Below are 55,891 nucleotides of genomic sequence, written 5' to 3' on the forward strand. Positions count from 1 at the left end.
GGGATCGAGGCGACGCGGGGGTCGCCGCCGGGACCCAGTCCGGCCCGGCGACCGCCGGCGCGAGCTCGTCGGAGGCGCCTAACCCGGCCAAGACGACCGACGGCAAGACGCTGACGTTCGGCGCGGCCTCGGTCGACCTGGTGGCCAACAAGGAGCAGTGGCCCGGTCTGGGCTGTGATCTGGTCCCTGCCGGCTGGTCGGTCGCACAGCCCGTCCTGACGCAGCAAGTGGTTCTAGCGCCTGCAACGCTGCGGACGGGCTACAGCACCGGTACGGCGGACAAGCTGGTGTTGTCGGTCGTGACGGAGGCAGAGCCGCTGGTAGGCCTTCGAGTGGTTCAGGCCGGCGGTAAGACCTTCCACCTCGGTGCCTACGCCAACGGCCGCCTGGTCGGTCAGGTCCACCAGGGCGACCAGTGGGTCGTTGCCCGTGCACCGGTTGGCGGAGACGGCTGGTCCGACGACGTACTCCAACGACTCTTGGACTCCTGCAAGCCGGGTTAGCACTGGATATCTCCGTCAGGAACGGGTAGGCAGAAGCTGTCCCGTCCCCGACGCCTGGAGGATACCGGTGCGAAACCGTCGACCCGCCCTGTTCACCGCCGCCCTGAGCGCGGGCGCGCTTGTAGTGGCCGGCCTGAGTCCCGGAGCCGCCGTTGCGACTAGCACGGCTAGTGAACCGGCCCCGAAGCAGGCGACTTCCGTAGGTTTCGGTGGCGCCGTGAGTTCGGTAGACCCGGATGCGACAGCCATTGGGCTGTCTGTGCTGCGTAAGGGCGGTAACGCGGTAGACGCCGCCGTGGCGACTGCTGCCGCCCTAGGCGTTACTGAGCCCTACTCGGCCGGTATCGGTGGTGGTGGCTATTTCGTCTACTACGACGCGAAGACCCGCAAGGTGCAAACGCTCGACGGGCGGGAGACGGCCCCGGCCGCGATGCCGCACGACGCGTTCATCAACCCGGCGACCGGAACGCCGTACAGGTTCACCCCCGAACTGGTGACGTCGGGCGTCTCGGTCGGCGTACCGGGCACGCCTGCGACCTGGCAGTCGGCGCTGGACCGCTGGGGCACGCTCTCGCTCGGCAAGGCGCTCGCGCCCGCGGCGAAGCTGGCGGCGAACGGCTTCGTGGTGGACAAGACGTTCCGTAGTCAGACGCTCGACAACGCGACGCGATTCGCCGCGATCGTGCCGACGGCCAAGCTGTTCCTGCCGAACGGCGACGCGCCCTTGGTCGGTTCGACCTTCAAAAACCCGGAACTGGCCAAGACGTACGAGCTCATTGGCCGGAAGGGCCTGGCGGCGTTCTACACCGGTCCGTTGGCCCAGGAGATGCAGAACGTCGTACAGAATCCCCCGAAGACCCCTGGTACGACGCTTCCCGTGATGCCTGGTCACCTCACCACGGCGGACCTCGCGGCGTACAAGCTGTTGAAGCAGGACCCGACCAAGGTCAGCTATAGAGGGCTCGACGTCTACGGCATGGCACCGTCGTCCTCGGGCGGTACGACTGTCGGCGAGGCCCTGAACATCCTGGCGACGAAGGAGCTGTCGAAGGAGACGACCACGCAGGCCTTGCACCTCTACCTCGAGTCGTCGGCTCTGGCCTTCGCGGACCGCGCGGCGTACGTCGGTGACCCGGCCTTCACGAACGTGCCGACCAAGGAGCTGCTGTCCAAGGGATTCGGCGCCGAACGGGCCTGCCTGATCGACCCGGAAAAGGCGGCGGTCAAACCCGTCCTGGCCGGTTCGCCGGACGGGTCGTACACCCCGTGTGAGGCCGGAACGATCGCGGACGACCGGCCGGATAACGAAGGCCTGTCGACCACACACCTGACCACGGCCGACCGCTGGGGCAACGTGGTGGCCTACACGCTGACGATCGAGCAGACCGGCGGTTCGGGTATCACCGTGCCGGGCCGCGGCTTCCTGCTGAACAACGAGCTGACCGACTTCTCCACGGTCTACAACCCGACCGACCCGAACCGGATCGAGCCGTTGAAGCGGCCGCGCTCCTCGATGTCGCCGACGATCGTGCTCAAACACGGCAAGCCGTTCCTCGCGCTCGGTTCGCCGGGTGGTTCGACCATCATCACGACCGTGCTGCAGACCCTCACCAACCGGGTCGATCGCGGTATGAGCCTGCCGAAGTCCATCGCCGCACCCCGCGCCTCGCAACGCAACACCCCGAACGTGACGGCCGAACCGGCGTTCATCGAGGCGTACGACGCCGGGCTCAAACCGCTCGGGCACAACCTCGTACTCGCGGGCGACGCGCTGACCTCGGCGGCCGAGATCGGCGCCGCGACGGCCATCGAGTTCCTGCCGTACGGCGCATTCGTGGCCGCCGCCGAACCGTCGCGTCGCGGGGGAGGGGCTGCCGGGACGGTCCACCAGATCTGGTCGGAGTAACTAGCTCTTGAAACGGCGAGGCCCGGTCGGTAGGTCCGGCGGGGCCTCGCTCGTCGTTTCGTGGTCCGCCGCGGTCAGCCAGCCGTCGTACTCGGCCGTGAGTGCCTCCAGCCGTTCCGCGGCGGCCGGGTCCGTGACGACGACGGTCCACGGGTGGTCCTCGTCGTCGTCCTCACCGTGGAAGCGGTCGCGACGGACCTCCGCGTGGATACCGTCGGCGGCGAGCCGTCGTTCGACCTCGTCGGCGTCGTCGCGCTCGAAGAAATACGCGACCAGTTCCTGAGCCATGGCTAAACGCTAGCTGGCATGCAACCGATCCTTTCGCCAACCGGTATTCCAGGGTGAGATCGCGAGGCAAAGGGGAGGCTGATGGATCGGGACAGCGAGTTCTTGGAGTACGCCGCCGCACACCGTGGACGGATGCTCCGGACGGCGCGGCTGCTCACGGGCGGTGACAGCCATTGGGCGGAGGACCTGGTCCAGGTCGCCCTGACCAAGCTCTACGTGCACTGGGGCAAGGTCAGGCGGGAGGACGGGCCGGTCGGGTACGCCGATCGCATCCTGGTCAACGCCTTCATCGACGAACGCAAACGCCTCTGGCGCCAGCGCGAGACGAGCACCGAACGCATCCAGGACGCGGCGCCGGCCCGCGTCCCGGATCCGGCCGACCGCCTGACCGTGCTGGCCGCCTTGGCCCGATTGCCGAAGCGCCAGCGAGCGGCCGTGGTGTTGCGGTACTTCCGCGACCTGGACGTCAGCGCCGTAGCGGAGGTGATGGGCTGCAGCGAGGGCACGGTCAAGAGCCAGACCTCCCGTGGACTCGCGACGCTCCGCGATCTCATCGACGACCCTCTCGAAACCATGGAGCGTGTGCGATGACCGACCTGAAACGACTCTTGGCCGACGCCGCCGGTGACGAGCCGGCCGTCACCGACGACCACCTGGCCGCCGATCTGCGCCGCGGCCAGACCTCCCTCCGCCGTCGACGCCTGGCCGGCGTGATCTCCGGCACGGTGGCGACGGCGCTTGTGATCGGCGCGGGGTACGCCGTACTGCCCGGCCTTGGCTCGTCAGCCGGTGCGCCGCTGGATTCGGGTGTCGCGGCCCAGACGACACCTACGCCTTCGCCCTCCAGGACTCTGTCCGAGGATCAGAAGGAGAAGATCCGGCGGAGTGAAGCCGAGGCGAACCTCCCGAGGGTGCCGAAGCCCGCGAAGCCCGTGCCACTGGTTGCCGATGGCAAGGTTCGGCCCGGTACCGACCTGGTCTGCGACCTGATGCCGAAGGGTTGGGAGGTCAAGGTCTGGAACCTGGCCGGTAACGAGAGCGAGCTGATCATCACCGACCCGAACCTGAAGAACCCGACGAAGTACAACAAGACCTCGACCCGGATGCGGGTCCGTCACGCCGCCATGATCAACAACGTGCCGGAGAAGTACGGCGAGCTCTGGGTCGACCTGCAGCACTTCCAGGCAGGGGAGCGCGAGGCCGTCGTCGCCCCGGTGCACGAGCCCGCTTCGGACGGCACCCGCGACATCCACATGAAGCTGACCAACACCAAACTGCTCCAGGTGACAGCAAACGCCACCGGCCTCGGCTGGGACCTAGCCACCGTCCTCCGCTTCACCGGCTCCTGTCGCTACTGACCCCGCCTTGGGCAACTCCGCCTTTCGCGGCCCGCGTTTCGTGCCGCCGCGTTTCGTGCTTGCGGCCTTCGTGGATCTGGTTTCGTCGGCGCCCGTAGGATCTTCCTATGGGCGCTGACACCTTTCCCTGGCTCAAGGGCCACGGGACGGAGAACGACTTCATCCTGCTACCCGACCCGGACGGCACGCTGCACGGTGATCTCGACGACGAGCTGGTCCGCTTCCTCTGCGACCGCCACGCCGGTATCGGCGCCGACGGCGTGCTGCGAGTCATCGACGGCCGCAAGCAGTCGTACGTCGAGGACGGTGGCGAGTGGTTCATGGACTACCGCAACGCCGACGGCTCGATCGGCGAGATGTGCGGTAACGGCATCCGCGTCTTCGCCCGCTACCTCGCCGAAGCCGGCCTCGTCGGCTCCAAGCCCGTCCGCGTGGGCACCCGCGCGGGGGTGAAGGAGGTCGTCTACAACGACGACCAGACCGTCACTGCCGACATGGGCGAACCGTCCTTCCCCGGCCCCGACGCGATCACCGTCGCGGCCAACGGTCACGAATGGCCCGCCCGCCATGTCGACATGGGCAACCCGCACGCCGTTGCCTTCGTCAACGACCTCGCCGATCCGGGTCACCTCGTTACTGCTCCAGTCTGGACGCCCGCGGACGCCTATCCCCACGGCGTGAACGTCGAGTTCGTCACCCGCCAAGGCCCGAACGAGGTCTCCATGCGAGTCCACGAACGAGGCGTAGGCGAAACCCGCTCCTGCGGCACCGGCACCTGCGCCGTAACCGCCGCCGCCGCTTTGCAGGCCGGCCAATCCGCCCCGGTCACCTACCGCGTCAACGTCCCCGGCGGCGCGGTCGCGGTCACCTGGCGCGCCGACAACCACCTAACCCTCACCGGCCCCGCCACCATCCACGCCCGAGGCACCTTCTCCCACACCTGGCTCCCCACCCCCTAACCGCGGTCGCCCCTTGTGCGGGTGGTGTTGGTTACACCCGTCCCCCTGAGTTCTTGCGAATTGTCAGGCCGGTCCGGGCCGCGTCAAGGGCTTCATCGGCTACCGCCGACGCTAACGCGCCCTTGACCCACCCCGAACCGGCCAAAGACGGCGGGCTATCAGAGGGACGGGTGAGGTCTGACCGGGTGTGGTGATTACGGGACGCTACCGCGCCACGATCCGCAGGACGCTGCCGCGCCGACTCTTCGCCAAGTCCTGCCACCCCCGGCCATTCGCCTCTGCTGCCGCGAGACCTCCGCCCGCGAGTGGTCGCGTCTGGTCACTCGTTCTGTGCTGCCGCAAGACGTCTGCCCGCGAGCTGCGCGTCCTGGTCATTCGTCTGTGCCGGCGCGAGGTCTCTGCCCGCGAGTGGTCGCATCTGGTCATTCGTCTGTGCTGCGGGAGGGTTTGCCGCGCCTGCGCGTCGGTCTGCCGCGGGTGGTCGCGTTTGCTCGGTCGGTTTGTGGACCTGGCGGTCGGTCGCGGACGTGCAGGCCCACACGACGGCCGGTTTTCTGCAGAAACGCGCCTTGCCGGGGTCTCGTGTGGTCGTGCAGGTCCGCCGCGGACGGCCAGCACTACACAAGTCCCGATTACGCCTGCTTGAAAGGTTTCAGGCGTGGGTTGTGTAGTGCTGGCGGTCCGCGGGACGATCAGCCCGGAAAACCGACGACTTGACGCATCTCGGCGGCCGGTCGCATCTTCCTGAGCGGACTGGACGTTTTCAGGGGCCGAAAACGTCCAGTCCGCTCGGGAAGCTGCGGCGCCGACCATCCGTGACGGCACCGCTCGACGCGGCAGCGCCACGCAGACCACACCCGGTCAGACTTCACCCGTCCCCCTGATAGCCCGCTGCCTTTGGCCGGTTCGGGGTGGGTCAAGGGCGCGTTAGCGTCGGCGGTAGCCGATGAAGCCCTTGACGCGGCCCGGGCCGGCCTGACAATTCGGAAGACTCAGGGGGACGGGTGCCCACCAAAAGACCCCGGCTCGAAGGCTGATTCCGGGCAGGCCTCTAGCGTTGATTCGTCCGAATCCGCCCGCCTACGTCCGCTTCCACGCGTACCCGCCGCGGGAAGGGGCGAGCGGATGCAGACGAATCAACGCAACCGGGGGTAGGTGGTCGCGGGGAGTGAGCAGACGCGCGCGTGGTCGGGAATTCTCCGCCGCTCAGCCGCGTTGGAAAGGGAGCCTGCTGGGCGCGGTCTGTTCCTGTTTGGGGGAGGCGGTGGGATGGTGGGCTTCTGGGCGTAGGCCTGGAATTGGGTCGCCCGGACGGTCGGCCCGTGCCACGATGGAAGGTATATGACGACGCAACCGAACTCTTATGACACCGACCTGGACCTGGATGACACCGGGGCCGAGGTGGAAGCGGACCTCGACGACGCGCTCGATAACGTCGTGGAAGACGACGAACTCGGCGAGCGAGATGACCTAGACGAGCGCGATGAGCGGGACGCCCCCGGGATCGAGGGGCTTGAGCTCGAGGAGCGCCAGGCGCTTCGCCGCGTGGTGGGGATGTCCACCGAGCTCGAGGACATCAGCGAGGTCGAGTACCGCAAGCTGCTGCTCGAGCGCGTCGTTCTGGTAGGCGTTTGGACCGAAGGCTCTGCCGAGGACGCCGAGAACTCGCTCGCCGAGCTCAAGCTGCTAGCCGAGACCGCCGGCTCCGAGGTCCTCGACGGCGTGATCCAGCGCCGCAAGAAGCCGGACGCCGCGACCTTCATCGGTAGCGGCAAGGTGGCAGACCTCCGCAACCTCGTGGCCGCCCTAGGCGCCGACACGGTGATCGCTGACGGCGAGTTGGCCCCGGCGCAGCTGAGGAACCTCGAGGACAAGCTCAAGGTCAAGGTGGTCGACCGGACCGCGCTCATCCTGGACATCTTCGCGCAGCACGCGAAGAGCAAGGAGGGCAAGGCCCAGGTCGAGCTGGCCCAGCTGCAGTACATGAAGCAGCGCCTGCGTGGTTGGGGCGAGAGCCTGTCCCGCCAGGCCGGTGGACGGGTCGGTGCGGCCGGTGGCGGTATCGGTGGCCGTGGTCCCGGTGAGACCAAGATCGAGACCGATCGGCGCCGGATCAACACCAAGATCGCGAAGCTGCGCAAGGAGCTCTCCGCGCTCAAGGGCACCCGGACGACGATGCGGCAGGAACGACGCCGCAACTCGATCCCGTCGGTGGCCATCGCGGGATACACCAACGCCGGCAAGTCGAGCCTGCTGAACAAGCTGACCGGCGCTGGCGTGCTGGTCGAGGACGCGTTGTTCGCGACGCTGGATCCGACCACCCGGCGTACGACGACGGCCGATGGACGGGTTTACACGTTCACCGACACCGTCGGGTTCGTTCGGCACTTGCCGCACGACATCGTCGAGGCGTTCCGCTCCACGCTGGAGGAGGTCGCCGACTCGGACCTGCTGCTGCACGTGGTGGACGGGTCGCACCCGGACCCGATGGCCCAGATCGCCGCGGTGCGGGTGGTGCTGGCCGAGATCGGCGCTTCCGACGTCAGGGAGATCGTCGTGATCAACAAGTCCGACACCGCCGACCCCATGGCACTGGTGCCGTTGCAGCGCCGGGAGCGCGACAGCATCGTGGTCTCCGCGCGAACCGGCGAGGGGATCGAGGAGCTGAGGCGGCTGATCGAGGCGAAGCTGCCCCAGCCGGACGTCACCATCGAGGCCCTGGTGCCGTATGACCGTGGTGACCTGGTCTCCCGGGTGCACTCCGAGGGCACGGTCGACCAGCTCGAGCACACCGGCGACGGCACTCGCCTGAGCGCACGCGTGCACGCCGACCTGGCCGGGGAGCTCGCTCCCTTCCACGTCAGCGCCGCACTCTAAGCAACAAGAAGAAGCGGGCCCCGGATGACCGAGGCCCGCTTCTTCATGCCCAGATGATCAGTTACGGGACGAGACTCGCACCTTCATCGTGGTGCCCTTCCGGTCGAGCACCTTGATGTTGACGCCGTTGTTCGGGATCTTCACACCCGCCATCGGCTGCTCCGGGAACCAGAACTGCTTGCTGTCGTTGAACGTCGAGACAGCCGCCTGGCCGCGGATGTAGCTCGGCTGACCGTTGAAGTGCAACGTGAACGAGTCCGCCTTCTCCAGCCCGAACGGAGCGTCGTACCCACCAACGCGCGGGCGCCAGAGCGTGCCGTCGATCCGGTTGATCGGCACCGGGTGGGAGTCGACCGGCAGGACCAGGCCCTCACCCGGGTGCTCGTTGGTGTTGTTGTCACCCCGCGAGGTGTCCCAGTACCAGATCAGCAGACCGTCCTGGTACGGGAAGTGCTCGACCCAGTCCGGCTTGGTGTTCAGGAAGCCGAAGTTGTACGGCCCCGTCTTCAGGTACTTGTCGTACGAGACGTAGTTGATGTGCGACGCGAGGTAGAAGTTGTCGTGCAGGGTGGTGGTGGTCGCGCCGACCGAGCTGAAGCCGTTCAGCGTCCAGCCTTCCGGCGTGGCCTCGGCACCCGAGGTGAACACCTGGCCGGCGCCACCGGTCACCGTGATCTCGTCGGCGAAGAAGCCCTTGCCCTCGACCGCCGGGTCCGTGTCGTACCGGAAGCGCAGGCCGATCGTCTGACCGGCGTACGCCGACAGGTCGAACGTGGCCGGCACCCAGCCCGGCGACGTACCGTCGATGCTGTTGCCCTCGGCGGCGTTGGTGATGCTGCCGGCGATCGGCTGGTAGCCGCTGCCGGAGTCCACCTCGACGTACGCGTAGTCGCATGCGGTGCTGCCGCAGTCCTCGATGTCCCAGTTCGCCTGGAACGTCAGGGATGGCGCGCCTGCGGGCAACGTGACCTGCCGCGACATGGTGTGGCTGAACGAGTTGCCGGATCCACTCCACCAGCTCTTCGAACCGGCGTACGGGGCGACGAGGTCGCGGGTGACCTCCTTGTCCGGCAGTACGACGACCAGGCCCTGCGCCTTCGCGGTGTTGTACTCGTGCGGGCCCAGCTCCAGCGTGCGGTTCTGGCCTGCCAGCACGATCTCGTAGTCGAGCCAGCCGAGCTGCAACTTGTCCCACGCGCCGAGGTCGGCCGCACGCTCACCGAGACCGCCGTCCTTCTTGGCGTTCACCCGGCTCTGCGCCATGATCGTCCACCAGTTGACGCTGTTCTCGATCGCCGGGCCGGACGTGTCGTAGTGGTCGGGCAGACCGAGGTCGTGGGCGTACTCGTGCGCGAAGACCGAGATGCCGCCGTTCTCCGGCTGAATCGTGTAGTCGCCGATCCACAGGCCCGTGTCACCGGCCTGCGTGCCGCCGAGCGGGTTGCCGGCCGGGCCGCCGCCACCGATCGGGGTGGTCTGCACGTACCAGCGGTGCGACCAGATCGCGTCCTCACCCTGTTGCGGGTCACCGTCCGCCTGGTCGCCACCGGAGTGCACGATCTGGAAGTGGTCGATGTAGCCGTCGGGCTCGTTGAAGTTGCCGTTTCCGTTGAAGTCGTAACGGTCCCACTGGTCGAAGGTCTTCAGCTCGGCCGTGATCTCGGCCGTCGTTCGGCCCCCGGCCTTCTGGTCCAGGACCCACTGGTTGACCGCGTCACGCACGAGCAGCCAGGTGTTGCTGCAGACGTTGCCGTCACACGGGAAGCCGTTCGACCGGCCGTACCGCGCCTCGTTGAACGGCACCTTCACCCAGTCGGTGACTTTGCCATCAACGGTGTAGCGGCCCGAGGACTGCTTCTCGTAGTACGTCTTGACGGTTTCGGCCTTCGCGCCGACGCCGAAGTACAGGTTGTCGTAGTGCGCCCGGTTGTAGTCGGCCTGCCAGACGGTCGAGTTGTCGACCGTGCGGTCCGGTTCCGGGATCGCGTTGTGCAGCGGGCCTTCGAAGGTCGCCGGGCCCGGGATCGCCGGTGCGATATCGACGTCGGGATAGCTCGGGTGCCGGTCGTTGCCGAATTCGGCCAGTACGACGAAGATCCGGTCGGACTTCTCGCGCTGCAATTCGACGTACTGGTCGACCTTGCCGGCCTTGTTCTTGACGCCCTTGGCATTCCGTCCGCCGGCCTTCTCGCCGACTTTCATCACCTTGCTGCCGTTGCGTTCTTCGACTTTGCCCTTGCCGTTCAGCAATGAGGTCAGCGCCCGCTCGCGCAGGTCCCGCCGCTTGTCCTCCAACGGACTGGGTAATTCGTCCGGGCCTGCCTTCTCGGCGGCGACACCGGCCGGCCCGGTGTCTCGCGGTGGTGCCGCGACGCCGTTCGAGGCCGCTCCCAGTCCGACCGATGTGGCCAACGCCAGGCTGAAGAGCCCAGCCGCTGCTTTACGCACAGTGCCTCCCGCTGCTCGTAGCGGTCACGGACCATGTGACGGCGCGTGACTCTGCCATCCCCCGAGCGTGTTCATAATTCCCGCACAGTACGGCGGAAAACCCCGGGGTTGAAGAGCTCCGAACCAACCTGTCCAACGTTGTCGGTGGTATTTCCCGGGCATTCACCCGCAAGATTTCCGGCGCGCCCTGGGTATTACTACTCTCTTGACGGCCTTTCCCCTGCGGCAGACTGCTGCCATGACCTCCACGGACCTCGTAAGACCGCTCTGGCGCGCACTGGTGGTCTTTCGGGTCATCACGTGGTTCTTTGCCTGTCTAGGCGTTTACACGCGCTGGAGCGGGCTATACAGGCCCACAGGCGCGATCGTGCTGCTGGCGGTGATGGCGGCGTGGACCGTCGTGGTCTCGATCGGCTACAGCCGCAGCTGGGGCCGACACAACACCCGCTTCGCCGTACTGGACCTGGCCGTGACCGCCGCTTGTATGGCGGGCACGATGCTGGCCCAACCGCTCGCGCACATCCAGAACGGCGCCTCCGTGCTCACCTCGGTCTGGGTGGCGGGCCCGGTCATCGCGCTGGCGATCGCCCGCGGGCGGGATGGCGGCCTGCTCGGTGCGCTCGCGATCAGCCTCACCTTGGTGGTACTCGTCGGGCCGGGCCAATGGGGCCGCGTGCTCAACGCCGTACAACTCCTGCTGGTCGCCGGACTCGTCGTCGGGTACGCCGCGACCACCACCCGGCGCGCGAGTACCCGATTGCGCGAGGCCATCGCGGCCGAGGCCGCCGCGACCGAGCGGATCCGCCTCAGCCGGTCGATCCACGACGGCGTCCTGCAGGTGCTCGCGCAGGTCCAGCGGCGCGGCCGGGCGATGGGCGGCGAAGGCGCCGAGCTGGCCGACCTCGCCGCCGAGCAGGAAGTCGCCCTGCGCACCTTGATGACGGGCCGTGCCACCGTGGCGGAGCGGGGTACGGTCGACCTCTGCGCGCTTTTGTTGCCCTTGGCCACCACCTCGGTCGACGTGGTCGTACCGGCCGGCCAAGTGCTCGTCCCGGCGCATACCGGCCACGAACTGGTTGCCGTGGTCAACGAAGCCCTCGGCAACGTACGGAACCACGCGGGTCCGGGTGCGAAGGCCTGGATCGTGGTCGAGGATCTACCCGGCGAGGTGCTGCTGTCCGTCCGCGACAACGGCCGCGGTACGACGCCGGAGCGGCTCGAGCAAGCCGTTGCCGAGGGCCACCTCGGCGTGAGTCAGTCCATCCGCGGCCGGATCGCGGACCTCGGTGGAAGTGCCGAGGTCCGGACCGCGCCCGGCGAAGGTACCGAATGGGAGGCAAAGGTACCGAATGGGAGTTGACGTCCTCCTCCGCCTGGAGGCGGGGGATTCCACCCCACTACCCGGAGGTAGCGAGATGAGGTTCGCGGATCTTAGCCGTGCCCAACTGCGCAAGAAGGCTCACCGCGCTGCCACGGCCCGCCCGGCCGCAGTCACTACAAGGTCCAACTGTCTTGCTGGTGCCGGTCGCTTGGTTATCGCAGGCCAGCACCGCAAAACCTACCCGACGCCTCCGACAATCCTTGAAAGGAGGGACCGGCGTTTCCTCCCCGCCCTGAAGGACGGGGTTTCCACGCCGGACAGTCGATGACCCGGGTGATGATCGTGGACGACCATCCGATGTGGCGCGAAGGCGTCGCGCGGGATCTGGGCAGTCGCGGGTACGACGTGTGCGCGACCGCCTCGGACTCGCCGAGCGCCGTCCGGATCGCCCTGGCCACCCGGCCCGACGTGGTGGTGATGGACCTCCAGCTCGGCGCCGGCTCCGGGGTGGACGCGACCCGCGAGATCACCGCGGCCCTGCCCGACACCCGCGTACTCGTGCTCTCGGCGAGTGCCGAACAGACCGACGTACTGGCTGCGGTGAAGAACGGCGCCTCGGGATATCTGGTCAAGTCGGCATCCCTCGACGAGTTCGACGACGCTGTCCGACGTACCGGCGAAGGTGATGCCGTTTTCAGTGCGGGTCTTGCCGGACTGCTGTTGGGGGAGTACCACCGGATCGAGGCCGAACCGAAGGCGCCGCAGCTGACCGAACGGGAGACCGAGGTGCTCCGCCTGGTGGCGCGCGGGCTGACCGCGAAGCAGATCGCCGCGCGCCTGGTGCTGTCCCACCGCACGGTCGAGAACCACGTCCAGAACACGCTGCGCAAACTCCAGCTGCACAACCGGGCCGAACTGGTGCGCTACGCCATCGAGCACGGCCTGGACGAGGTCACTCTGGAAGAAGGGGCCGGCGGCAACAACTGACGCCACTGCTGCCGTGGCTTGGCCTGGAGACGGGCCGGTTTCGGGCCGATCTTGATTCGCTCGACTTTCCGGGCTGGTTCCTGGTGCTTCTGCACAGCGGATCCTCACCTGTCGATGGAACCGGAGCGGGCCTGTACGCCGGGAGGGCGGTCCCGGCGTACAGGCCCTCTAAGTGCCCCTGGACTAGAGGCCGTTAGAGAACAGCAGGCGGTTCACGGTCCCGCCGGTGCCACCACCCGACACCTTGTTCGGGGTGGCGTTGGTCTCGATGTAGCTCTTGACCGTCGCCGGAGTGGCGGACGGGCTGGTCTGCAGGTAGAGCGCGGCCACACCGGCGACGTGCGGCGTCGCCATCGACGTACCGCTCTTGAGGCCGTTGCCACCACCGGGGAGCGTGGACCTGATGGAGTCGCCCGGCGCGTAGACGTCGACACAGGCGCCTGTGCTCGAGGACGACGCACGGGCGTCAGTGCGGGTCGAGGACGCCGTGACGAGCGCGGTCTCGATCTTGCGCGGCAGCCGGTCACACGAGTTGGCACCGGTGTTACCGGCCGACGCGGCCAGGAAGACCCCGGAGCTGATCATGCGGCGCAGTGAGGTCTCCAGCGTCGAGTTGGCGCTCCAGTTCCAGGAGGCGTTCGCGACGGCCGGCTTGATCGCGTTGGCGGTCACCCAGTCCACAGCTGCTATAGCCGCGGCAGCAGTGCCACCGCCGCTGCAGTTCAACCACTTGACCCCGTGCAGGCGAACGTTCTTCGCGACGCCGTACAGCGCCGAGCCGATCGTGCCCGCCACGTGGGTGCCATGGCTGTTGCAGTCGGTGTTGTTGCTGTCGATGCCGTTGAAGTCGAACGTCGCGCGACCGCCGAACTGCGAGTGGTTCGGGTCGATCCCGGAGTCGATGATGTAGGCGTGCACCCCGGTACCGGTACGGGTGTAGGTGTACGACGCCGACAGCGGCAGGTTGCGCTGGTCGATCCGGTCGATACCCCACGACGGCGGGTTGACCTGGGTGGCGTCGACGACCTTCTCCATGTACACGTTCTCGGAGATCGCGACCACGTCCGGGTTGCGCTGCAGGGCGGCGAGCTGGCCTGCCGTCAGGTTCGCGGCGAAGCCGGTCACGGCCGACTTGTACTCGTGCTGCGGCTTGATCCCGAGCGAGCTCTTCATCGACAGCGCCTTGGCACCCTGGCGCAGTTCGACGATGTAGCTGCCCTTGACGGCCGAGACACCCTTTTCGGCGGGCGCGGGCTGGACGAGAATGATGCGGCCGCTGCCAGGGTCCGCGGCGGTGGCGGCGCCTGCGGTCCCGGCGGTGGCGGCAGTGAGGGCGATGGCCGGCACGATGCTCGCGGCCAATGTCAGGCGGATTCGGCGGTGCATGTTCCTCCTCAGGGAACGGTCGCCTGCCGGGCGGACAGGCGATCACACTCAGTCCTCGCGTGATCACGCGGTGAGCTGGCTCGAAAGTTAGGCCGCGCCCGCCTGACGCGTCAATGACTTCTGGTGCCGCTGGCACCACCAAGCCTTTTCGCTCTGATGGTCAGGTTGTGGTCGCGGCCCAGGTGCCTCGTACACTGTGCGTTCCCGCACCGGCTGTCCGCCTGCCGATGGGTGACCCACCGTCGACATCCGGGAGGATGTTAGTGAACCGCGCGTCTCTGTTCCGGGCTTTGTTCGCACTGATCGTGCTCGGAGCCTCGGCTTTCGTCATGACGACGGAGGACCCCAAACTCGGTCTCGATCTGCGCGGTGGCGCCCAGATCATTCTCGAGACGCAGGACTCGCCGACGGTCAAGGCCAACGCCGAGAACACCGCCAAGGCGGTCGACGTGATCAACCGGCGGGTGAACGCGCTCGGTATCGCCGAGTCGACCGTGACCCAGCAGGGTGAGAACCGGATCATCGTGGAGCTGCCCGGCGTGCAGGACCCGCGCGAGGCGGCCAAGCTGATCGGCCAGCAGGCTCAGCTGACATTCCACGAGGTTCTCGACATCGTCCAGGCGAAGCCGGCCAAGCCCGCAGCGGGTGAGCTCTACCTGGACAGTGATGACGGTCAGGGCGTCCTGCGACTGGCCAAGCCGGCTATGACCGGTGAACTGGTCGAAAGCGCCAGCGGCCTGATCGATCCGCAGAACCTGGGCGCCGGCTGGTTCGTCGAGATGAACTTCAAGGGCGACGGCGGCAAGATCTGGGCCCAGATCACCGGTAAGGCGGCCTGCGAGCCGGTCGGCGCCCCGAAGCGCCAGGTCGCGATCGTGCTGGACAACTCCGTCATCTCCGCGCCGCAGGTCGATCCCCAGGGTGGGACGCAACTCTGCAACATCGGTATCGGCGGCGGCCGAAGCACTATCACGGGCTCGTTCACCGAGACCCAGGCCAAGGACCTGGCCGCCCTGATCGAGGGCGGCGCGCTGCCGCTGCCGGTCAAGGAGGCGGCGTCGAGCACGGTCGGTCCGTCGCTGGGTAAGGACGCGATCGAGGCCAGTGCGTGGGCCGGCATCATCGGTGTCGCGCTGACCGCGATCTTCATCATCTTCGTCTACCGCCTGGTCGGCGTGGCGGCCGTGATCGGCCTGATCGCCTACGCCGCCATGTCGTACGCCGCTCTGGTCGCGCTCGGTGCCACCCTGACCCTGCCGGGTCTGGCCGGTTTCGTGCTCGCCATCGGTATGGCCGTCGACGCGAACGTGCTGGTCTTCGAGAGAGCCCGGGAGGACTACACCGAAGGCCGGACCGAGGGGTTGTTGCGTTCGCTGCGCAGCGGTTTCTCCAACGCGCTGTCCGCCATCGCCGACTCGAACATCACCACCTTGCTGGCGGCCGGGCTGCTGTTCTTCCTCGCCGCAGGCCCGGTCCGTGGTTTCGGTGTCACCCTGAGCATCGGTGTGATCGCCTCGATGCTGTCCGCGCTGGTGGTCAGCCGGGTGGTGTCCGAGTTCATCGTGTCCCTCAAGGTGGTGAAGAACCGCCCGGCGCTGACGGGTATCGCCGGTCACGGCAAGGTCCGCGTCTGGCTCGAGACCCGTCGTCCCGACCTGATGAAACACAGCCGTCGCTGGTTGCTCATCACCGTGGCCGCGATCGTCGTGGCGCTGGCCGGTGTCGGTATTCGCGGGCTCAACCTGGGTATCGAGTTCACCGGCGGCCGGCTGCTCGAGGTGAGCACCGCCCAGCAGATCAGCCCGGACCAGGCCCGCGAGGCCGTTTCCAAGGCGGGCTACCCGGCAGCGATCGTGCAGAGGTCCGGTCCGGATGACATCACCGTCCGGACCACTGAGATCAGCGCTGACGAGGTCGAGAAGATCCGCTCCGAGATCTCGAAGATCGGTGGCGGTACCCAGCTGATCCGCAACGAGAGCATCGGCCCGAGCCTCGGTGACGAACTGCGCAACAAGGCGCTGATCGCACTGGGCGTGGCATTGCTCGCACAGCTGCTCTACCTGGCGATTCGCTTCCGCTGGACGTACGGCGCGGGCGCGGTGCTGGCCCTGATCCAGAACGTGGCCGTCGTGATCGGCCTGTTCGCCTGGCTGGGCAAACCGGTCGACGGCATCTTCCTGGCCGCGATGCTGACGATCATCGGTTATACGGTGAACGACACGGTGGTCGTCTTCGACCGGATTCGCGAGACGCGCAGCGCCCGGGCGACGGATTCGCTGCCCGCCGTGGCCGATACCGCGATCATGAACGTGCTGCCCCGGACGATCAACACCGGTATCGCCACGCTGTTCATCCTGACGGCCCTGCTGTTCCTCGGTGGCGATTCGCTGGCCGACTTCGCCCTCGCGCTGCTGGTCGGCATCCTGGTCGGTACGTACTCCTCCAGCCTGACGGCGACCCCGCTCTTCATCGAGCTGGAGAAGCGCTACCCGGCGCCGCCGCCGCGGGTGAAGGTCAAGCAGCGCGACCGCGACCTCGATCCCGACCGCGGCGCGGTCGTCTAGGTCGTTCACGTCGTCTAGGTCGTTCACGCTGAGGGGCGGGCCCATTGGGTCCGCCCCTTTCGCGTTGTTGTCCACAGGGGTTCCGCGGCCTGGCGAGAACTGTCGGTGATCCGGGCTAGGGTTATCCGGTGGTCGTCGAAGTGCAGGAATTGCTGGAAGCCGCGGTCGCCGGCTTGGGGGGTACGAGCCGTCCGGGACAGGTCGCCATGGCCGAGGCCGTGACCGGCTCGATGAGCGACGGGTCGCATCTGCTGGTGCAAGCCGGCACCGGCACCGGAAAGTCGCTCGGCTACCTGGTGCCCGCCCTGCTGCATTCCCTCGAGGACAAGCGTGTGGTCGTCTCGACCGCGACCCTGGCCCTGCAATCGCAGCTCGTCGACCGGGACATGCCGGCCCTGCTCGACGCCACGGAGAAGCTGCTGCCCCGCCGCCCGACGTATGCGATTCAGAAAGGCCGGAACAACTACGCCTGCCTGCACCGCATCCGCGAGGGCGCGCCGGACGACGACGGCATGCTCATCGACGTACCGCCGGCCGGCCCGGTCGGCCAGCAGGTGATCGAGCTCCGCGAGTGGGCCGAGCAGCAGTTGCTGGACGGCGAGGCAGGCGACCGCGATCACGCGCCCAGCCACCAGTACCAGGCCTGGCAGCAGGTCGCCATCAGCGCGCGGGAGTGCCTCGGCGTCCAGAAGTGCCCGTATGGCCAGGAGTGCTTCGCGGAGCGGTCGAAGGAGATCGCGCGCAAGTCCGACATCGTCATCACGAACCACGCCCTGCTCTCCATCGACGCCTTCGAGAACCAGAACGTGCTGCCGGAGCACGACGTCGTGGTGATCGACGAGGCGCATGAGCTGCCCGCCCGCGTCACGGGTGCGGCCGGCGCCGAGCTATCCCCGCAGATGGTCGAGCGCGCGGCCAAGCGGTCTCGGCGTTTTGCCGACGACGACAAGGTCGACGACCTCTCCGACGCGTCGGACGCCCTGCGTGCGGCGCTCGACGAGACGCGGGAAGGCCGGATCGAGGCGTCGAACGGGGAGGTGCTGGAGGCGGCGGCCCTGGTCCGGGATGCGGCCCGCGCGTTGTATAGCGATCTCAACAAGAAGTCCGACGACAAGGACGACGATCCCGACGGCGCCAAACGGCAGAGCCGGGGTGCGGTCAAGGAGATCTTCGACGTCGCCGAGCGCGTTGCCGCGCTGAGCCCCGCGGACGTGGTCTGGCTGGTCGACCGGGACCGGTTCGGCCGGGAGCTGCGGATCGCGCCGCTGTCCGTGGCCGGCCTACTGCGCGAGCTGCTGCTGAGAGACCGGACAGTGGTGCTCACCTCGGCCACGCTCACGCTCGGCGGTGACTTCGACGCGATCGCCCGGCAGGTGGGGCTCCGCCCGTCCGACCGGATCGAGCTCGATGACGAGCTGCCGGAGGTTTCTGCTCCTGAGTCCGATGTTGCGCCGCTGCCCTGGCGTGGGCTCGACGTCGGTTCGCCTTTCGAGTACGAGAAGCAGGGGATTCTCTATGTGGCCAAGCATCTTCCGCCGCCACATCGCGATGGTCTCGGGCAGAAGCAATTCACCGAGATCATCGACCTGATCACGGCGGCCGGTGGGCGCACGCTCGGGTTGTTCTCGTCGCGCCGGGCCGCCGAGGCCGCGACCGCGGCGGTTCGCGAGGCGACCGATCTGCGGGTGTTGTGCCAAGGCGACGCGCAGTTGGGGGAGTTGTCCCGCGAGTTCGTGGCGGACCCCGAGGTCTCGTTGTTCGGCACACTTTCGCTTTGGCAGGGCCTCGACGTACCGGGGTCGACCTGCAACCTGGTCATCATCGACCGGGTCCCGTTCCCGCGTCCGGATGAGCCCTTGATGGCCGCCCGGCAGCGAGCCGTCGACGAAGCCGGTGGCAATGGGTTCATGGCCGTCGCCGCGACCCACGCCGCGCTGTTGCTCGCGCAAGGCGCCGGTCGCCTCATCCGCCGTACGACGGATCGCGGGGTGGTCGCCATCCTCGACCCGCGCATCGTCACCGCGAGGTATGGCAGCTACCTGCGGGCCTCGCTGCCACCGATGTGGGCCACCGCCGACCGCGAGAAGGTCCTCGGCGCCCTGAAGCGGCTGCAGGACACATGACGCCCGGGCCCTCGTCCAACCCGCCGCTGCTGCCGATGATGGCAGTGTCCGGCGTGCTGCCCGAGGGGTCCGGTTGGGCGTTCGAGATGAAGTGGGACGGCGTTCGCGTTATCGCAGACGTCGACGCGGATGGCTGCCGCCTGTGGTCGCGTAATGGGCGTGACGTCACGTTGGGCTATCCCGAATTGTCTGGTCTTAGTGGTCAGAGGCTGTTGCTCGATGGGGAGATCGTGACCCTTGACGAGACTGGCGCGCCGTCCTTTGGCTTGCTGCAAAGGCGAATGCACGTTCGCGATCCGCGTCAGCTGGTGCATCTGATCAAGGAGGTGCCGGTCTCGGTGCGGCTCTTCGATCTGCTCGCGGTCGACGGGCAGTCGTTGCTAGAGGCAACGTACGACGATCGGCGCGGGCTGCTCGAATCGCTCGACCTGGACGATCCGTTCTGGGAGTTGCCGCCCGCGTGGACCGATGGCGCGGACGCTCTCGCCGCCTCGGGGGAGACCGGCCTCGAAGGCGTCGTGGCCAAGCGCCGGGCATCGCGGTATCTGCCCGGCAAGCGCAGCTCCGATTGGGTCAAGGTCAAGCACGTCCTTACCCGCGACGTCATCCTGTGCGGCTGGCATCCCGGGGAAGGCAATCGCGAAGGTTGGATCGGCTCGTTGTACTGCGGCTCGTACGACGAGAACGGCGAGCTGGTGCTGATCGGGAAGGTCGGCTCGGGCCTCGACTTCGCCACCCTCGAGATCTTGTCGGCCGAACTGGCCGAGCTCGAGGTGAGCAAGCCGCCCTTCAACCCGGAGAGCATCCCGACAGGCGACCGCCGTCGGGCTCACTGGCTCGACCCGCTCCTCGTCGCCGAAGTCACGTACTCAGGCTGGGCCGCCGACGGCCGCCTCCGCCACCCGGTCTGGCGAGGCCTCCGCTTCGACATCGACCCCAGCTCAGTAACCCACTGACAGCCTTCTCAAGTCGGAGGGCGCCGCGGCGGGCGGGAGGGTGCGGCGGGCCTTTTGGGGATGAGCGAACCGACGGTGGGGCGGACCGTGGTTGGCAGTGCAGGGATGGCCTGGTGGGCGGGGCCAGGATTCGGGGGCGTTGTGGGGACTGTGGTCAGTCGCGGGGAGCCGGCTGAATGGCCAGGGCGGCGGTGATCTTGTCGGTCAGCTTTTCCGGCGTGTTGGCCGGGGCATAGCGACCGATCACCTTGCCGTCGCGGCCGATCAGGAACTTGGTGAAGTTCCATTTGATCCGGCCGCCCAGGAGCCCACCCTGCTCACGCTTGAGCCAGTTGTACAGCGGGTGGGTCCTGGAGCCGTTCACTTCGATCTTGGCGAACATGGGGAAGGTGACGTGGTAGATCGTCGAGCAGAAGTTCGCGATCTCGTTCTCGTCACCGGGTTCCTCATGCGCGAACTGGTCGCAGGGGAATCCGAGCACCGTGAAGCCCTGCTTGCGGTACGTCTTGTACAGCTTCTGCAGTCCCGTGTACTGAGGGGTGTAGGTGCACTGCGAGGCAGTGTTCACGATCAGTATGACCTGGTCGCGAAACTCGTCGAGGGACTGTTCGGTACCTTCGATGCGGGTGGCGCTGAAGTCATAAACGGTCGGCATGATTTTATCGTGACAGAACTCCCCGGGTTCTGCTCGGCGTCTGAGATGTCAGACACGCCGCAGAACCGTAACGACCTTTCCGAGGATGGTCGCATCGGTGCCGTCGATGGGCTCGAACGCCGGGTTGTGTGGTAGCAGCCAGACCTCGTTTTTCGTCTTCTTGAAGGTCTTGACCGTCGCCTCACCGTCGATCATCGCAGCCACGATGTCACCGTTGTTCGCGGTCGGCTGCTGCCGCACGACGACCCAGTCGCCATCGCAGATCGCGGCCTCGATCATCGATTCGCCCTTTACCCGCAGCATGAACAGGGTGCCCTCGCCGACCATTGCCCTGGGCAACGGGAAGACCTCTTCGATGTGCTGCTCGGCCAGGATCGGGCCACCGGCGGCGATCCGGCCGACGACCGGCACGTACGCCGCGGCCGGGTGGGCGTCACCCGCGCCGGTCTCGTCGTACGCCGTTTGGCGGATCGAGGCGACCGAACCGCGACGGGCGGCGTCCGCCACTTCGTTCGGATAGCGGACCTCGATGGCGCGCGGGCGGTTCGGATCGCGGCGCAGCAGGCCCTTCTGCTCGAGCACGCGGAGCTGGTGCGACACCGACGACGAGCTGGTCAGTCCGACCTTCTCGCCGATCTCGCGCATCGAGGGTGGATAACCCCGGCTGTCGACCGAATCCCGGATGACATCCAGCACCCGGCGCTGCCGCGGGGTCAGGCCGGTGGCGTCGGCAGGCCCATCCGGCAGCTCGGTCACGGTCTGGTCGTCCGCGCCCTTCGCGCCGGCACCACTGCCCTTGCGCGAACCGCTGCTCGAACCGCTCGGCGTCCTGGCCATCCGTGGCCCCTCCTCGGATCGGGCCGGCTGATAACGCCGCCGGCCATGACTTTGTCGACTGCTAAAACCGTAGACCGAATTCTGAGATTCTTCAAACATCTGTTCGAAGGCGTGTCGCTTCGCTGGTTTGTTCGACTGTCGCGGTATGAAACCGCGATCCAGCGCTGTTGTACCCGGCGTGTCGGTACCGGAGATGGTTGCGCCGGACCGGCTGTTCGGTAATCATTCGTACAGGCGTTCGATCGAACAGGTGTTCGGGCCGGTCGAGCGAGGTGCTTCGAACGAAAACTGTCGGAGGCACCCGGTAGACAGAGATCGACACCGTAGGACGAGGTCTGGAGGATCCGATGAGCGCAGTCGCGTTGGTCACGCAAACGCCGGATGTCGACGGCACCAAACGGGCGCGTCGGCGTCGAGTGATCGACGGCGTCAGTACCGAGCGCCTGCCGGCGAGAGCGTGTGCCGGGGCCGAGGTCGGGCCGCAGCCGGTGGCCGAGCCGCCCGCGCTGCAGTTGACCAGGCGCGGCAAAGCGGTGCTGACGATCGTGTCGGTGCTGGTCTTCGGCGCGGCGGTCGCGGTGCTCGGGCTTCGTGTGGCCGGTGTCTGGTCGGGTGTGCCGGAGATGGCCGGCACGGTGCCGGTCCAGGTCGGTGCCGGCGAATCGCTCTGGTCGATCGCTCAGGAGACGAATCCCGGTCAGGATCCGCGCATGGTGGTCGAGCAGATCGCCGATCTGAACGGTCTGTCCGCCGCCACCGACGTCACGCCGGGCAGCACGCTGCAGATCCCGGTTTTCCGCTGACCGACTGGGCAGAGAGCGCATCAGCCTCGACGTCCTGAGAGTTCGCCGTTGATTCATGACGAGCTCTAGCGCTGTTGTTGTCATTTTCCTACGGTCGATCTCCATGACCACCACAGCGTCCGCCCGACCCCGGTTCCGCGCCGCCATCGCCCTGCTGGCTGCGACCGCCACCGCCCTAGTCACCGTCTCAACCACCCAGACCACGGCAACCGCCGCAAGTACCGCGCAGCAGACCGCCGAAGCGCCGACGATCAACGAAACGTTCGACGGTCCCGGCCTCCCCGCCGGCTGGACCGCGGCCGAAGGATCGTGGCGAGTCGAGGGCGGCCGCCTGCTCGGTACGTCGACCAGCTCGAGCCAGCAGAGCCGGATCACCTTCGGCACCCCGCTGGCCGACTTCCGGATCGAGGCCCGCCTCCGGTTCGAGTCCGCCATCGACGCCGCTCGCTGGACGGCGTTCGGCCTTGATCTCGCTCCGAGTGGCGCCGTGCCGTGGTCCATCGCGACCATCCGCAACAACGCCACCGCGGCGAACGGCCTCGAGTTCGCGCAGCGTACGACCGCCAACGCCTGGAATGTCACGAACACGGGCCCGTCCCCTGTCCAGGTCGGCACCGGCAAAGAGGTGCGCGTCGCCGTCGAGGTCCGCGGTTCGCGTGGCGTCTGGTACGTCGACGGCCGCGAGGCCCTCCGTACCACTCAGGTGCAGCGCACTCCGCAAGGCGTGCAGGCGTTGTTCGTCAACGGCGCGACCGTCTCGTTCGACGACCTCACCGTCACGCCGCTCGGCCGCGAGTCGTTCGTCCGCAAACCGGGGGAGACCCTGCGGGTGTGGGCACACCGCGGCGCCTCCTCCGCCGTACCGGAGAACACTGCCGCCTCCGACGAGGTCGCACGCCGTGCCGGTGCCGAGTGGATCGAGAACGACGTACAGCCGTCCAAGGATGGCGTGCCGGTGATCATGCACGACGGCACGGTCGATCGCACCACCGACGGCACGGGCGCGGTGAACAGTCTGACCGCGGCCCAACTCGCCGGTCTCGACGCGGGCTCGTGGTTCGCGCCCGCCTTCACGGGCCAGCGTGTCCCGACCCTGGCGAGCCAGCTCGACGGCCTGAAGACCCGCGGCGGCAACCTCCTGCTCGAGGTCAAGGGCCCGCATACCAGGGTCCAGGTAGAGCGCATCGTCACCGAGATCCGCGCCAAAGGCATGGCCAGCCGGGTGTTCGTGCAGAGCTTCGAGCCGCAGCACCTGCGCTGGATGCGCGAGCTCGCCCCGGAGCTACCGCTCGGCCTGCTGCGCAGCACGCTCGACGCCGACCCGGTCGCCATCGCGAAAGACCTCGGCCTGTCGGCGTACAACCCGTCCGAGGCCGCCTTCCGCACGCGGCCCGGAATCGCGGTGGACCTGCACGCAGCCGGCGTCGCCGTGAACGTGTGGACCGTGGACAACGCCACCAGCTGGAAGTTCCTCGAAGAGGCGGACGTCGACGGCATCATCACCAACCGCCCGGCCGAACTCGCCGGCTGGAACGCGGCCTTCAAGCAGCGCCCGACGGCCACGATCCTCAGCCCGGCCACCGGCGCTAAGTTCGACCGCGCTCAGACCGTCACCATCGCGGTCGACGGCGCAGCCCGGCAGGACATCACCCTCGACGGCAAGCCGGTCACCAACGGCCAGACGATCGCCCTCGCCCACGAAACCGCCGGCCGCCACGTCATCAAGGTCGGCGCCACCGAGTCGACGTTCGAGCTAGTGGCCACTCAAACCGGTCTGGCCCACCTGATCTTCACCTCGGACGCGCCCGCCAACGCGAAAGCCACGATGGCGTCACTACTCGGCTCCGCCCGGTACGACGCCCTCGCGACCTACGCCGCAACCCCCGCGACCCGCGGCCTCACCGCCGACCAAAAGCGCCTGATCATCGCCGAAGCGCAGGCACTTCGCGACCGCTGACGGCGCGTTCGGCAACAACCTGCAACTCCCGCATAACCCCCTGTTAGAAACCCACGAGATCCGTTTAGACTCCCGGCGGCCGGTAGATCGGCCGCCGGGGGAGTCGCGTTCAATCGTTGAGGATTTCTGGGGGTTCCGTGTCGCGCCGTAGCACCGTCATGCTCGTTGCCGTCTCACTCTTGGCCTCGCTGCTAGGGCCTAATCCACTGGCCACAGCCGAGCCCACCCAAGCGCCGAAGCAACAACAGGCGAGACAGGCCGCAACACCTGCCCTACAACCCGCCGCCGGCCAGTTCGTGCCAGTAGCGCCAGCGACCGTCGTGAACGGCGTAGCCATCGCCGCGGCCGGGACGAGCACCGTCACAGTCGCAGGCGCGAACGGCATCCCGTCCGCCGCCCAGGTCAGCGCAGTCGCGGTACAGGTGACAGCGATCGGCACTACGGCCGCGGGCTACGTGCAGACCTTCGCGGCCGGTACGACGCGTCCGACCGACAGTACGACCAACTTCGTCACCGGACGCAATACCGCCAGCTATGACGTCGTACCGGTCTCCGCGACGGGCCAGATCAGCGTCTACTCGAGCGCCGCGTCGAAGGTGTGGGTCCGCCTCCGCGGCTACTACACGTCCGCGTCGGCCGTGACCGCTGGAGCGACGTTCGTACCGCTGGCGCCGACCGCAGTCGTCAACAACGTCTCCCTCGCGGCAGCCGGTACGACGACCGCCACGCTCGCCGGGGCGAACGGCATCCCCGCGGCGGCCAGTGTCGCCGCTGTGGCGCTGGACGTCGTCGCGTCGGCCCCGACCGCGGCAGGCGTGATCAAGACCTACCCCGCGGGTACGACGGCTCCGGCAGACGCGACGGTCAACTACCCCGTGAGCGTGAGCCAGTCGAACTACGAGACCGTCAAACTCTCCAGCACCGGACAGGTCACGTTCTCCGCGAGCGGTGCCACCAAGCTCACCGTGCGCCTGCGCGGCTACTACTCGGTGCCGACCGCAACAACCGCCGCCGCGTCGTACGTCCCCGTGGCACGCGCGACCGTCGTCAACAACGTGGCACTCGCGGCAGCCGGTACGACGACCGCGACGTTCGCCGGCGCCAACGGCGTACCAGCGGCTGCGACCGTCGCCGCGATCGACGCCAACGTGGTCGCCTCGGCACCGACGGCGGCGGGCGCTCTCACGTCGTACGCCGCCGGTACGACGCGCCCGGCGGACTCGTCCGTGCACTACGCGAACGCCGTCAGCACCGCCTCGCACGACACGGTGAAGATCTCCGCTGCGGGTCAGACCACCTTCTACGCGAGTGGTGCGACCAAGCTGATCGTGCGGCTCCGCGGATACTTCAAGAAGGCGACGGCGCCACTCGCGCCCACGGGCGTCACCGTGGCTCCGGGCGATGGGCGCGCGACGGTCGGCTGGACCACGCCGAAGGACGGCGGCGCCGCGATCACCGGCTATACCCTGACCGCGAACCCGGGCGGCATCAAGACGACGGTCGGCCTCGAGGACAGCGCGACGATCACAGGTCTGACCAACGGCACGCCGTACACGTTCACCGTGCAGGCGATCAACGCCGCCGGTACGAGCGCCGCGTCGGCGGTCACCAAGCCAGTGGTGCCGATGGGTGGCGAGGTCCTCTACGCGCATGACGCGGCCGGCCGGGTAAAGGCCGTGTTCACGTCGGATGGCGCGGGTGTCGCGTACCAGTACGACGCCGTCGGCAACATCACCGCGACGCAGAGCCTGCCCGCCGACCAGCTGAAGGTCGTCCAGGCGGGCCCGGCCACGGTCGTCGTCGGCGACTCGTACGAGATCTATGGCACCGGCTTCGGCCTCGATCCCGCCCAGGTCCAGGTCAGCATCGGGGGAGCGGCAGCCGCCATCACCTCGCACCGGCGCAACCACCTGGTCGCGACGGTGCCGGCCGGTGCCGCGTCCGGGCCGGTCACGGTCACCGTGGCGGGTACGACAGTGCAGGCCGCCCAGGTCGCACTTCTCACGGCACCGCAGGTAGCTACCGTCAGCCCCGCCATCGTCGACCGCTCGGGCACGTTGACCGTGTCGGGTGCGAACTTCGCGCCGACTACTACCGGCAACAACGTCTCGATCAACGGCACGAAGCTCCAGGTGCTGACGGCGTCACCCACCAGCCTCACGCTGCGAGCTCCCGGGTTCGGCGTGGTCGGCAAGGTCACCGTCCGCACCCGCGCCGGACTGGTGACGTCGACCGACCGGGTGACCGTGCCGCCGGCGCCGTTCCTGGCCGCCGATGTCGCGGCGTCGACCCACCTCAGCGTGGACACCCCGGCCACGATCACCATGGCCACGTCGAACCAGCTCGCCTTGTTCAGCATCGACGGCACTCCCGGCAAGCGGCTCGGTTTCCAGATCGACGAGACGATCAGCGGTTGCTACGAGGCGCACATCTGGGCGCCGGACCGCAGTGCCGTGGTGGTCGTCGAGACCATCTGCGGCAAGGAGTTCCTCGAGCTGCCGCGCTCGGCCGCGGCCGGGACGTACATGATCGAGCTCGACCCACGGGATCCCACCACCGGAACGTTCACGGTGACCGCCCGCCAGAGCGCGGACCTCACCGCCGCGTTGACGATCGACGGCCCGGTGGGCAGCCTGACCACGACCGCGGCCCCGTCGCACGCGACCTTCACCTTCAGCGGCACGCAGGGCCAGCTCGTCTTCACCACGCTCACCGCGCCGAACAAGCTCGCCCATGGCGCCGTGCTGTGGGGACCGCAGGGCCAGAAGCTCAACAGCACTGGCACGTTCTACGGCACCTCGGACAGTGGCTACCTCAGCGCGGTCCTGCTGCCGGAGACGGGCGTCTACACCGTGGACATCAACCCGTATCAGTTCGACCTCGGCACCTACACCGCACAGGTGACGCTGGTCCCGCCGCCTGTGTCGGCCACGACTACGATCGACGGCACGGCCGCGCGCCTCGGCATCACCAAGCCCGGCCAGACCGGCTCGGTGAGCTTCACCGGTACGCAAGGCCAGCTGGTCCACATCGACCTGGCCACGGCACTCACCAGCACGTCCAACGGCAAGGTCACGCTCCGCGGTCCCGACGGGTCATTCCTGCACCGGGATCAGACCTGGAGCTACTTCATGGACTACCTCGCCGACCGGTACACGCTGCCGCAAACCGGCGAATACCTCTTGCTGGTCGAGCCGTACGGCGCGCAGACGGGCACGATCGACGTAGGAGTCAACGCCATCCCGGCCGACGTCGTCGTACCCGCCACGGTCGACGAAGCGGCCAAGCCGGTCGGCAACACCAAGCCCGGCCAGCTCGCCCGGATGACCTTCCCGGCGACAGCGGGTCAGCGGGTGATGGTGACGTGTGTCGCGATCGCCGGTCACGAGTACGACGTCGACTTCCAGCTGCTCAACCCGGCCGGTACCAGGGTCGAATCCGGCACCTGTTCGACGTCCGACAAGGGCATCCTGTTCGACACGCGGGCGTTGACCGACGGCACCTGGACCGTGACGGTCGACCCGAAGCGCGCGCTGTTGCTGAGCCCGGTGTTGCGGGCCGTTTCGGTCCCGGCTGACGTGGTGACCAACTCGGCGCTCGGCTCGAGCCCGGTCGTCAACCTCGTGCCCGGGCAGAACGCGTCCGTCGTCTTCCCGGTGGCGGCGAACCAGCGGTTCTACGTCGGTTGCACCCTGACCACGCCGGACCAGCAGTACGACATCGATTTCGAGCTGTTCCGGCCCGACGGCACTCGCGCCGACTCGGGTAGTTGCTACAGCTCGTTCAAGGGTGAGCTCTTCGACACCAGCACGGCCATCGCCACCGATGGCAACTGGACGGTCAAGATGAACCCGGGCCTGAACGCGAACGCGGGCGCCACGATCCGCCTCATCGCCGTACCCGCCGATCTCGCCATCAGTACGACGATCGGCGCGGCCGCTTCGACGTTCGACACCTCGGTCGGGCAGGGCGCGGTGCTCTCGTTCCCGGCGACCGCGGGCCAGCGGGTGCTGATCGGCTGCAGCCTGGTCGATTGGGCCGCCAAGCAGTACGACGTGAACTTCAAGCTGCTCCGGCCGGACGGTACGACGGAGAAGAGCGCGAGCTGCTACGAATCCAGTGGCGGCATGCTGATCGACACTCTCGCGCTCACCGAGGGAACCTGGAAGCTGGTCGTCGATCCGGATTACGCGGTGACGACCCGAACCACCGTGCGGCTCTACTCGGTGCCCGCGGACATCACGAAGACGGCGACCGTCGGTGGTGCCGCGGTGAGCGTGACGACCGTGGTCGGCCAGTCGGCGCGCGTCACCTTCACCGGTACGGCGAGCCAGAAGATCAAGGCGACACTCACGGCGTCGAACTACCCGTCGTGCGGCGGATTCGTGCGCCTGCAGAACTCGGCGGGCACGCAGCTGACGTCGATGTGCCTGTCGCTGAACAGCTCGCTCACCTACACCTTGCCGACGGCCGGGACGTACACGCTGTTCGTCGACCCGAGCGAGCTTTCCGCCGGGACCGCGAGTCTGACGGTCGCCAACGCTCCTGCCTTGGCACCCGATTCCGCCTCATCGACCAGCGACGAGGACAAGCCGGAACGTCGTCAGTTGCCCAAGGCAACACCAAGCGACAACCGCTCGACGGCTGATGAGGACGAGCCGGCGCAGGCCCCGGTCTATCCGCGCAAGCGCGACGCCTCGCTGACCGGCAAGATCCTGCGCACCGACGGCAAACCGCTCGCCGGCGTCACCGTGCGCGTGGCCGACCGGGCGGTGAAGACCCGGAACGACGGCTCGTTCGTGTTGAGTCGCCTGCCGCAGGGGACTTGGTTGTTCGTGATGGACGGCCGGACGGCGTCCACGCGGACGGCGAAGTACGGCTACTTCGACGTACAAGTGAATCTCTTCAAGGGCCGGAACAAGCTGTTCTACCAGCCGTATCTGCCGATTCTGGACACGGCCAACGAGATGTCGATCGCCTCGCCGACGACCGGTCCGACGGTGATCAAGACGTCGAAGGTCCCGGGCCTGGAGGTCCACCTGCCCAAGGGCGTGACGATCACGGACGCGGACGGCAAGCCGGTTACGCGAGTCGGCATCACGCCGATTCCGGTGGACCGGACGCCGATCCCGATGCCCAAGGGCGTGCAGGTGCCGGTGTATTTCACGGTCCAGCCCGCCGGCGGTGAGCTGCATGGCGGCGAAGGCAAGATCTACTACCCGAACTACCTGGACCAGAAGCCCGGCACGCAGGTGAACTTCTGGACCCACGAGAAGTACGCCGAGGGCTGGGAGGTCTACGGCACCGGCACCGTCACGGCCGACGGTAAGCAGGTCAAGCCCGACTACGACACCGCGATCGAGAACTTCGATGGCGCGATGATCAACGTCTCCGGCTGGCTGGAGGCACTGGGCAAGGGCATTCTCGAGGCGCTGGGCTCGGCCGGCGACCCGGTCGATCTCGGCACCGGGCGGTTCACTTACAACCAGTCCGACCTGACGCTGGGCGGGTTCATCCCGATCGACGCGCAGCGCTCGTACAACTCCGGCGACGGCCGCGCGCGCCCGTTCGGCTGGGGCACGATCGGCACGTACGACACCTTCCTGACCTCCAAACGCCAATGGCAGGAGGCCGATCTCAACCTGATCGACGGCACCCAGGTTCACTTCGTCCGTACGTCGGCGGGCACCGGCTACTCGGACGCGGCGTTCGCGGCCGTCGGCACGATCGGCCAGTTCGCCGGGTCGACGCTGATCTGGAACGGCCGCGGCTGGGACCTGCGGCTGCGGGACGGAACCACGTTGGTGTACGGCGAACTCGCGCCGCTGCAGGGCATTCGCGACCGCTTCGGTCACTACGTGCAGATCCGGCGTATCGCCAAGAATGGTTGGGGAAACCAGATCGGCGCAGTCGTCGCGGTCACGTCGTCCGAGGGCTACTGGCTGACCTACGACTACGACACGGCCGGTCAGGTCACCGCCATCCACGACAACGCGGGCCGAACCGTCTCGTACACCTACGAGAACGGTCTGCTGAAGACGGTCACGGACGTCAACGGCGGCGTCACGACGTACGGCTGGGACGCCTCGAAGCGCCTCACCACCATCACGGACGCCAAACAACAGCTCTTCCTCACCAACACCTACGACACCAACAACCGCGTAATCCAGCAGCAGCTCGCGGATGGCGGCCTCTACAAGTTCGACTATGTCCTCGACGCCACCGGCAAGAAGGTGGTCAAGACGACGGTGACCGATCCGTCCGGCGCCAAGCGGGTCGTGGAGTACGACGCGGCCGGCTATCTCGCCAAGGACGCGAGCGCCGTCGGTACCGCCAAGGAACGCGGCTACTCGGTCGAGCGTGACCCGGCCAGCCACGTGCCGACGAAGACCACTGACTCGGATGGTCGCGTCATCACCAGCACGTACAACGCGAACCAGCAGGCGACGTCGACGACCACCACGGTCGGTGGTGTCGTCCAGCAGGAGACGGCGACGTACAACGGGCCCGAGGGCGCGATGGACTCGACGACCGATGCCGTGGGCAACACCACCCGGTACACGTTCGATGCCGCGGGCAACGTCGCGACCACGACCGACGCCGAAGGCCGCAAGACCACCTTCGAGTGGAACAGCGACGGCCTGCTGGTGAAGCAGACGCCGGATGGCGCGGGTGCCACGACGTACGAGTATCTGGACGGCGTCACGTCGGAGGTGACCGATCCGCTCGGGCGCAAGACGTCGTACGGCATCGACGCGGCCGGACGCGTGGTGGAGACGGTCGGACCCGACGGTGGCGTCAACACCGTGCAGTACGACCCGGCGAATCAGGTGTTGTCGACGAAGGACCCGGCGGGTGCCGTCACGACGTACACCTATGACCAGAACGGCAATCTCGAGTCGTTGAAGGACGCCCGGGACGGCATCACCACCTGGGCGTACGACGCGGCCGATCGGGTCCACCGGATGACGGACCAGCTCGGGCGGGATACGACGTACACCTACACCGCGCTCGGACGGCCTGAGACGGTTACGGATCGCAGAGGTCTCACGACCGAGTACAGGTACGACGAGTTGCAGCGCGAGGTCTTTACCGGTTTCGGCCGGACGGGCTCGCCTGGGGCGTACCAGTACGAGTCGACGCTCACCTCGGTGTACGACGCGAAGGGCCGTCTCGAGTCGGTGACGGACTCCACACCGGGCGCGGGAGCGGTGACCTACGGCTATGACGAGCGGGACCGGCTTACCAGCGAGACGACGCCTCAGGGCACGACCACGCGGGTCTGGGACGAGATAGACCGTCTGCGGGTGCTCAAGGTGCCAGGTCTGCCTGATACGACGTACGACTACGACAGGACCGACCGGCTCACCAAGGTGACTCGTGGAACGGTCGAGGCCTCTTACGGGTACGACTCGACCGGGCGGCTCAAGACGCAGACGTTGCCTGGCGGGATCGTCCGTACGGCCGACTACGACCTTGCGGGCGCTCTGACCAGTCTGAGGTTCAGTGCGGGCGCTCAGTCGCTAGGGGATCTCACCTACCACTACGACAGCGCAGGACGTCTCGATCGCACTGGTGGTACTTGGGCGCGGGCAGACCTGCCAGAGCCGGTTACAACCGCTGTATTCGACGCAGCGAACCGTCTGACCTCACTGGACGGCGTAACCCGCTCCTACGACAACGAGGGCAACCTGACGTCTGACGGCACGTCGACGTACTCCTGGAACGCCCGGGGCCAGTTGGCCGGTACGACGGGCGCGGTCGGTGCTGCCGCGATCAAGTACGACCCGCTCGGCCGGCGCATCGGTACGACCGTCGGCGGCGAGACGTGGAACCTGCGCTACGACGGCGACAACCTGCTCGTCGAGGATGGGCCTGGTGCTGCTGATGCCACCTACCTCAGCGGGCTGGGGACTGACTCGGCCGTTGCAAGGGTTGACGGGCTCGACGGCACTGGTGGCGCCTCAGCCCTGCTGACGGATCGCCTGGGCTCAGTGGTGGCCCGGACGGCTCCTGGGGCTTCGACGCTTGCGGCCGAGTACACGTACGGTCCGTACGGCGAGGGGCGGTCGAGCCTCGCGGACGACACGAACCCGGTGCGGTTCACCGGGCGCGAGTCTGGGCCGGGAGTGCCCGCGGGGCTGCAGTTCCAGCGGGCCCGGTGGTACGAGCCAGGCACGGGCCGCTTCCTGTCGGAGGACCCGGCCGGGTTCACCGGTGCCGGGCCGAACCTCTACAACTACGTGAACGGCGATCCGGTCGACGCGACCGACCCGAGCGGCGCGGTGCCGCAGATTCTGGTGGCCTGTGCGGGCGGTGCCGTGGTCAACACCGTGGCCGGGGTGCTGCTCGGGCGCAAGCATTCCGTCGGGGATTACCTGCGGGGGCTTGGCAAGGGCTGTGCCGAGGGTGTGCTGATGTTCGGCGTCGGGAAGTTCCTGAGCGTCGGACTGCGGTCGGCCCGTCCGGCCACCCGGTTGCTGGATGACGCGGCTGAGACGGCCGCGAAGGCCTGCAGCTTCACCGGCGAGACCGTGGTGCTGATGGCCGACGGGACCAAGAAGCCGATCTCGGAGGTCGAGGTCGGGGACGAGGTGCTGGCGACGGACCCGGAGACGGGGGAGCAGGCCGCCCGCAAGGTCAGCAAGGTGTTCGAGCATTCCGACCAGGTGGTGGACCTCGAGGTCGATGGCGAGATCGTCACGACCACCGCGAACCACCCGTTCTGGAATGAGACGGACCAGCGGTTCGAACCGGCCGGGGAGCTCGATCGCGGCGACCAGGTCCGCTCGGCCGACGGCAGCCGCCTGACAGTCGGCGGCCTGCGGTTCGCGACGGCCCGGCTCGCCACGGCGTACAACCTCAAGGTCGACGGGATCCACACGTATCACGTCGGCGTGGCCGGGCTGCTGGTCCACAACGCGTGCGTGATCCCGAAGATCACCGATCACGGGTTGAAGCACTCGTTCGACCGGCATGCGGCGCAGTGGTTCGGCCGCGAGGTCGGCAAGGGCCGGATGGACGACTGGAGCGCGCTGATCCAGCGGACGGCCCGCAGCTCGAAGGTGTTCCCGTGGTCGAGTGGTTCGACCGCGACGCAGGCGCACCTGGCCCGGATCGACGGCAAGTGGTTCGTGGCGCAGTTCAACGCCACCACCGGTGATCTGGTCACCGCGTTCGTACCGACCAACAAGCAGGTGACCGCGATGCTGCGACTATTGGGCAAGTGACGAAAGACGCGCTCTATCCACAGCCACCGCATCTGTCGATCAGCATCTGGTCGCCGGATGACGAGGAGTCCGTCTTCGGCCGGGCCTGTGACGTGGCGGTGGAGCTGGGGTGCCGGCCGAGCGGAGTCGCTCGGCTGGCACCCCGTGGGGAGCCGTTCGAGCTGGTGCACGACCTCGAGGCGACGACCGAGCAGCTCGCGGCGGCGGCGTTCGAGACCGCGGTGCATGGCGGGGGTCCGCTGCGGGCGGTGAAGGCGGGCTTCCAGAGCAAGGCCTGGGGCACGGTGATCGTCGAGCACACTCTCGGTCCCGCGGCTGAGCCGCATCCGACGGCGATCTCGTTGTCCGGTGATCTGCTCAGCCCATTGGAGTCGCAGAGCCGGTCGGAGCGGCGGGCCGCGCAGAAGCTGTCCGAGTGGTCAGTCGAGGTGCTGCGCGAGCTGAGCGCGCGCTGTTCGGCGCGCTACGGCACGATCGCGGTCGAGGTTTCGATGCCGACTCCCGCCGGACTGCGGGCGGGGGAGCGACTTCAGGGCGACATCTTCGTCGCCGCCGAGATCGACCGCTTCCGGGCCGCCTTCGGACCTGTTGGCGGAGTGGTCTGGCCGCAGGGTGAGTTCTTCTCCCGACCTCCTGTGGATGACCGCGCGTTGGCCTCCGGTTGTGTCGCGCTGGGGTACGCCTTAGCACCCTGAACACCGGTTTCGATGGTCATATTCCCGTCTCGGAACGTGCCCGATTATGTTGCCTGGGTAACGACACGCCGGGCCCACGCGGGGGCCTTGACCCTGCTTGCTTCTGTCGGAGGCCGGGCGTACGGTATCCCTAGATGTAGTAGTTACACGGGTGAAGTTAGTCCACAGGTTGTGGTCGGTTAACCACAGGCCATCAACAAGTCATACACAGGTTGTCCCCAGGTTTATCCCCAGACGGCACCGCTAGCGGGGCGCCGCACCGGGTTGTGACCGGTTTGCGGGACGACTGATCGACTCTCGGGAGGAGTGGTTCGCGATGCACTGTCCTTACTGCCGTCACGCGGACTCCCGGGTGGTGGACAGCCGGGTTGCCGAGGACGGCGGAGCGATCCGCCGCCGCCGGCAGTGCCCGGTCTGCGACAAGCGGTTCACCACGGTCGAGCAGATGCAGCTGACAGTGGTGAAACGGTCCGGCGCGACCGAGCCGTTCAGCCGCGACAAGGTGATCCGGGGCGTCGGCAAGGCCTGCAAGGGCCGGCCGGTCGACCAGAACGCTCTGGCGCGACTCGGCCAGCAGGTCGAGGACGCGTTGAAGGGCGCCGGGTCGCCAGAGGTGCCGGCGCACGAGGTGGGCCTGGCGATTCTCGGTCCCTTGCGGGAGCTCGACGAGGTGGCGTATCTGCGCTTCGCGAGCGTCTACCGCCAGTTCGAGTCGGCTGACGACTTCGAGACCGAGATCGCGCTGCTCCGGGCTGAGAAAGAGCCCGCGGGCACGGAGCCGACGGCTCGCGCCTAGCCGTGCGCCGTACCCAAAGAACACCACAGACGTTAACGGGGAAGTAGCACGTGCAGTACCGCATTGCCCAAGTAAGGCCAACGGGGCGGTCCCGACAGACCGCAGCAGCAGTACAGACGAGTCGAGGAGTAACCATGACAGAGACGGTGACCGGCCATTCGGGGTCGACCAAAAGGTCGGCGGCCGGGTTCCGGGGACGCAAGAACGCGTCCACGGGACTCACCATCGAGCGCATCTTCACCACCGAGGGCGTCCACCCCTACGACGACGTGACGTGGGAGCGCCGCGATGTCGTCCAGCAGAACTGGAAGACCGGCGAGACCGTCTTCGAGCAGCGCGGGGTCGAGTTCCCCGACTTCTGGAGCGTGAACGCCTCCACCATCGTCACCACCAAGTACTTCCGTGGTGCGGTCGGTCACGACAACCGCGAGTTCAGCCTCAAGCAGCTGCTCGACCGGGTCGTGAAGACCTATCGCAAGGCCGGTGAGGACTACGGCTACTTCGCCACTCCCGGCGACGCCGAGATCTTCGAGCACGAGCTGGCCTGGATGCTCCTCCACCAGTACTTCAGCTTCAACTCGCCCGTCTGGTTCAACGTCGGTACGACGTCCCCGCAGCAGGTGTCGGCCTGCTTCATCCTCGCCGTCGACGACTCGATGGACTCGATCCTCAACTGGTACAAGGAAGAGGGCCTGATCTTCAAGGGCGGCTCCGGTGCCGGTCTGAACCTGTCCCGCATTCGCTCGTCGAAGGAACTGCTGCAGTCCTCCGGTGGTACCGCCTCCGGTCCGGTCAGCTTCATGCGCGGTGCGGACGCCTCCGCCGGCACCATCAAGTCCGGTGGCGCCACCCGCCGCGCGGCCAAGATGGTCGTGCTGGACGTCGACCACCCGGACATCGAGGAGTTCGTCGAGACCAAGATGCGCGAGGAGGACAAGATCCGCGTCCTCCGCGACGCCGGGTACGACATGGACCTCGGCGGCCGCGACATCACCTCCGTGCAGTACCAGAACGCCAACAACTCGGTGCGCGTCACCGACGAGTTCATGCGCGCGGTCGAGGAGAAGGGCGAGTTCGGCCTGCGGGCCCGGATCGACAACTCGATCATCGAGACCGTCGACGCCCGCGAGCTGTTCGACAAGATCAGCCACGCCGCGTGGGCGTGTGCCGACCCGGGCATCCAGTACGACGACACCATCAACGACTGGCACACCACTCCCGAGACGGGCCGGATCACCGCGTCCAACCCCTGCTCGGAGTACATGCACCTCGACAACTCGTCGTGCAACCTGGCCTCGCTGAACCTGATGAAGTTCCTGAAGGACGACGACACCTTCGACTCGGCCAACTTCGTCAAGGCCGTCGAGCTGATCATCACCGCGATGGACATCTCGATCTGCTTCGCCGACTTCCCGACCGAGGCGATCGGCGACACCACCCGCGCCTACCGCCAGCTCGGTATCGGCTACGCCAACCTCGGCGCGCTGCTGATGGCGACCGGCCACGCCTACGACTCCGACGGCGGCCGCGCGCTGGCCGGCGCGATCACCTCGCTGATGACCGGTACGTCGTACCGTCGCTCGGCCGAGCTCGCCGGGGTCGTCGGCCCATACGACGGCTTCGCCCGGAACAAGGACGCGCACACCCGGGTGATGCGCAAGCACGCCGCGGCCAACGACGCGATCCGTACCGTGCACCAGATCGACAAGGACGTCCAGCAGCACGCCACCGCCGCGTGGGAGGGCGTGCTGAAGATCGGCACCAAGAACGGCTGGCGCAACGCGCAGGCCTCGGTGCTCGCGCCGACCGGCACCATCGGCTTCATGATGGACTGCGACACGACCGGTATCGAGCCGGACTTCTCGCTGGTCAAGTTCAAGAAGCTGGTCGGCGGCGGTTCGATGCAGATCGTCAACCAGACGGTGCCGCGGGCGCTGCGCCTGCACGGGTACACCGAGGAGACCATCGAGGCCATCGTCGAGTACATCGCCGAGCACGGTCACGTCGTCGACGCTCCCGGCCTGAAGACCGAGCACTACGAGATCTTCGACACCGCGATGGGCGAGCGTTCGATCAAGCCGATGGGCCACGTGCGGATGATGGCGGCGGCCCAGCCGTTCCTGTCCGGCGCCATCTCGAAGACGGTCAACCTGCCGGAGTCGGCCACCGTCGAGGAGATCTCGGACGTCTACTTCCAGGGCTGGAAGCTCGGCCTGAAGGCGCTCGCCGTCTACCGCGACAACTGCAAGGTCGGTCAGCCGCTGTCCGACTCGAAGACCGCGAAGGCCAACGGGTCCGACACCTCCGGGGTTGTTGTTGAAAAGGTCGTCGAGAAGGTCGTCGAGTACCGGGCGACCCGCAAGCGTCTGCCGAAGTCGCGCCCGTCGCGCACGACGTCCTTCAGCGTCGGTGGCGCCAAGGGCTACATGACCGCCGGTTCCTACCCGGACGACGGTCTGGGCGAGGTCTTCCTGAAGATGGGCAAGCAGGGTTCGACCCTGGCCGGTGTGATGGACGCCTTCTCGATCGCGGTCTCGGTCGCCCTGCAGCACGGGGTGCCGCTGGAGACCTACGTCCAGAAGTTCACCAACCTGAAGTTCGAGCCGGCCGGTCTGACCGACGACCCGGACGTCCGGATGGCGCAGTCGATCATGGACTACATCTTCCGCCGTCTGGCCCTCGACCACCTGCCGTTCGACGAGCGGGCCGCCCTCGGCATCTACTCGGCCGAAGAGCGTTCCCGCCAGCTCGACACCGGGTCGTACGAAGCCCCGGTCGAGCTGTCCGAGGCCGACTCGCTGAAGGCCGTCAAGCCTGCTTCGTCGTCGGAGACCACTGAAGCCGTCGCGGCCGTCGAGGCGGATGCCTCGGTCGACGCGGCAGCCGCCAAGCCGGTCAAGGGCGAGGCGCGTACGACGGCAGAGATGTTCGAACTCATCACCGGCACCTCGGTGGACGCACCACTCTGCTTCACCTGCGGCACCAAGATGCGCCCGAGCGGCTCCTGCTACGTCTGCGAAGGCTGCGGCAGCACCTCCGGCTGCAGCTGACCAGCTAGTCGGCGGCCCCGGTCCACTTCGGTGGGCCGGGGCTGTCCTGGTTGCGGAGTCAGCAGTACCGTCGAGAGGTGGCGGAGACGGCCGCTCTCCTCGAGGCGGGCGGAACGGCGCTTGCCGGCGGGGACTGGGTGGCGGCGCGTACTGCGTTCGGCGAGTCTGTGAGCATCGACCAGACCGCCGAGGGCCTCTTCGGCCTGGGGACCGCGCATTGGTGGCTCGGTGAGATCCGCGAGGCCTTCTCCTGTTGGGAGCGGGCGTACGCGTCCTTCTGTAGGTCAGACCCGGCTCAGGCGGTTGAGGTCGCCGTCGGCCTCAGCATGTTGCACGACGCGAACGCCGGGAATCGTACGGTCGCACGCGCCTGGGCGGCTCGAGCGGCTCGGCTGGCCACGACGCTGGATGAGCCGGTCCTGACGGCATGGGTTCTGCTCGCGAGAAGCGCCGTCGAGGACGACCCGCTACAGGTTGCCGCCTGGGCGGATCGTGCCCACCGAATCGCCGTGCAGACTGGGGATCGCGACCTCGAGCTCTGCGCCGTCAGCATGCGTGGTTCGGCGTTCATCGACCTCGGCCGGGTCGCGGAGGGCGGGATGCTGCTGGACGAGGCGCTGGCGGGTGCACTCGGTGGCGAAGGCTCGGATCTCTACACGGTGGTATTCACCAGTTGCCAGTTGATGCGAGCCTGCGTACGTGGTGCCGACTTCCTCCGGGTCATCCAGTGGACCAGCTCCCTGGAGACGTTCACCGAGAGGTACGGCTGCCCCTATCTCAACGCGACCTGCCGAGCGTCGTACGGCGGCGTGCTCGTTTCGACCGGGGACTGGGCGCGGGCCGAGACGGAGCTGGCGGCGGCCGTCGACTTGGCCCGGGACGCTCTGCCCGCCGTACGAGCTGAGGCTTTTGCGTACCTGGCCGACTTGCGCCTTGCGCAGGGGCGGGTGGACGAGGCGCGTCTGTTGCTCGCGGGATTCGAGGATCGCGAGGTCGTCCTGCCTGTTCTGGTGGCCGGCCATCTGGCTGCGGGGGAGATCGCGACGGCCGTCTCGACCGCGCGAGGGCGGCTCGGACATACCGAAGGACGTTTTCTCGAGGAGGCGCGGCTTCGCGAACTGCTCGGCGAAGTGTGCCTGTTGGAGGGAGACGTTGCCGGCGCGCTGGAGGAGGGCCGGTATCTCGCCGAGCTGGCGGCCCAGTCGGAGAGCGTGTTGATCACGGCTCGCGCTGAGCGGTTGAGGGGTCGTGCGCTGCTGGCGGGAATGGACTTGGCCGAGGCGCGGTCTCACCTCACCGCGGCACGGGCCCAATTCTCGATTCTGGAGATGCCGCTTGAGGTTGCCCGCACGCGGATGGCCTTTGCCGCGGCGCTGGTCGTAGAGGAACCCGAGCCGGCGATCGCCGAGGCGCGGATGGCGTTGACCGTTTTCGAGGATCTTGGTGCCGCCACTGATGCCGACGCGGCCGCCGCCTGGTTGCGATCGGCTGGGGCCGCTGCGGCGCGGGTCGGGCCCAAGGGCATCGGGTTGCTCACGAAGCGGGAGCTCGACGTACTCGAGCTGCTGGCGGACGGCCCCTCGAATCCGGAGATCGCCGCCCGGCTCTACCTCAGCAGGCGGACCGTCGAACACCATGTCGCCAGTGTGCTGTCGAAGCTCGGCCTGCGGAACCGGGCCGAGGCAGCCGCTTACGCCACTCGCCGGCGGGCATCCGAGAGCGCTTCGAGGATGTAGGCAGTCAATTTAGGTGAATTCACCGATGCTCGGGTCCGGGCGCGCGGTGGATGCTCTGGGGACCCTAGTTGAGGAGTCATCATGAGCGAGACCCTGACATCTGCGGCCTCTGCGGCCTCTGCGTTCGATGAGATTCGTGCGGAGAAGTTCGGCCGGCGGATGAGCGGAGTGATGAACGACGGCATGCTCGCCCTGCTGATGAGCATCGGTCACCAGGTCGGGCTGTTCGACACGTTGGCGAAGTTGCCACCGGCAACCAGTCACGAGATCGCGGGTGCGGCCGACCTGCAGGAACGGTACGTGCGTGAATGGCTCGCTGCGATGACCACTGCGAAGGTGGTCGAGTATGACCCGATCGCGCGCACGTACCGGCTGCCGGCCGAGCACGCCGGTTGGCTCACTCGTGCGGCTGGCCCGGCCAATCTCGCGGAGGCGATGCAGCTCATTCCCTTGCTGGCAAGCGTTGAATCGTTGGTGGCCGACTGCTTCCGCGTTGGAGGCGGCGTGCCTTACTCGGCCTTTACCGAGTTCCATCGGTTCATGGCCGAGGACAGTGGTGCGGTCTTCGACGCGACTCTCGTGGACGTCGTACTGCCGCTCGTTCCGGGCTTGCCCGAGCGCTTGCGAGACGGGCTCGACGTCGCGGATGTCGGTTGCGGCAGCGGGCACGCGATCAACCTGATCGCCCAGGCGTTTCCTCACAGTCGTTGTGTGGGCTACGACTTCTCGGCGGACGCCATCGCCGCGGGGCGCGATGAAGCCGCGAGACTTGGTCTGAGCAATGCCGAGTTCGTCGTCCAGGACGTTGCGACCTTGCAGGAGAAGAACAAGTACGACTTCATCACCGCGTTCGACGCCATCCACGACCAGGCGCATCCGGCCGAGGTCCTGGCTGCCATCGCCGCCGCGCTCCGGCCGGGTGGCGTCTTCCTGATGGTCGACATCCAGGCGTCGAGCAACATCGAGGACAACCTCGAGCACCCGTTCGGCACGTTCTTCTACGCCGTGTCGACCATGCACTGCATGACGGTCTCGCTCTCCCTCGACGGCGACGGCCTCGGCACGATGTGGGGCGAACAGAAGGCGCGCCAGCTGCTCACCGAAGCCGGCTTCACCTCAGTCCAGGCGACCCACATCGAAGCCGACGCCTTCAACACCTACTACCTCGCCACCGTCTGACTTCGTTCAATGGCCGAAGCTGTCGGAGTCGACCACCTCCGTCGCCTGGCCATCGAGCGCCGACAAGGCCGCGATCTGGTCGTCGGTCAGCTCGAAGTCGAAGACCTCCAGGTTCTGCGCGAGCCTCTGCGGATCCTGCGACTTAGGGATTGGTACGACGTTGAGCTCTACGTGCCAGCGCAAAATGACCTGACCCGGCGTCTTCCCATGCGCGTTGGCGATCTCTGCGACCTTCGGATGCTCCAGTAGGTTGGTGCGCTTGCCGAGCGGACTCCACCCTTCGGTGACAATCCCGTGCTCGGCATGGAAAGCGCGAGCGTCATCCCTGGTCCAGTAGGGGCTCAACTGGATCTGATTGACCTCCGGCACTACGCCTGTCTCATCGATCAACCGCTGCAGCTGCGCCGGCTTGAAGTTGGACACCCCGATGGCCCGCACCAGCCCGGCCTCCCGCAACGCGACCAACCCACGCCACGCGTCGACGTACCTGTCCTGTGCCGGGTTCGGCCAATGGATCAGCAACAGATCGAGATACTCCACGCCCAGCTTTTGAACGCTCGCCTCAAATGCTGCGCGCACCCCACCGACGCTGTGGTGGTCCTTATTGAACTTCGACGTGATGAACAGGTCTTCTCGTTTAGCCCCCGACGCCTTGATCCCACGCCCAACGCCAACCTCATTGCGGTAGTTCTCCGCGGTGTCGATCAACCGATACCCAACCTCGATAGCGCTCGCGACAGCCCGCTCAGCCTCTTGGTCAAGCATCGGCGAAGTGCCAACGCCAATCTGGGGAATCGAGGTGCCGTGCTCCAGCCGCACGGTCGGCACAACCTGACTCATCACGCACTCCTCATCAGTAGACGTCCCATCCTGCCTCAACGCCCATTCGCACTCTCTGAGTTATCCACAGGGCGGCGGAACCGGGTGGACTTTGGGGTGCAGGTTTGACCACACTCGGTCCTGACATCGTTACGGAACGGGGGCACTATGCGGATGCGGGTCGTCGCGCCATTGGTCGCGCTGGTGATGGTCGCCGCCCAGTTGGTCGGCGTCACGCCCGCGATGGCGGTCGACACGTGCATCCACACCGACGTGAAGGTTTTTGCCGACGGCGAGCTGATCTCGGATGGCGGCAAGATCGCGTCCGACGGCGGATTCGGCCACGCGGGTACGGGTCTGACCTTCACCTTCCAGGCCAGGACCTTCCGCGCGAGCGCCGACTATTGCGTCCTGCGCACCACCGACAGCCTGACTTGGCAGGTCCCAGCCTGGCCATGCGAGAACCACCCTCGTCCCAAACCGGTCGCCACCCAGTCGCTCACGTGGAGCCTGACCGTGCCGCTCGACTGCGCGGTCGCGGCACCACCCGGCCTGCTCGGCGGCTCCCTCACCAACGGGAAGGGCTCTGCGAGCGGCAATGCGCTGATCTACGCCGGTGCGCCCGAGTGGGTGCTGCCACACGAGCAGGCGCGCGGCTTGTTCGGCCCGTTCGCCATGCAGGCAGACCCGGTGAACACGTTGACCGGCGCGTTGACCGAGGTCGCGACCGACGCGGCCGCGCCCGGTCTCGGGGTTGGCCTGTCCGTCGATCGCACGTATAACTCGAACGCGCCCGACAGCGGCGTCCACGGCAAAGGCTGGCGAACGTCGTACTCCGATCACCTCACGCTCGAGCGCGGCGGCGCGTCGCTGGTCTACCACGCCGCCGACGGCCGCAACATCCGCTTCATCCGGGCGGGCGCCGGTCCGGCGTACGTGATCGAGCGCGGCCCGGCCCGATTCGACCTGAGCCGTATGGCGGCCGGGTTCGCCCTCACGACGTACGAGCGAATGACGATGACCTTCTCGAACACGGGAGCCTTGACCGGCATCCGCGATCGCAACGGCCAAGGCGTCACAGTCAGCCAGGGCAACGGCCGGGTCCTTGCCGTCAGCAACGGTCGTCGCGCGATGCGATACACGTACGACGCGGCGGGCCTCCTGACCTCGGTCGTCCTGGCCGCTCCGGGGATGGACTCGCGCGTAGTTCGGTATGGCTACGAGGGCGGCCGCCTCACCGAGGTGGCGTCGCCCGGTGGCATGAAGACGCGCTATGGGTATGACGAGGCCGGCCGCTTAACCACGCGGACGACGGGCGATAGGCCGACACCCGAGATCACCACCAAGTACGACACCACCGGCCGGGTCGAATCGCAGACCGACGGCAACGGCCACACCATGCGATGGTCCTGGGTGGAGAACGGCGTCGCCCTCAGCGGCACGTCGACCATGACCGACCCGACCGGCGCCCGCTGGCAGAACGAGTACAAACGCGGCTGGCTCGTCGGCCAAATCGACCCCAGCGGTATTGCCGTCCGATTCAGCTACGACGCCGCCGGCAACCTCACCCACATCCTCGATGCCCAAGGCAATGGCGCCCGCCAGGCGTACGACGCTCGGGGCCGCGTGACCAAATCCGCGGCGTCCACCGGCGGAATCGTCCGCCGAGGCTTCAACGCCACGAACGACCAAACCAGCGCGCTCGACCAGGCAGGCCGCCCGGTATCAGCCAAGTACGACGGCCGCGGCAACCCGACCTCGGTCACACAGGCTGGCAAAACCGTCAGCACGACGTACGACGCTCGCGGCCTGGCCACCTCGATCCGCGACCCTCTCGGCCGGACCACCCGATTCGCCTTCACTACGGACGGCGACCTGATCCGCACCACGGACCCGGCCGGCCTCACCACGGCGTACGAGGTCGACGGCTGGGGGAGGATCACGTCCGTCAAATCACCCCGTGGCGCCGTCACCCGCATCTCGTACGACGCAGAGAGCCGGCTCGACCGGGTCGTCGGACCAGGCGGCGCCACCGTGCAAAGGCAATACGACGGCCGCGGCAGACTCACCGGGACCACCGACGCGGCAGGTCGCACCACCACGCTGAAGTACGACGAGGCCGACCAGGTAATCGCCGTCCAGGGCCCCGACAAGAACTTGCCCGAGGCAACCACCAGCTACGACCCGAGCGGTCGCGCGGTGAAACAGGTCGACCCCGGCGGACGCACCCACGAAACGTCGTACGACGTAGCCGGTCGCCCCACCACCGTCACGTACGGCGGGCGCACCTGGAAGTTCACCTACGACAAATCAGGCCGCCTCACGCGCACCACCCTGCCCTCCGGAAAGTCCGCGAGCTTCGCCCTGGATGGCCGCGGCCTAATCTCGAAGGTCACCTACTCCGACTCAACCCCCGCCGTCTCCTTCACCTGGGACGACCTTGGCCGACGCACTACCCAGACCGACGGCACCGGCAAAACCACGTACTCCTACGACGCCTTCGACCGCCTCCAGTCCGTCCGCACCCCCACCGGCGCGATCGACTACCAGTGGGACGCCGCCGGCAACCTAACCTCCCGCGAAGCCGCCAACCACACCGAGACCTACACCTGGGACGCGATAGACCGCCTAACCCAAGTCACCCTCGACGGCCGTCCCGTAGCCACCTACCGCTACGACGTGCCACGCGGCACAGCGACGACACAACACGCCGACGGCCTGACCGAGGTGCAGCGGTACGACGAGCGCGACCGGCTCACGTCCACGGTCGTGACCCGAGGTGCATCGGCGGTCCGCAAAATCGAGTACGGCTACGACGCCGTCCACCAAGTGATCCGCACGAGCGACTCCAAGGCGGGCAATGCGGCCTACGAGTACGACCCGTCCGGACGCCTGACCCAGGTCTGTTACGCCGCAGAGAAGTGCGCGCCGGACGCCAAGGACTACATCCGTTACGCGTACGACGGCAGCGGCAACCGAACCTGGGAGCAACGGCCGTCGGGCGCGACCTGGTTCGGCTTCGGGCCCGGCAGTGAACCGGCGGGCTCGATCGGTCTTCCGAGCCGATTCCCGATCGAATGGCCGCAGCTCCGCGCCAACCAACACGACGCCGACGGCAACCTCCGCACGGACGGCACAACGACGTACACCTGGAGCGCGGCCGGCAAACCCGTCTCTTCCATGCGCGACGGGGTGACCACGACCTACCAGCACGCCGGTGACGGTCGACGGATCTCCCAGACAGCCAAAGGCGCGACCACCCGCTTCCTCTGGGACCCGCTCTCCCCGCAGATCCTCGCCACTGGCCCAACCAGGTACGTATACGGCGAAGGCGTCGTCGCCAGCGCAGCCGCGGGCCGAACCACCGGCATGGTGACCGGCCCAACCGGCTCGATCCTCATGGCAGGCACCACCCACCACGACTTCGAGCCGTACGGCGCCCCGCGTGGTGCCGCAGCCTCCGGCCTCGGCTATGCCGGCGGTCTCCGCCTGCCGAACGGGACATACCTCTTCGGTCAGCGCGAATACGACCCGTCCACCGGGCTGTTTCTCTCGCCGGACCAAGGCGGCAGCGACCAGTCCTACGGCTACGCAAGCGGCAACCCGCTCACCTTCAACGACCTGACCGGAATGTTCGACCGGGAGAAGTTCCTCACCACAGTCGCCCGCATCTCCGGCTACGTCTCGACCGCAACTCTCGCCATCGCCGTCGGATGCGTTGCCTTGGTGGTCTGCGCCCCGATCGCCCCCATCGCCCTCGGCGTCTCAGTCGCAACCGGCATCGCGTCTGGCGTGGCCGACGGAATCCTCAGCGCCGAAGCCTGCGCGAAGAAAAGCAACTGCTCCCGCCTCCTCATCGACCTGGCCGTCATCGCCGCCACCAGCCGCCTCCCCGCCGTCCGCAGCCTCCGCTCCGTCGGCCGAACCGCCGGCCGCACCTGCAGCTTCACCGGCACAACCCGCGTTCTGATGGCCGACGGCACCACCAAACCCATCAGCCAGGTCCGCCCCGGCGACCAGGTCCAAGCCGAAGACCCCACCACCGGCCAACGCGGCGCCCGCACGGTCACCGCCCAGTGGATCCACACCGACACCGTCCTCGACCTCCAAACCGGCGCCGGGGTAATCACCACCACCGAAGACCACCCCTTCTGGAACCAAACCACCCACACCTACCAACCCGCCGCCGCCCTAACCCCCGGCACCCACCTCCGCACCCCCACCGCCACCACCCAGGTCCGCGGCCTAGTCCCCAGCACCACCCGCACAGCCACCGCCTACAACCTCACCGTCGACCACCTCCACACCTACTACGTACTCGCAGGCAATTCGCCGGTCCTAGTCCACAACACTGGCGGATGCGGCGAAGTGGTGCTGGAATCACTTGAGAGCTTCGAACAGGCCAGAAATAAGGCACTGCATCTACTGGGGGATATCGATCCCCGTACTCGGAAGCAGTACGTAGGGCGGCTCGAATCGGCGACCACCACCTATGGCAAGGTCGTCGGCTTCACTACTGTAGTCAACGGCCAGTATAAGAGATTTCGGCTTGACTTTGATCCCGTGAAAGGTCCTCATATCAACGTGCAGATCGGCAAAGGGGCGTCGTCGCGCAAGTGGGCTATTCCCTGGAATGGGACCGAGGAAGATTTCGCAAAAATGCTTGGTGGAAACTCGTGACTATCGAAGATACTTACGGAACAAGAGCCGATCTCATGCCGCAATCCATGATCAAGCTAGTCAAATCTCCTCCGGGGAGTGAGCGTTTATTGAGTTGGGTAGGTCGGGAAGGCGTTGAGTTCCTGCCCTTGGCAGAGCACGAGCGCTATGAGCGTGAAAGCTTAAGAGCGTATCCTCGTCTCTCTGATGGTTCAGTAGCATGGGGCACTCTGACGCCAGATCCTCGGATCCGTTCTGTAGATGAAGATTCAGTTGACCCGGTTGACTTCGTTGCGGAGTTTACACAATCCGCCAGAGATGTAGTGGTGCTGTGGGGCGACATAACTGTTCCGAGTGTCAGGATGGACGGCAGCACCCTGAGTCGATATCTATCGGATATCGTGGCATCCTTTCCCGATTTCTGGATGTATCTGCCTGCTGAGCGCATAATGCTTGAGCGTTCGTTTGACGGGGTCATGACCGCGTCCCACCTTCCCGCACATCCTTCGGCGGGATAAAGGGCGTACCGGTGACCGTATCTAAACAGTCCTTTACAGACAGACTGGCCGAGGCTCAATTTCGCCGGATCATTGACCTGTGGTCGGCGGAAGGCGCCCCGCGGGAGTGACTTTCTCGGTATCGTTTGCGTGGACCCCTTCGTCCCGGCATGCCGGGACCTTGCCGTCGAAGATTGAGCGAGATGCGGGTTATGAATATCTCGTCATTGAGGCCTGCAGGGTGTTGGCCGGAACTGACTGCAGCTTCCACATTGGTGGGTTCGGCAGGAGCGACTGGGGGCTTGACGTCGAGTACGACATGTCGGCTTTCGTAGAGCAACTCCCGGAACTTCTGGCCGGTGTGCGTGAACGTCGCCTTGTGGAGGTGGATCTCTACCCTCCGGGTGTTGAACGGACACTTGAGTTCGATCCAACTGGCGACTCCGTGGACATACGTTGTCTCTCGCGGACTGATTGGACGCCTGACCCGGTCGTCGAAACCATCGAGTTCGCCGAACTAGAACAGATGCTCGTCGACACAGCGGTCAACATCGCGAACGCCCTGACCGCTTCCGGCTCCACGATTTCGCGGCTTGCCCCTTTCAGCGACTGGCAAAGGAGGGTCGTCTGAGTGGGGGAGTCGATGCTGGTGGAGGGCGAGGACCGGTGGGTCGCCGGGATTCGAGGAGCGCAGGTCGTGTCGGTCGGCAGGCGGTCCGGATCCCGAGTCGTGGGCTTTGCCCACGGGATCGAGCTCAAGATGGACGGTCCAGTGCTTCTCACACATGGTTCTGCGCCAACTCCAGGTGTGGCATCCCTCCCGGACGAAGACCTAGAGAGATTGCGCGGGGCAACAGTTCTGTCCATGGTCCTGTTCAAGAGTGGCTCACTACGACTCGTGTTCGACACGGGCCACCATCTGAACGTCGATGGCTCGGCGCCGAACGTGGAAACGCGTTTCGTGAAGCCGGGCGAGTTCGAGTGGATCGGTCGCCGAGGCGCCGGCGTTCTCAGAATGCTCGACCCGGATTTCGGCTAGCACTCGCAGGGTGAGTCGATGCGAATGGAGCCGGGGCAACGGACCGACTGATCGTGGCGTTACGGGCGGAGAGCAGCACGGAGCCCTCCGCCCGCGTGAGTCCTGGCCCTGGTCGGATATTGATCCGAAAGACGACGGAAACCTGGGCATGCAGGCAGGGCGCTCGCCAAGCATGCCGGTCGATCGATGAATACTGGACAGCGACCGATACCGTCATGGGTTAGGTGGCAACGTGATGAAGAAAGTATTCGAAGGGCGTGAAATCGAGGTTATCGACTTCAGTGACGTAAGGGCGGATGAGCACGTCATCGAGTTCCGAGACCCGGCCTGGCGTACTAATGAATCAGTCCTGGCGATCGTCGTACCTGACGGTCGATCCTGGGAGGATGGGGCGCTGAGCATAAATCCCCACCTGAATCAGGTGTCTGTATCGTTCGTAACCTGGGCAATGAGAGTTGCCGAATCGAGGATCGACTGAGGCTATCTGACAAGTTGCTGTTGCATGGCGCTCCGAGCCGACGGGGAGAACTCTAATGGCACGTCTCGAACCCTTCCTAGCCCTAGCTTCCGCGGTTACAGAGGGCCGACTTTCGGCGCAGGAGTTCGCCATCATTTGCCTACCCCTTTACAAGAACTATCCTGATCCGTTTCCCTCACGTGAGCACTTCGAGCTCGCGACCGAGCTGTTCTACCTCGCAAATGACTATGCCGACGAGCCGTTCGATGACCTGATCGGTGCCGACCAGGTGCGGGAACGTACCGCCCAGTTGGCCATCCGAATGCATGCGCTGCTGCGTGATCCGAGAAATGATTCCGTGGCGGACGGCGAAGAGACCTGACCCGCTTCAGCTGATGGCTGAAGCGGGTCCAACCGATGGGTGCGACGGTGCGACAGGATTTCGGTCGGCGAGTGACGGCCTGAAGGGGATCTTTGAGCTCGGTAACGTTGCTGAAGTTGAAGCGACTCGCGGAATTGAGGTGATCTCCAGATGACGTCAGAGACTGGGATGTCCTTGATTGATGCGCTCGAACGCTGGAAGAACTTTGAAGAATGTTTGATCCACGATATTCGGCCGGTTCGGTACGGGTACGGGGTGGACATAGCCATCAATAGTGTCTGGCGCGATGGGAAGGTCAGGCCGGATGTCCTCCAGAAACCAGACCTTGTCACCCTAAGTCTCCTAGGCGTCGAGTCCCTGAGGTTCACCGGCGGATTGACTGACGACATGAAACGAGATCCTGCCGCCATCAACTGGGGTCTCACCGAGATCAGCCACATCGTTGACAGTTCGTCGGACGGTTCAGCGGCGATCACCGTTCATTGGCCCGGAGACCGGAGTCTGTTCGTCCAGTACCTGAACCTAGAGGTATTGGTCGCTGGTGTTGATCCTGAGCCTGGTGAGCGACTTGGCTGAAGGATCGGGAGTATCCCTGAGACCGTTGAGGAAGCGGGAGCGGGAGATTCTGGTCGCGATTACGGCTGGTGACCTGCCCGGCTTGTCGGAACTGCGCAAGCAGTTGCCTCTTGCTCGGGTACGACGTAACTGGGGCTCGGGCGAATCGCCAAGCATCGACATCGAGGTTCCAGGCAGTACTCCAGTGCACCGTGATCTCACAAATGGATGGGTCGCCAGCAACCGCTGCTCTGGAACCGGTTATGCCAAACCGGACCTGAGGCGGTTCGCCGCTCGAGGCTGCCGCTCGTTGTCTGCCGCCGGCACTCACCTCACGGGCCGCTCGCGAGGTGTCCTGGCCCTGGGCGCCGCAGGCGGTTGAGGATCGCCCAGGCACACATTTCGAACCCATCAACCTCCGGCACGATCTCCCGACACGCGGACCGAGGCTACGTGCGGTACGTCGTGGAACACTCTCTGTGGTGATTTCAGCCAGGGGAGGCCTAAATGGGCGAGGCGCACGACACCTTCAGAGAATGCATAGGTGACGCGGCATGGCGTGAGCTCCTCAATGTGGGCACATTGCGCAGCTACCGGCCCGGCACCTTCATCCTCCGGCAAGGGGAAGCCGCTGGATTTGTACTTGCACTGGAAAATGGGCGAGTCAAGCTTGTCGCCACGGCCGCAGATGGCGCGCAGTTGCTGCTGACAGTCCGCGGAGGCGGTCACCTAATCGGGGAACTCGCCGACGAGGGCCATGGCCGCCGTAACGCGAGTGTCATCGCCATTGATCGCTGTACAGCGCGCTATCTGCCTGCGCCGGTCTTCGAGCGCTTCTTAGCGCTGCAGGATCTACAGAAGGCCTTCAGCCGGTACGTCGTTGGCAAGTTCGACCAAACAGTGGAACGCCAGGTAGACCTGGCAAATCGCAGATCGGGCCGTCGCATCGCCAAGCTCCTTCTGGACGTCGTACGCCTCGCCCCCGCGGGAAGTCCCGACCCGCACCGAGTGCCCTTCACCCAGGAAGAGCTGTCGGCCTCGCTCGGTATGGCCCGCAGCACCATCGCCGAACAACTCGGGGCCTTTCGCCAGGCCGGGGCGCTCGGTCCCGGCCCGGCGCTGATCGTGACTGATGTCGATTGCTTGACCACCTTCGCCAAGGCCTGACGTCGCACGTGCGCTAGCTCACCGTAGTGCTGTCCGATTTCGGACAACCCGTCGAAGCGTGCCCGGGAAGTCTGGTGTCAGCCGAACAAACGGATGGGAGAATCACCATGAGCACACCCCAGGACGAGGGATTCGCCGGCGTCGGAGAGCTGCCGCCGTACCGCTCACTTTTGGTAGTCGACATGAAGGACTACAGCGGAAGCTCCGGTCGGGAGCAAACCAGCCTCACCCAAGAAATCCCGGGCATCATGGCCGAAGCCTTCACCCGCTGCGGACTCGACACCGTCTGGCAGCGCAAGACCTTCCACAACACCACCGGCGATGGATACGCCGTCGGATTCCCGACCGAGGTGCTGCCCTTTCTTCTCAACCCGTATCTCGGCAGCCTCCAACGCGAACTGGAAGACCGCAACCGCCACCTTCCACGCTCTCGCGCCATGATCCGCATGCGAGTTAGCGTCAGCGTCGGACCTGTCACGGACACTGGCACCAACCTCCTAGGTGACGGCAGCGGACCAGCCCGAGTGGAGCTTCACCGCCTCCTGGACAGCGGCCCCGTTCGCCACCTCCTCGCCAAATCCGACCCCGACTCCACTTTCGTCGCAGCAGTCGTGTCGTCCCGTGCTTATGAAGACGCAGTGTTATCGGGCTATGCCGACGAGCCGTCCAGCCTGTACGTCGATGCACCAGTCCAGGTCAAGACCTACCACGGCAACGCTTACCTCCGCGTCCCTAAGCCCACCGGGGGCCTTCTCACCGAAGGCTTCCGCACACCGCTAAAGACTCAGGCCGAATCTAGTGGCGGAGCGGCCGCTGCCCAGGGACAGCCGGCCGGCCACTCTCTCGGCACCGTTGGCAGCATCGGCAACTTCATCACCCACTCGTCCGGACCGATCAACACAGGCTCGGGTCCGCAGACCATCGGGGATACCAGGTATGACCGCTGAGGCTGTCGCGCCCACCGACTCGGCGCCGAGCGAGCCGCCCACGACGAGCATCGGTTCGGTTGGAGAGATCGGCGCGTTCGTTGACGGCGCGCAAGCACCGGTACACACCGGCAGCGGCGATCAGAACTTCTACGTCAGCTACCAGAGCCTCGAGCTGTCCGAGGCGGTTCTGGAGAGGGACAAAGAAGCGATGGGTGTGGTGGACCCACAGTCGATCAGCAGGCTGAAGAAGCGGTTCGTTGTTCCACGCCACTATCGAGAAGCAGCGACGATGCTGATGGGGCCGGAGCGCTGCGTGTTCATCGCGGGCAAGACCGGGAGCGGAAGGAACGCCACTGGCCAGATGCTCCTCGTGGAAGCAGGCCAGGGCAATGAGGAGTTCCGGACGTTGCAGCCAGAGCCCGATGATCCGAGCGACGAGATGGTGCGCGAGGGCGATCGACTGCTTCTCGATCTCTCGAGTCTCGGTGACTCTCGGTTCGATGCGCAGCTGGTGCGCGTTTCTAGGCTGCGTGAGCTGGTTTACAGAAGGAGTGCCCGCCTTGTGGTGATCCTGCCGGCGGATCACGCGTTGTCGACGATCGAGGAGTTCCGATCTGCTCGGGTCGAGATCACCGGTCCCGATCCGCAGGCGGTGTTCCTTAATCACCTGGCCGCTGAGGGCGTCCGGCCTTCGCCGGGCTGCGTGCAGAACCACTTTTCAAGCCTGCGGGGAAAGACCATGTCGGAGCTGATCGCGATTGTCCACGACGTCGCGACGAGCAAGCGACGCGCTCCGCACACTTCGGACGATCAGCTGGTGCTGCAGGCACTGAACTCGCAAATGGCACACCGCGAGGCGATCGAGGGCTACCTGAAGCGGCCAAAAGATGTGCCAGGTCGCGCTCTCCTTCTGACAATAGGAATGCTGGAAGGTGCTCCTGTCGAGGTCGTCTTCGAGGCCAGGAAATCATTGCTTGAAGTCGTCCGGTTTATCGACGACGGTTCCACCGACCTCGACCCGCCCGGAGCGACTAAGGACCTTGCAAGGTTCGCGGTGAAGCCGGTTGCAGAAGACGGCTGGCGCTTGAGATTCGAGGATCCGGCCCGGGGAAAGGCAGTTGTCAGCTACTTCTGGGACGAGCATCCGCTAGTGCGAGGCGCGATAGCGCGATGGGTCAGGAAGTTGATCAGCGACGAACGACTCGAGCCGGCCGATCAGCGCGGCCTCGCTCACAGGTTCGGTGCGCAGTGCATGCGAACCCTGCAGGTGGATCTCGCCCTGGAGTCCTCCGAGGAATGGGCTTTGCATCACGACGATTCCGTGCGGCAGGCCGCGTACGCCGTGCTCTCGGCGTTGCTGGCCGACTTCCGAACCGGCTCGAAAGTCAGTCAGAGGTTGTACAGCTGGGCACGAGATGAAGTCGATTCATCTCAACTCGGTGGTATGACGATCGCGTTGTGCCGGAACGTTCTCGCCAAATGGTCGCTTGACCAGGCGGTGGTCAGATTGAACTGGGTAGCTCGCCGGCATCGAGCAGCCAGGATCCGGGAAGACGCTCTTGCGGTGCTGAGGGAACTGGCTGACGACCAGCTGGGAAGGGTCCTTTTGGTGCTGTCGGCTGCGGAGCGATTCGATCCGGAGATCTTCAACGCGGTCGCTTCACCCGATCGAATCCGGGGTGCATTGGCACGAGAGCACGTCGATTGGTCGTTGCCGACGGCGTTGGAACGAGGCTGGAGCGGCCTCCTCTCCTGTGGCCGACCGGAACTGATGTACCCGTGGTTCGAGCTGATCGCAGAAGCACCTGACTCGACGGGGAAACTCGTTCGCCGACTGGCTGCGGTGTGCGGCATCGAGCGGCGGATGACCGGATCGTTGCTCATGACAGCAGCCGCCTGGATGAAGGCGGCCGATGGTCTCAGCGAGCGTGAACGGCGTGTGGTGGTCCAGTTGTCGATCGAGCAGGCGGTTCGGGCCCGTAGACCTGAGATCGCCGCGAAACGAAGGCGAGAGCGCGATGAAGCGAGCTGACAAGATCCGGATCGGCCTGCTGGTCGGCATACCTGGTGCTGTGTTGCTGGTCTCTTTGGCTGCAGGACTTCCCGGATGGCTGATCGGCCTTTTCGCCGTCGGGTCAGGCGCCGTCTCATTCGGAGTCTTCCGGGGCTTAGGGGAACGGCCAGACCTTGCGATTCCGGTGATTCCGAAAGCTGTGTCAGCCGAGATTGTTGGAGTCGCCCTGAGGAGTGCGGACGAGCGGATTCGGTTCCAGTTCTCGGCACTTGTGCACTGGAATGCTCCAATGACAGTGCGTCAGTCCCATGCCGACTTGGCCAAGGTAGCCGAGGACTCGCTACTCACGCGGGCAGCGGCAATCGCCGCGGTCTATCCGGCGGCCGAATCGGAGCTTGCCCAGCGTCGGCTGGCAGCGACACTTGGGCAGCCGTTGGAGAGCCAAGGACTGGCAGTCTGGGCAGACGAGGTCCAGCTCACGTTGAACGAGCGAGACCGCAAGTACCTCGATAAGGCCGACACACTCAAGCAGCAGTTCGATCTATGGCTACTTGAAGTGGAGCGGGAGCGGGCTACCCGCCGGTACTTGGCAGAAGACGTTCTCTGCAACAAGTCGACCGCCGTTGTTTGGTGGTTCGCGCGCAACCAGAAGGACCCGGGCGACACCGTCGAAAAGGTCGACGTGTTGAACCGACTAGTTGAGCTGGTCGCCGACGATTCGAAGCCTTTGCAGAATGGCTCCTCTACGCCGGACCTCGTGGAAGCGTTGGACAAAGTTCCCTCGGAAGAGGAACGGCACTATTTCGCCTTCGAGATCGCCGACATGTGGGAGTCGGCCGGCGAGCACGCTATTGCGGAACAGCTTCGGCAACGGTACGAACCGGATGCGAAAGTGATCGACATCGATTCGGTCGGACGGACCCGCGGGAGCCTGAGCTATCCACAGGCTGGAGGAAGCCTGGACGCGGAGGGCGGTGGTTGACCAAACTTTGTCCTTCGTGGCATGGGCGATGGACGTGGCTTGGCCCGACCCGGCTAGCGGCCCGTGCGCGCATTGGGGAGGGCATCGGTAGCGTGCGGCCCCGGATATTGGTTCTGGTCTGGGAGGTTTGTGGTGAAGCGGGAGCCGGTCAACTCAGCGAGCATTCGGTCGGTGGGCTACGACGTCGAGAGTTCCGTGCTCGAAGTCGAGTTCGTGAGTGGGGATGTCTACCGCTATCTGGATGTGCCGCAGCTGGTGCATAAGCAGCTGATGACCTCCGAGAGCATCGGCCGGTTCCTCAATTCCCGGGTCAAGCCAAACTACGCGGTCGTCGATCTTTGGAATCGGGCCTGACCGATGGCGGGTCGTCGCTGAGAGGGGTGCGGCGTACGGCGAATCGAGTAGTGCTGCCGACTGTCGGTGGGGGCCGATAGCGTCTGGAGGTAGGGGTCGGGGGTGCCGGCCGGAGGGGGAGCTATGCCGGCGCGGAGGTTGACGGGGATCTTTTGTCTTGAGGGGGAGTGGGATCCGAATCTGAGGAATCGGAACAGCGTGGAGCCGATTCTGGAGTTGCTGGAGCGGTTGGGGATCGCGCGGACGATTCATCGGGACGTCGCGACGCGGCCGGAGTTGGAGTACTACCTGCGCAAGTGGGGGCAGAAGCGGTACGCCGACTACAGCGTGCTGTACCTGGCCAGCCATGGGCTTGGCGGCAAGCTGGAGCTTGGGCAGGGATCGGTCACGTTGGCGGAGCTCGCGGATCTGCTCGAGGGAAAGTGCGCGGGTCGGGTTGTCTACTTCGGGTGCTGCCTCGTGCTGAATCAGCAGAACGACGTGTTGCAGGAGTTCGCCCGGAAGACTGGGGCGAAGGCCGTACTGGGGTATTCGCGACAGATCGATTGGCTCGACTCGGCGGCGTTCGAGGTGCTTTTGCTGGAGCGGCTGGCCAGGGGGAACCGTACGGACGCGTTCTTCAACCACCTACATCGCGACCACGGCGCCTTCGCGGAGAAGCTCGGGCTCGTCGTCTCCACCAAGAACACCACCTGGGACGCGTGATCGCGGGGAAGGCTGCTTCAGGTGGGCGAAGTCGGGTACCGGTGGTAGGTCAAGCAAACCTGTATCACGGGGTCTGTCACCGAGGAGTGGACATGGACACTCGAACCAGGACCAGTTCCCGCGTTGTCACGGCGATTGTCGTCATCTGGTTGTTGATCGGCGTCGCGGCTGCGGCCCAGCGGAACTATTTCGCGGGGTCTGACGCGAGTTGCGCCAAGTTGGGCACGATAGTGGTCACGATCGTGGCCGGCCCGTTGAACTACGTCGGCGCCAACCCGAAGGTGGACTGCGAAATGCCGCAGCCCTCGCGATGACCCGGGGAATGGGCCGTCCGCGGGCCGTGCTGGACGTAGCGGTGGCCCGGGAATAGTCCGTACGGCAAGCGGGTTAGACCACATGCCGTCCGGAACATGACCCCGGGCCTCAACCTCAGCCGCTACGAGCGGCCACTCGCCGAGAGGCGTCTGCCGGACGGTGCGGGACCCGATGGGCGGGGCTGGTTCAACCGGCTCCGTCCATTACCCATCAATGGGGTACGACGTGAGGTTCTGACGGGCCGTACGTCGTGCCGTGGCCGTCGAGGGATGCGTTGGTCGGGACGGCGGCGAGTGGTGCCGAACGGGTGTGACTGGTGTGATTGGTGAGTCGTCGAGCCGGGCCCGCCGGACGCGCCGAAGCAAGGCGGGGACCCCGATTTGCATCGGGCGGGGGAATGTCA

General features: G+C 66.4%; 39 protein-coding genes (1 of these 39 only partly in view). 33 read left to right on the plus strand and 6 right to left on the minus strand.

What is annotated here, in order from left to right:
* On the plus strand, window positions 1-503 hold the 3' portion of the coding sequence (locus OG394_RS39785; protein ID WP_328992557.1) for a hypothetical protein. 199 nt of this gene lie to the left of the window's left edge; the window shows 503 of its 702 coding nt (coding positions 200-702); its start codon lies beyond the left edge, outside the window; the stop codon is at window positions 501-503.
* A gap of 217 nt (window positions 504-720) precedes the next feature.
* Entirely contained in the window at window positions 721-2,409 is a 1,689-nt protein-coding gene (gene ggt, locus OG394_RS39790) for a gamma-glutamyltransferase (RefSeq protein ID WP_328992558.1), read from the plus strand.
* Here the strand turns inward: ggt and OG394_RS39795 are convergent, their stop codons facing one another.
* On the minus strand, window positions 2,410-2,697 hold the full coding sequence (locus OG394_RS39795; RefSeq protein ID WP_328992559.1) for a hypothetical protein: 288 nt from the start codon (window positions 2,695-2,697) through the stop codon (window positions 2,410-2,412).
* Window positions 2,698-2,778: 81 nt separating this feature from the next.
* Here OG394_RS39795 and OG394_RS39800 point away from each other — a divergent pair, with 81 nt between their 5' ends.
* The 4 genes from OG394_RS39800 to hflX all read left to right on the plus strand — a co-directional run bounded on the left by OG394_RS39800 (window position 2,779) and on the right by hflX (window position 7,891).
* On the plus strand, window positions 2,779-3,288 hold the full coding sequence (locus tag OG394_RS39800; protein WP_328992560.1) for a SigE family RNA polymerase sigma factor: 510 nt from the start codon (window positions 2,779-2,781) through the stop codon (window positions 3,286-3,288).
* Window positions 3,285-4,055: a hypothetical protein gene (locus tag OG394_RS39805; RefSeq protein ID WP_328992562.1), complete on the plus strand. Its 771-nt coding sequence runs from the start codon at window positions 3,285-3,287 to the stop codon at window positions 4,053-4,055. The genes OG394_RS39800 and OG394_RS39805 overlap by 4 nt, the downstream gene beginning before the upstream one ends.
* A gap of 107 nt (window positions 4,056-4,162) precedes the next feature.
* Window positions 4,163-5,014 carry a diaminopimelate epimerase gene (gene dapF / locus OG394_RS39810; protein ID WP_328992563.1) on the plus strand — a complete coding sequence of 284 codons (852 nt, stop codon included), beginning with the start codon at window positions 4,163-4,165 and terminating at the stop codon, window positions 5,012-5,014.
* Between the two features lie 1,341 nt (window positions 5,015-6,355).
* Complete coding sequence (hflX, locus tag OG394_RS39815; protein WP_328992564.1) at window positions 6,356-7,891, plus strand: GTPase HflX; 1,536 nt, start codon at window positions 6,356-6,358, stop codon at window positions 7,889-7,891.
* A 57-nt stretch (window positions 7,892-7,948) separates the two neighbouring features.
* Here hflX and OG394_RS39820 read toward each other — a convergent pair whose 3' ends face one another.
* Window positions 7,949-10,339, minus strand: a complete 2,391-nt coding sequence (locus OG394_RS39820; RefSeq protein ID WP_328992565.1) for an immune inhibitor A domain-containing protein — start codon at window positions 10,337-10,339, stop codon at window positions 7,949-7,951.
* Between the two features lie 238 nt (window positions 10,340-10,577).
* Between OG394_RS39820 and macS the strand changes: the two genes are divergently transcribed.
* Window positions 10,578-11,699 (plus strand): MacS family sensor histidine kinase, encoded by a 1,122-nt coding sequence (gene macS / locus OG394_RS39825; protein WP_328992566.1) that lies wholly within the window; start codon window positions 10,578-10,580, stop codon window positions 11,697-11,699.
* A gap of 285 nt (window positions 11,700-11,984) precedes the next feature.
* Window positions 11,985-12,647, plus strand: a complete 663-nt coding sequence (locus OG394_RS39830) for a response regulator transcription factor (protein ID WP_328992567.1) — start codon at window positions 11,985-11,987, stop codon at window positions 12,645-12,647.
* Between the two features lie 183 nt (window positions 12,648-12,830).
* Here OG394_RS39830 and OG394_RS39835 read toward each other — a convergent pair whose 3' ends face one another.
* Window positions 12,831-14,033, minus strand: a complete 1,203-nt coding sequence (locus OG394_RS39835) for a S8 family peptidase (protein WP_328992568.1) — start codon at window positions 14,031-14,033, stop codon at window positions 12,831-12,833.
* Between the two features lie 257 nt (window positions 14,034-14,290).
* Between OG394_RS39835 and secD the strand changes: the two genes are divergently transcribed.
* The 3 genes from secD (at window position 14,291) to ligD (ending at window position 19,676) form a co-directional block, all read left to right on the plus strand.
* Window positions 14,291-16,597: a protein translocase subunit SecD gene (secD, locus tag OG394_RS39840; protein WP_328992569.1), complete on the plus strand. Its 2,307-nt coding sequence runs from the start codon at window positions 14,291-14,293 to the stop codon at window positions 16,595-16,597.
* A 140-nt stretch (window positions 16,598-16,737) separates the two neighbouring features.
* The gene (locus tag OG394_RS39845; RefSeq protein WP_442914322.1) at window positions 16,738-18,720 is read left to right on the plus strand and encodes an ATP-dependent DNA helicase; all 1,983 of its coding nucleotides are present in this window, start codon (window positions 16,738-16,740) and stop codon (window positions 18,718-18,720) included.
* Window positions 18,717-19,676 carry a non-homologous end-joining DNA ligase gene (gene ligD / locus OG394_RS39850; RefSeq protein WP_328992570.1) on the plus strand — a complete coding sequence of 320 codons (960 nt, stop codon included), beginning with the start codon at window positions 18,717-18,719 and terminating at the stop codon, window positions 19,674-19,676. Before OG394_RS39845 ends, ligD begins: the two co-directional genes overlap by 4 nt.
* Window positions 19,677-19,830: 154 nt before the next feature.
* Here the strand turns inward: ligD and OG394_RS39855 are convergent, their stop codons facing one another.
* Together OG394_RS39855 and lexA are read right to left on the minus strand one after the other, a co-directional pair.
* The gene (locus tag OG394_RS39855; protein ID WP_328992571.1) at window positions 19,831-20,331 is read right to left on the minus strand and encodes a glutathione peroxidase; all 501 of its coding nucleotides are present in this window, start codon (window positions 20,329-20,331) and stop codon (window positions 19,831-19,833) included.
* A 48-nt stretch (window positions 20,332-20,379) separates the two neighbouring features.
* Window positions 20,380-21,168, minus strand: a complete 789-nt coding sequence (gene lexA, locus OG394_RS39860) for a transcriptional repressor LexA (RefSeq protein WP_328992572.1) — start codon at window positions 21,166-21,168, stop codon at window positions 20,380-20,382.
* A gap of 347 nt (window positions 21,169-21,515) precedes the next feature.
* Between lexA and OG394_RS39865 the strand changes: the two genes are divergently transcribed.
* The 8 genes from OG394_RS39865 (at window position 21,516) to OG394_RS39900 (ending at window position 40,614) form a co-directional block, all read left to right on the plus strand.
* Window positions 21,516-21,971: a LysM peptidoglycan-binding domain-containing protein gene (locus tag OG394_RS39865; RefSeq protein ID WP_328992573.1), complete on the plus strand. Its 456-nt coding sequence runs from the start codon at window positions 21,516-21,518 to the stop codon at window positions 21,969-21,971.
* Window positions 21,972-22,074: 103 nt separating this feature from the next.
* Entirely contained in the window at window positions 22,075-23,928 is a 1,854-nt protein-coding gene (locus tag OG394_RS39870) for a glycerophosphodiester phosphodiesterase (protein ID WP_328992574.1), read from the plus strand.
* A gap of 137 nt (window positions 23,929-24,065) precedes the next feature.
* A complete protein-coding gene (locus OG394_RS39875; RefSeq protein WP_328992575.1) occupies window positions 24,066-33,158 on the plus strand; it encodes a polymorphic toxin-type HINT domain-containing protein in 9,093 nt (3,030 codons plus the stop codon).
* Window positions 33,155-33,853: a hypothetical protein gene (locus tag OG394_RS39880; protein WP_328992576.1), complete on the plus strand. Its 699-nt coding sequence runs from the start codon at window positions 33,155-33,157 to the stop codon at window positions 33,851-33,853. Before OG394_RS39875 ends, OG394_RS39880 begins: the two co-directional genes overlap by 4 nt.
* Before the next feature lie 316 nt (window positions 33,854-34,169).
* Window positions 34,170-34,649, plus strand: coding sequence for a transcriptional regulator NrdR (gene nrdR, locus OG394_RS39885; RefSeq protein WP_328992577.1), 480 nt, complete (start codon window positions 34,170-34,172; stop codon window positions 34,647-34,649).
* Between the two features lie 134 nt (window positions 34,650-34,783).
* The gene (locus OG394_RS39890; protein ID WP_328992578.1) at window positions 34,784-37,699 is read left to right on the plus strand and encodes a vitamin B12-dependent ribonucleotide reductase; all 2,916 of its coding nucleotides are present in this window, start codon (window positions 34,784-34,786) and stop codon (window positions 37,697-37,699) included.
* A gap of 77 nt (window positions 37,700-37,776) precedes the next feature.
* Entirely contained in the window at window positions 37,777-39,435 is a 1,659-nt protein-coding gene (locus tag OG394_RS39895; protein WP_328992579.1) for a helix-turn-helix transcriptional regulator, read from the plus strand.
* Between the two features lie 81 nt (window positions 39,436-39,516).
* Window positions 39,517-40,614, plus strand: a complete 1,098-nt coding sequence (locus tag OG394_RS39900; protein ID WP_328992581.1) for a class I SAM-dependent methyltransferase — start codon at window positions 39,517-39,519, stop codon at window positions 40,612-40,614.
* 6 nt (window positions 40,615-40,620) lie between these two features.
* Here OG394_RS39900 and OG394_RS39905 read toward each other — a convergent pair whose 3' ends face one another.
* Window positions 40,621-41,454, minus strand: coding sequence for an aldo/keto reductase (locus OG394_RS39905; RefSeq protein WP_328992582.1), 834 nt, complete (start codon window positions 41,452-41,454; stop codon window positions 40,621-40,623).
* 147 nt (window positions 41,455-41,601) lie between these two features.
* Here OG394_RS39905 and OG394_RS39910 point away from each other — a divergent pair, with 147 nt between their 5' ends.
* The 14 genes from OG394_RS39910 (at window position 41,602) to OG394_RS39975 (ending at window position 55,487) form a co-directional block, all read left to right on the plus strand.
* On the plus strand, window positions 41,602-46,113 hold the full coding sequence (locus tag OG394_RS39910) for a DUF6531 domain-containing protein (RefSeq protein ID WP_328992583.1): 4,512 nt from the start codon (window positions 41,602-41,604) through the stop codon (window positions 46,111-46,113).
* Window positions 46,110-46,610 carry a hypothetical protein gene (locus OG394_RS39915; RefSeq protein WP_328992584.1) on the plus strand — a complete coding sequence of 167 codons (501 nt, stop codon included), beginning with the start codon at window positions 46,110-46,112 and terminating at the stop codon, window positions 46,608-46,610. Before OG394_RS39910 ends, OG394_RS39915 begins: the two co-directional genes overlap by 4 nt.
* Window positions 46,611-46,770: 160 nt before the next feature.
* Window positions 46,771-47,220, plus strand: a complete 450-nt coding sequence (locus OG394_RS39920) for a hypothetical protein (RefSeq protein ID WP_328992585.1) — start codon at window positions 46,771-46,773, stop codon at window positions 47,218-47,220.
* Window positions 47,221-47,232: 12 nt separating this feature from the next.
* Window positions 47,233-47,628: a DUF6188 family protein gene (locus tag OG394_RS39925; protein ID WP_328996928.1), complete on the plus strand. Its 396-nt coding sequence runs from the start codon at window positions 47,233-47,235 to the stop codon at window positions 47,626-47,628.
* Window positions 47,629-47,863: 235 nt separating this feature from the next.
* Window positions 47,864-48,106 carry a hypothetical protein gene (locus OG394_RS39930; RefSeq protein ID WP_328992587.1) on the plus strand — a complete coding sequence of 81 codons (243 nt, stop codon included), beginning with the start codon at window positions 47,864-47,866 and terminating at the stop codon, window positions 48,104-48,106.
* Window positions 48,107-48,161: 55 nt separating this feature from the next.
* Window positions 48,162-48,467: a hypothetical protein gene (locus tag OG394_RS39935; protein ID WP_328992588.1), complete on the plus strand. Its 306-nt coding sequence runs from the start codon at window positions 48,162-48,164 to the stop codon at window positions 48,465-48,467.
* A 150-nt stretch (window positions 48,468-48,617) separates the two neighbouring features.
* On the plus strand, window positions 48,618-49,043 hold the full coding sequence (locus tag OG394_RS39940) for a hypothetical protein (protein ID WP_328992589.1): 426 nt from the start codon (window positions 48,618-48,620) through the stop codon (window positions 49,041-49,043).
* A 486-nt stretch (window positions 49,044-49,529) separates the two neighbouring features.
* Window positions 49,530-50,189 (plus strand): Crp/Fnr family transcriptional regulator, encoded by a 660-nt coding sequence (locus OG394_RS39945; RefSeq protein ID WP_328992590.1) that lies wholly within the window; start codon window positions 49,530-49,532, stop codon window positions 50,187-50,189.
* Window positions 50,190-50,296: 107 nt separating this feature from the next.
* Window positions 50,297-51,136 carry a hypothetical protein gene (locus OG394_RS39950; RefSeq protein WP_328992591.1) on the plus strand — a complete coding sequence of 280 codons (840 nt, stop codon included), beginning with the start codon at window positions 50,297-50,299 and terminating at the stop codon, window positions 51,134-51,136.
* Window positions 51,126-53,150 carry a hypothetical protein gene (locus OG394_RS39955; protein WP_328992592.1) on the plus strand — a complete coding sequence of 675 codons (2,025 nt, stop codon included), beginning with the start codon at window positions 51,126-51,128 and terminating at the stop codon, window positions 53,148-53,150. The genes OG394_RS39950 and OG394_RS39955 overlap by 11 nt, the downstream gene beginning before the upstream one ends.
* Window positions 53,137-54,114, plus strand: coding sequence for a hypothetical protein (locus OG394_RS39960; RefSeq protein ID WP_328992593.1), 978 nt, complete (start codon window positions 53,137-53,139; stop codon window positions 54,112-54,114). Before OG394_RS39955 ends, OG394_RS39960 begins: the two co-directional genes overlap by 14 nt.
* Before the next feature lie 132 nt (window positions 54,115-54,246).
* Window positions 54,247-54,468: a KTSC domain-containing protein gene (locus OG394_RS39965; RefSeq protein WP_328992594.1), complete on the plus strand. Its 222-nt coding sequence runs from the start codon at window positions 54,247-54,249 to the stop codon at window positions 54,466-54,468.
* Between the two features lie 123 nt (window positions 54,469-54,591).
* The gene (locus OG394_RS39970) at window positions 54,592-55,173 is read left to right on the plus strand and encodes a DUF6642 family protein (RefSeq protein WP_328992595.1); all 582 of its coding nucleotides are present in this window, start codon (window positions 54,592-54,594) and stop codon (window positions 55,171-55,173) included.
* A 92-nt stretch (window positions 55,174-55,265) separates the two neighbouring features.
* Window positions 55,266-55,487 carry a hypothetical protein gene (locus OG394_RS39975; protein WP_328992596.1) on the plus strand — a complete coding sequence of 74 codons (222 nt, stop codon included), beginning with the start codon at window positions 55,266-55,268 and terminating at the stop codon, window positions 55,485-55,487.
* Window positions 55,488-55,891 lie beyond the last annotated feature (404 nt).

Origin of the sequence: Kribbella sp. NBC_01245, from assembly GCF_036226525.1 — a bacterium.
In the GTDB taxonomy this organism is placed as follows: Bacteria; Actinomycetota; Actinomycetes; order Propionibacteriales; family Kribbellaceae; genus Kribbella.

Bases quoted from the DNA above. Each gene is read 5' to 3' on its own strand.
- OG394_RS39795 (WP_328992559.1), bottom strand. From the start codon at position 2,697: ATGGCTCAGGAACTGGTCGCGTATTTCTTCGAGCGCGACGACGCCGAC.
- OG394_RS39800 (WP_328992560.1), top strand. From the start codon at position 2,779: ATGGATCGGGACAGCGAGTTCTTGGAGTACGCCGCCGCACACCGTGGA.
- OG394_RS39805 (WP_328992562.1), top strand. From the start codon at position 3,285: ATGACCGACCTGAAACGACTCTTGGCCGACGCCGCCGGTGACGAGCCG.
- dapF (WP_328992563.1), top strand. From the start codon at position 4,163: ATGGGCGCTGACACCTTTCCCTGGCTCAAGGGCCACGGGACGGAGAAC.
- hflX (WP_328992564.1), top strand. From the start codon at position 6,356: ATGACGACGCAACCGAACTCTTATGACACCGACCTGGACCTGGATGAC.
- macS (WP_328992566.1), top strand. From the start codon at position 10,578: ATGACCTCCACGGACCTCGTAAGACCGCTCTGGCGCGCACTGGTGGTC.
- OG394_RS39830 (WP_328992567.1), top strand. From the start codon at position 11,985: ATGACCCGGGTGATGATCGTGGACGACCATCCGATGTGGCGCGAAGGC.
- OG394_RS39835 (WP_328992568.1), bottom strand. From the start codon at position 14,033: ATGCACCGCCGAATCCGCCTGACATTGGCCGCGAGCATCGTGCCGGCC.
- secD (WP_328992569.1), top strand. From the start codon at position 14,291: ATGTTAGTGAACCGCGCGTCTCTGTTCCGGGCTTTGTTCGCACTGATC.
- ligD (WP_328992570.1), top strand. From the start codon at position 18,717: ATGACGCCCGGGCCCTCGTCCAACCCGCCGCTGCTGCCGATGATGGCA.
- OG394_RS39855 (WP_328992571.1), bottom strand. From the start codon at position 20,331: ATGCCGACCGTTTATGACTTCAGCGCCACCCGCATCGAAGGTACCGAA.
- lexA (WP_328992572.1), bottom strand. From the start codon at position 21,168: ATGGCCAGGACGCCGAGCGGTTCGAGCAGCGGTTCGCGCAAGGGCAGT.
- OG394_RS39865 (WP_328992573.1), top strand. From the start codon at position 21,516: ATGAGCGCAGTCGCGTTGGTCACGCAAACGCCGGATGTCGACGGCACC.
- OG394_RS39870 (WP_328992574.1), top strand. From the start codon at position 22,075: ATGACCACCACAGCGTCCGCCCGACCCCGGTTCCGCGCCGCCATCGCC.
- nrdR (WP_328992577.1), top strand. From the start codon at position 34,170: ATGCACTGTCCTTACTGCCGTCACGCGGACTCCCGGGTGGTGGACAGC.
- OG394_RS39890 (WP_328992578.1), top strand. From the start codon at position 34,784: ATGACAGAGACGGTGACCGGCCATTCGGGGTCGACCAAAAGGTCGGCG.
- OG394_RS39900 (WP_328992581.1), top strand. From the start codon at position 39,517: ATGAGCGAGACCCTGACATCTGCGGCCTCTGCGGCCTCTGCGTTCGAT.
- OG394_RS39905 (WP_328992582.1), bottom strand. From the start codon at position 41,454: ATGAGTCAGGTTGTGCCGACCGTGCGGCTGGAGCACGGCACCTCGATT.
- OG394_RS39910 (WP_328992583.1), top strand. From the start codon at position 41,602: ATGCGGATGCGGGTCGTCGCGCCATTGGTCGCGCTGGTGATGGTCGCC.
- OG394_RS39925 (WP_328996928.1), top strand. From the start codon at position 47,233: ATGCTGGTGGAGGGCGAGGACCGGTGGGTCGCCGGGATTCGAGGAGCG.
- OG394_RS39930 (WP_328992587.1), top strand. From the start codon at position 47,864: ATGAAGAAAGTATTCGAAGGGCGTGAAATCGAGGTTATCGACTTCAGT.
- OG394_RS39935 (WP_328992588.1), top strand. From the start codon at position 48,162: ATGGCACGTCTCGAACCCTTCCTAGCCCTAGCTTCCGCGGTTACAGAG.
- OG394_RS39940 (WP_328992589.1), top strand. From the start codon at position 48,618: ATGACGTCAGAGACTGGGATGTCCTTGATTGATGCGCTCGAACGCTGG.
- OG394_RS39945 (WP_328992590.1), top strand. From the start codon at position 49,530: ATGGGCGAGGCGCACGACACCTTCAGAGAATGCATAGGTGACGCGGCA.
- OG394_RS39950 (WP_328992591.1), top strand. From the start codon at position 50,297: ATGAGCACACCCCAGGACGAGGGATTCGCCGGCGTCGGAGAGCTGCCG.
- OG394_RS39955 (WP_328992592.1), top strand. From the start codon at position 51,126: ATGACCGCTGAGGCTGTCGCGCCCACCGACTCGGCGCCGAGCGAGCCG.
- OG394_RS39960 (WP_328992593.1), top strand. From the start codon at position 53,137: ATGAAGCGAGCTGACAAGATCCGGATCGGCCTGCTGGTCGGCATACCT.
- OG394_RS39970 (WP_328992595.1), top strand. From the start codon at position 54,592: ATGCCGGCGCGGAGGTTGACGGGGATCTTTTGTCTTGAGGGGGAGTGG.
- OG394_RS39975 (WP_328992596.1), top strand. From the start codon at position 55,266: ATGGACACTCGAACCAGGACCAGTTCCCGCGTTGTCACGGCGATTGTC.